Below are 56,315 nucleotides of genomic sequence, written 5' to 3'. Positions count from 1 at the left end.
GGCTTCGATCAGCTCGCGCGTGTCGATCTTTTCCGGCTGGAACTCGCGCCGGCCCTCGCGGGTGAGATTGAGGATCGCCGAGATCAGGCGGTCCATCTTGGCGATCGACGACTTGATGAAGCCCAGCGCTTCGGAAAAATCCTCTGACAGCTGCTTGTCCGGACCTTCGAGTGCGATCTCGCCGTCCGGCAACGGCGGCCCGTCGGCCGGGACATGGGTGAGGCTGCCGATACGGCGGAAAATGTCGCCGCCGAGCTCTTCGAGCTCACTGGTGAAGCCCATGATGTTGACGAGTGGCGAGCGCAGATCGTGGCTGACGATATAGGCAAAGCGCTGGATCTCGTTGTTGGCTTCGCGCAGATCGGCCGTGCGTTCGTCGACCACGCCCTCCAGATTGACATTGGCATCGCGCAGGCGCGCCTCGGCATCGTCGCGGGCAAGGGCCGAGCGCCGCACCAGCCAGATCGAGATCAGGGCCAGCAGCACGACGAGGCCGGAGCCGATGCCGGTCATCGACGCGGCCAGGGTCTGGCTGCGGTCCGAATTGATCGTTCGCAGCCGGAACAGCCGTTCCTCCTCCTGAATCATCCCGGTCGCGACATTGGCGATCGCGGCCGTGGTGTCCGTGGAGGCGATCTCGCGGACCAGCGCTGCGGCCTTCTCCGGCTCGCCGCGCCGGATGAAGTCCATCTCCTGCACGAACTGGCCGAGCCTAGTCTCGATCGCCGCGCTCAGCTTCTCGATGCTTTGGCGTTGCTCCGGATTGTCGCCGATCAGGCGCGTGAGCCTGTCGAGAGCCGGGACGATGGCCGCCACGGCCTTGTCATGGTCGACCTTGAAATCCTCGCCTTGTGTCAGAAGGTAACCCCGGGCGGTGCTCTCGGCGCGGCGGATTTCCAGCAGGAGGGCGTTGATCTGGTTCTCCGCCTCGATCGTGTGAATCACCCATTTGCTGTCGTCTCTCGCCTTGTTGACGAGGTAGACGGAGCCGGCGCTGATCACGGTCAGCACCAGGAGACCGGCCGCGAACAGCAGGATCTGCCAGAATCTACGCCGCCGCTGCGCGTCAGCGATCACGACGGTCTCGCTCGATCAGGCTTGCCGGACTTCAAAACGCCCCCTCGGAACTGTCCCCATCGTGCCAAACGCGATTAGGGCCAAAGGGTTCCACGGGAAAGGACGGCTACTTCGGGGCGGGTTCCGCCTTGTTGGCGAGATATTGTTCCAGCCAGTGGATGTGATAGTCGCCGTTGATGATGTCGTCTTCGCGCACCAGAGCGCGGAACAGCGGCAGGGTCGTCTCGATGCCCTCGACCACCATCTCGTCCAGCGCCCGGCGCAGCCGCATCAGGCACTCGCCGCGGGTCTTGCCGTGCACGATCAGCTTGCCGACCAGCGAGTCGTAATAAGGCGGGATCGTATAGCCCTGATAGACTGCGGAATCGATCCGCACGCCGAGCCCCCCGGGCGGGTGATATTGCGTGATGCGGCCGGGCGAAGGACGAAAGGTCTGCGGATTCTCGGCGTTGATGCGGCACTCGATCGCGTGGCCGATGACCTGGACCTCGTCCTGCCTCGCCGGCAGGTCGCCGCCGGCGGCGATGCGGATCTGCTCCAGCACGAGGTCGATGTCGGTGATGCTCTCGGTGACGGGATGCTCGACCTGGATGCGGGTGTTCATCTCGATGAAGTAGAACTCGCCGTCCTCGAACAGGAACTCGATCGTGCCGACGCCGAGATATTTCATCTCGCGCATCGCCTTGGCGCAGGTCTCGCCGATCTTGGCGCGCGCAGCCGCGGTCAGCACGGGCGAGGGGCCTTCCTCCCAGACCTTCTGGTGGCGTCGCTGCAGCGAGCAGTCGCGTTCGCCAAGATGAATCGCGCCGCCGCGGCCGTCGCCGAGGATCTGGATCTCGATGTGACGCGGCTTCTGCAGATATTTCTCGAGGTAGACGGAAGCATCGCCGAAGGCGGATTTGGCCTCGTTGGCGGCCGTCGACAGCGCGACCTGAAGATCGGCCTCGCTCTCGGCCACCTTCATGCCGCGGCCGCCGCCGCCCGCCGCGGCTTTGACCAGCACGGGGAAGCCGATCTTCCTGGCGATCGCCATCGCGTCGTCGTTGTGGCCGACCCCTCCGTCGGAGCCGGGCACCACGGGAATGCCGAGCTTCTTGGCGGTCCTCTTGGCCTCGATTTTGTCGCCCATCAGGCGGATGTGCTCGGCCTTCGGGCCGATGAAATGCAGATTATGCTCAGCGAGGATTTCGGCGAAGCGCGCGTTTTCCGACAGGAAGCCGTAGCCGGGATGCACGGCATCGGCCCCGGTGATCTCGCAGGCCGCGAGCAGCGCGGGCACGTTGAGATAGCTGTCCTTGGAGGCCGGCGGCCCGATGCACACGCTCTCGTCCGACAGGCGCACATGCATGGCGTCGGCGTCGGCGGTTGAATGCACGGCGACGGTCGCGATCCCGAGCTCCTTGCAGGCCCTGAGGATGCGAAGGGCGATCTCGCCGCGATTGGCTATGAGGATCTTGTCGAACATGGTGTCCTTATTGGACTGACGCGCGGAAAGCGGCGAGGGCGATGAGACCGCCCTCGAACGTCACTCAATGATCACGAGCGGCTCGCCGTACTCGACCGGCTGGCCGTCCTCGATCACGATCTGCGTCACCGTGCCGGCGCGCGGCGAGGGGATCTGGTTCATGGTCTTCATGGCTTCGATGATCAGCAGCGTCTGGCCGACCGAGACCTTGCTGCCGACCTCGATGAACGGCTTGGCGCCGGGCTCCGGCGCCCAATAGGCGGTGCCGACCATCGGCGAGGTCACGGCGCCGGGATGCTTCGACAGGTCGGCAGCGGCAGGCGCGGCGGCAGCTGCGGCCGCCGGGAGCGCGGCGGGGGCAGCTGCCATCTGCATCGGCATGGTCGCGGCGACGCTGATATTGCGGGCGACGCGCAGGCGCAGGCCGGCACGCTCGATCTCGATTTCGGTGAGGCTGGTCTCATCGAGCAGCAAGGCGAGCTCGCGGACGAGGGCAGAATCCTCGCTGGAAAACTTTGCGGCTGCTTTGTCGTCTGGCTGGCGCGCCATGTTGTTTGATCCGAATGTTCTGTGTGAAGGGGAGCGTCAGGCTTTGGGCTTGATGCCGAGCTTGGCGGCAAGGCCCTGGATGGCGAGGCGGTAGCCCTCGATGCCGAAACCGCAGAGGGAGGCGAAGGCCGCGCGCGCGGTGTAGGAGTGATGTCGGAAATTCTCGCGGGCGTGAATGTTGGTGACGTGCACTTCGACCGTCGGGATCTGCACCGCGAGCAGCGCGTCGTGCAGCGCGATCGACGTGTGCGAATAGCCGCCGGCATTGATGATGATGCCCTTCATCTTGCGGGCGTGTGCCTCGTGGATGAAGTCGATCAGCTCGCCTTCGCGGTTGGACTGCCGGCAGTCGGCCTTGAGGCCGAACGTCGCCGCCGTCTCCCGGCACAGCGCCTCGACGTCGGCCAGCGACGCATGCCCGTACTTCTCGGGCTCGCGCGTCCCCAACATGTTGAGGTTCGGCCCGTTCAGGACAAGGATCGTGTCGGTTGCTGGTTCGGCCATTCCACTCCCGCAAGAGCTGCTTCAGCGTGGCGGGGGTTATAGGTAACAAAGCGCGTGAGGGGAAGCCTTGAAGGACCTCCGAGGTGGCTTCAGATACCTCATCCGGGGTGCAAAAATCTGTGTGGAAGCTACGGAAATTGCTTGTTAACCAGTCCGAAGCATGGCTGCCGGCCGAACGGCAAAGGGGCGGGCATTGCTGCCCGCCCCCGATGGTTGCCGGGTATCGTCTTACGTGTTCAGGACAGCCACGATCTCATAGGTGTCCGGATTCACGATCACGATCTCATCCTTGACCAGGACGTAGCGATAGGTCCGCCATTCCGGATAGATCGTCACGACGCGGGACGGCAGGGTGTGCAGCTCAATACCCTCGCGCGGAATGCGGGTGCCGACCGAGATCGAGAAGTTCACGTTGGTCACCGGACGCACGTGCTCCTCGCGGATCACCGAGGTGATCTGCGTGCGTTGCTCGGTCGAGAGCTTGGCGCCCGCGCCGGCCTGACCGACCGTCGTGTTGGTGCTGCTCTGACCCTGCGCGTTCTGGTTGGAGCTGGTGCCGGTCTGACCCTGCGCGTTCTGGTTGGTGCTGGTGCCGGTCTGGCCCTGAGCGTTCTGGTTGGTGCGCGTCTCGGTACCCTTCTGGTTCTCGGCATTGTTGGTGCTGCTGGTGCCGCTCTTGGCGCCCTCAGCCTTCATGTCCTTCTGGTCCTTGGCGCCGGACTTGCTCGTGTCCTGACTCATGCTCTTGGACTTGTCCTGCTGACCCTGCGCGCGTTCGTCGGTGTGCTGGCCCTTGGTGGCGCCGGACTTGTCCTCAGCCGCGTTCTTGTTCATCTCGCGGCCGGAGTGCTCGTCCTTTGTTGCGCCGGAGGATTTGTCCTCGGCGGACGTGCCGGACTTCATGCTGCTGGAGCCGCCGGCCTGGCCGACGGTGCCCTTCTCATGGGCGGATTCCTTACCCATCGAGCCGCCGCGTTCGGCGGCGCCGCCGGAGGGCTGCGAATGCTGCGTCTGCGCACCACCGGCGCCGCCACCGCTGTCGCGGTTCATGGTGCCCTGTGCGTTCGCCAGACCGGTGCCCGCGACGAGCGCGAGTGTGGCAACCGAGATCATAAAGCGGTTAGACATGGAATTCTCCTCACGTGTTCATTTGCGTCATCGCCCGCGCCGACAACGAAAGGAGATTTGAGTTGTTCCGGAACTTCGGTGGTTCCGAGGCTTTTGTTTGTTGAATGCCAGATGAATGCGCGCGCCAGATTTCGGCGCAATGAAAAGGCCGGCTTTTCAGCCGGCCTTTTGCGTGCGTGAGTTGTAGAGCAGATCGCCGATCAGCAAGTCGCCTTGTTAGCAGGTCGCCTTTTTAACAGGTCGCCTTGCCGCAGCGGGCCACAGCGATCTTTTCCTTCAGGCTATCGACGCCGACGGCGCCGACAACGATCTGCTTGCCGATCACGTAGCTCGGCGTGCCGTTCATGCCCATTGCTTCGGCGAGCTTGAAGTTCTCCTCGATGGTGCTGCGCACCTCGGCGCTGCCGATGTCCTTCTCGATTCGAGCGGTGTCGAGGCCAGCTTCCTTGGCCGCCTGAAGTGCGCGCGCCTTGTCGGCCGCGCCACGACCGCCGAGCAGCTTCTGGTGGAAGTCGAGGTACTTCTTGCCGGAGGGATCCTGCATGCGCACCGCGACGGCGACCTGGGCCGCTTCGACCGAGCCCTGGCTCAGTACCGGAAACTCCTTCAGCACCACCTTCAGCTTCGGATCGGCCTTCATGAGGGTGAGCATGTCGTCCATCGCGCGCTTGCAGTAGCCGCAATTGTAGTCGAAGAACTCGACGAAGGTGACGTCGCCGTCCTTGTTGCCGAGCACGACCTGGCGCGGTGAGTTGAAGATCGCATCGGAATTCTGCGCGACGCTGGCCTCGTGTTTTTGCGTCTCCGCCGCGGCCTGGCGCTTGGTGAGCTCGGTCATCGCTTCCTCGAGCACCTCGGGATGGGTGACGAGATAGTTCTTGATGATCGCCTCGATGTCCGTGCGCTGGGCATCGGAGAAGCTGTCGGCCGACGCGGGCGCGGCTGCGCCGAACATGGCGAGCGCAAACAGCGCGGGAGCAAGCAGGCGCAGCGAAGGCATAGGCAAATCCTCTTATCCAAAGCAGGTTTCGGAAAAAGTCCCGGCGGACTTAAGCTCGGTGTCGTGACGTCGTTTCGTAAGGCGTCGTGGCGTAAGGCGTCGTCTTGTAAGATCGTCTTGGTCTTGTCAGTTGCGCGGCGGTTTCGACGCCACGATGTCGTCGGCCTTGACCCATCCGGGCGTGCCGACGGCGAAACGGGTTTTCGCGCGCGTCGCAAGCTCGCGGGCGGTCTTGTTGTCGCCGCGCAGATAGGCGGCCTGCGCCGACGCCAGATCCGCCTCGGCATAGTCGCCTTTCCGGCCATACGCCATCGCGAGCTGCATGTAGCCGAGCACGGCCTCCGGTTCCCGTGCGACCGCGGCCCGGAGAATCCGAACGGCGTCATCGGTGTAGGCCTTATTATCGGACCCAACCAGAGCCTGCCCAAGTAACATCTCGATGAGGGGCGCGTTGTTCGAAAGTGCGACAGCCTTGCGCAGGGCCGGGATCGCCTCCGCCGGCTTGCCGCCCTCCAGCAGCGCCTGGCCGCGCACCTCGTAAAAATACGCGTTGTTGGGCTGGACCTGGATCAGCGCGTCGATCTGGGTGAGCGCGCTGCGCAAATCCCCGTGCAGATAGGTGCTGATGGCGCGGGCATAGCGCGCCGGCATGCTGTCGTTGGTCAGGGGATAGCGGCGGTACACCGTTTCCGGCCGCTCCATGAAGGCGGAGATCTTGGCGCGCACCATGTCGTGGCGCAGCTGGAGCGCGGGATCGTCCTTTTTGTCCCAATAAGGGCTGGCGCTGGCGAACTCCTGCAGTGAAGCGACGCGCTCGGCGGGCATCGGGTGCGACTGGAGATAGGGATCGGCGCCGCGCGCCGCGAACAGGCTCTCGCTGGTGAAGCGCTTGAAGGTTTCGTACATGCCCTTGGGCGACTGCTGGGTCGCTGTCAGGAATTTCACGCCGGCGCGGTCGGCGTTCTCCTCCTGCTGGCGCTGATAGGACAGCAGCGTCCGGCGGATCATCTCCTGCGGGCCGGCAAGGGCGGCGGCTCCTGCATTGGCAAGGCCATTGTTACCGGCGCTGCCGCTGCCGCGGGTGCTGCCGACCGCCATCGCGCCGGCGCCGAGCAGCATGGCGATGATCATCTGGGTCTGGGCGTTGGCGAGCTGCTCGCGCAGCTTGGACAAATGGCCGCCGGCCAGATGCCCGGTCTCGTGCGCGAGCACGCCGATGATCTGGTTTGGCGTTTCCGACTGGAGGATCGCGCCGTAATTGACGAAGATGCGGCGGCCATCGGCGACGAACGCGTTGAACGAGCCCTCGTTGACGATCACCATCTGGATGTTCTGCTTCTCCAGGCCGGCGACCCGCAGGATCGGGCGGGTGTATTCGCGCAGCAGCTGCTCGGTTTCGGTGTCGCGCAGGACCGGCGGCCCCTTGGCCTGCGCATGCGCGGCCGAGAACGGCGTCAGCGCGATCGCAGCCGCCGCGAGGAGGGAGATGAGGGCGGTGGCCTTCTTGCGCAATGCGATCTGGAACAACATCAAGCGGTCTGGGTCAAACGGTCTTATCAGCAGGCTGGTCAAGCATTCTTGGTCGAGCAGTCTTGGTCGAGCAGTTTCGTGATTGGTTTTGGCGATTGGCGGCGGACCGGATACGCGATATGCCCTTTTGAGCCGTTCCCCTTATGAGCCGTACAATGCGGCCAGTCTGGGGCGCAAGCACCCCGTTTTTCCCGGGTCGGACGGATCGGCCCCGCCAGCGAATAGCAGAAATCGATGCACGATGCGACCTTGAGGAACCGGTTGGGGCAGTGGCTCGCGGCCTCCCGCCGCAGCGATGTTCCCCCGTTCATGGTGATGGACGTGATGGCCGCGGCGGCCCGAATCGAGGCGGCCGGGGGCCATGTCATCCACATGGAGGTTGGCCAGCCCGCCGCCGGCGCGCCTAAGACCGCGATTGCAGCCGCCCATGTGGCGCTCGAGGCCGGGCGGATCGACTATACCTCAGCGCTCGGCATCCCCTCCTTGCGCGAGCGCATCGCGCGGCATTATCGCGATGCCTATGGCTGTGACGTCAGCCCCGAGCGGGTCGTAGTGACCACCGGCTCCTCCGGCGGGTTCATTCTGGCTTTCCTGGCGATGTTTGAGCCGGGCGACCGCGTTGCCGTGACGGTGCCGGGTTATCCGCCGTACCGTCATATCCTTACCGCGCTCGGCTGCGAGCCGGTGCTGATCGAGACCACGAACGAGACCCGCCATGCGCTGACGGGCGAGGCGCTGCTGGCCGCCCATCGCAAGGCGCCGCTGAAGGGCGTGCTGGTCGGCAGTCCCGCCAATCCGACCGGGACGATGATGTCCCGCGAGGCGCTCGCCGGCCTGATCGCTGCGGCGGAAGACGCCGGCATCCGTTTCATCTCGGACGAGATCTATCACGGGCTCGACTACGCGTTTCCCGCCGTGACGGCTGCGGCGCTGTCGGACCACGCGCTCGTGATCAACTCGTTCTCGAAGTATTTCTGCATGACGGGCTGGCGCGTCGGCTGGATGGTCGTGCCCGAGATTCTGGTGCGGCCGATCGAGCGGCTGCAGCAGAACCTGTCGATCTCGGTGCCGTCGCTGTCGCAGATCGCGGCCGAAGCGGCCTTCGACGGCGCGGCCGAGATGGAGGAGATCAAGCACGGCTATCAGGAAAACCGGCGCATCCTGATCGAGGGATTGCCCAAGGCCGGCCTGACCAGATTTCTGCCGGCCGACGGCGCGTTCTATCTCTATGCGGACGTCTCGGATTTCACCTCCGACAGTTTCGAGTTCGCCAAGCAGATGCTCGAACAGGCCCATGTCGCGGTCACGCCGGGCCTCGACTTCGATCCCATCCATGGTCGTTCATTCATACGGCTCTCTTATGCGCGTTCGGCTGCGGAGATGCGGGAAGCAGTTGACCGGATCGCTCACTGGCTTAAATAGCCGCCAGTTTTCGCCCGCCTTCTGGAGTGCAACTTGTCTGACCGTTCCGTCCCCTCTACCGCCACGCATTCTCCTCTCGCCGCATTGATGTGGCCGATCCGGCCGGGTGAAACCGTCGGCGCCTTGCGCGCTGTCGTGCTGATTGCGCTCGGCACCGCCTTAATGGCGCTGTCAGCCAAGGTGAACCTGCCGCTGCCTTACGTGCCCATGACATTGCAGACGCTGGTCGTGTTGATGATCGGCGCCGCCTATGGCTGGCGGCTTGGCAGCGCAACCATGATCGCCTACCTCGCCGAGGGTGCAATGGGCCTGCCGGTGTTCGCCGGCCCTGTCGGTGGAATTGCACCGCTGGTGGGCCCGACCGCGGGCTATCTGTTCGGCTTCATTGGCGCCGCCTTCGTCACCGGCTGGCTCGCCGAGCGCGGCTGGGATCGCAGCGTAACGCTGCTGTTTGCGGCCATGGCGGCCGGCCACATCCTCATTCTGGCCGCGGGCTTTGGCTGGCTGGCCTTCGGTCTCGGCCTGGGCGCCGCAAAGGCGTGGCAGGTCGGCCTGATGCCGTTCGTTGCGGCGTCGCTGGTCAAGAACGCGCTGGGCGCGACGTTGATGCCGGCGATACGCCGGGTGGTCGATCGCGGGTAAAGCGCGCAATATCGAGCAGTTCCGATTGACAGGGCCGGCCAAGTTGATCTTGGCTGGCCTGGCGTTTTGAGGGGGAGTGAAACAATGACGACGACAACGATGGTGGGGGCGCCGGTCGCGCCGCCCGCCGCCAAGCCGTGGTACAAGGTACTTTATATCCAGGTGCTGATCGCGATCGTGCTCGGCGCCATCGTCGGCTGGCTCTGGCCGTCGGTCGCCACCAATGAGTGGATCAAGGCACTCGGCGACGGCTTCATCAAGCTGATCAAGATGGTGATCGCGCCGATCATCTTCTGCACCGTTGTCTCGGGCATCGCCCATATCCAGGACGCCAAGAAGGTCGGCCGCATCGGCGTCAAGGCGCTGGTCTATTTCGAGATCGTCTCGACCTTCGCACTGGTGATCGGCCTAGTCATCGGCAATCTGGTGAAGCCGGGTGCGGGCTTCGGCGGTGCCGCCGCCAATGCGCAGGCCGTCGCCAACTACGCCAAGCAGGCCGAAGGCCAGAAGTCGGTCGACTTCGTGCTGCACATAATTCCGGACACCGTCGTCGGCGCCTTCGCGCAAGGCGAGATCCTGCAGGTGCTGCTGTTTTCGGTGCTGTTCGGCTTCGCCATCATGGGGCTCGGTGAACGCGGCCACACCATCCGCTCGTTCATCGACGACGCCGCGCATGCGGTGTTCGGCGTCATCTCCATCGTGATGCGCGCAGCCCCGATCGGTGCCTTCGGCGCGATGGCCTACACCATCGGCAAGTTCGGCACCGGGGCGATCCTCAACCTGGTCGGCCTGATCGCGACGTTCTACCTGACCGCGGCGCTGTTCGTATTCGTCGTGCTCGGAATCATCGCGCGCTTCGCCGGCTTCTCCATCTTCAAGTTCCTCGCCTACATCAAGGACGAGCTGCTGATTGTGCTCGGCACCTCGTCCTCGGAAAGCGCGTTGCCGTCCTTGATGGAAAAGCTCGAGCGCCTCGGCTGCTCCAAGTCGGTGGTCGGCCTCGTGGTGCCCACGGGCTATTCGTTCAATCTTGACGGCACCAACATCTACATGACGCTGGCGACGCTGTTCATCGCGCAGGCGCTGGGCTTCGATCTCACCTTCGGCCAGCAGCTCACCATCCTGGTGGTGGCGATGCTGACCTCGAAGGGCGCCTCCGGCATCACGGGCGCGGGCTTCATCACGCTGGCGGCGACGCTCGCCGTGGTCGATCCGCGCCTCGTGCCGGGCATGGCGATCGTGCTCGGCATCGACAAGTTCATGAGCGAGTGCCGCGCGCTGACCAATCTGTGCGGCAATGGCGTTGCCTGCGTGATCGTCGCCTGGTGGGAGGGCGAGCTCGATCGCGACAAGCTCAACGCCAACCTCGCCCGGCAGATCGATCCGACCGACATGGAAACGGCGGTCACGACGGATTGATCTGCATGTGACGGTGCCGAGCGCCGTCAGATGTTGAAATAATAGGGCTGGTCGAGATCCTCGATCAGCCCTTTTTCTTTCGCTGCGAGGGCTTAGAACCGCTCCGGCCGGTACGGCGTGGGATCGATCGCGGGCGTTTTGCCGCTCATCATCTCCGCGAGCAGGCGGCCGGTCGCGGGTCCAAGCGTAAAGCCCTGGTGGCCGTGGCCGAAGTTCATCCAGAGGCCGGCATGGCGTGGGGCAGGGCCGAGCACCGGCAGCATGTCGGGCGTGCAGGGGCGGGTGCCGAACCATGGGTCGGGCTCGACCCGCTTGCCGAGGTCGATCAGCTCGCGCGCGGAAGCTTCCGCGCTGGCGAGCTGCAGGGGCGTTGCGAGCGCGTCCAGGCCGGTCAGCTCCGCGCCGGTGGTGATGCGGATACCCTTCGCCATCGGACCCATGGCGTAGCCACCGGCCTTGTCGACCAGCGGCAGATCGAGCGAGGCGCCGCCGCTGTAATGCATGTGGTAGCCGCGCTTGCGCACCAGCGGGATGCGATAGCCGAATTTGAGCAGGAGATCGGGCGACCACGGCCCGAGCGTCACGACGGCGTGGGCGGCGTCGACGCGCCCATGGTCTGTCTTGACCGACCAGCCGGTGGCGGTCTGATGAAGGCTTTGGGCATCACCGAGCACGATGGTGCCGCCGAGGCGCTCGAACAGATCGGCATAGGCCGTGACCAGCGCGCCGGGATCGGACACGGTCCAGGTGTCGAGCCAATGGATCGCGCCGGGCAGGTCGTCGCGCAGGACAGGTTCGGCCTTGGCGAGCTCGGCGCCCGAGAGCGCACGAAACCTCACGCCGAATTCGCGCTGGTCTTCTTCCGCCGCCTTGACGGCGAGATCGAACGAAGCTGCGTCGCGATGCAGGTGCCGGTATCCCGCGCGGCGGATCAGATTGTCGGCGTGGGCTTCGCGAATGAGGATGTCGTGCTCCGCCGTCGCGTAGGCGATCAGCCGCGCCCAGGCGTCGATCGCCTCACGATGCCGCTTCGGCGCCGAATGCCACCAATAGCGAAGCAGGGGCTCGATATGGAGATGAAGCGAAGACAGGCTGTAACGCACGTCGTTGGTGCGGCCGGTCGCGATCTTCAGGAGCGTGGCGAGGTCGCGCGGCATCGGGTAGGGGCGCACCGCTTCCGCCTGGATCATGCCGGCATTGCCGTAGCTGGTCTCTCGGCCCGGCTCTCTGCGGTCGATCAGCGTGACGGACCAGCCACGCTGCTGCAGGTGCAGCGCCGCGCTGACGCCGATCATGCCGCCGCCGAGGACGATCGCGCTTTGCATTGAACTGACCTCGCCAAATCAAAACCGCCCGGTTTGGCCGGGCGGTTTCAACTATCTTGTTGCTCTATTCGCCGCCGCCGAAGCGGCGGGACCACCAGCCGGCACGACGCGGTGCGGGCGAGGTTTCGCTTGCCGCTGCGGGCGCGGGCTCCGGAGCGGGGGCGGGCGGGGCAACCGGCTCGGCCGCCTGTGCAATCGGTGTCGGTTCACTCTGGCTGCTCGACAGGAAGCTCACCTTTTCCCGAACCGTCGAGCGGCGTCGTGCGGCCTTGTCGTCGGCGTGCTCTTCGTCCGCGGCAGCAGGAGGCGGCTCAGGCTGGGCCGCTGCCTCGATCTTTGCCTCGGCGCGCGGCTCAGGCTGGTTGACCTGGGGTTCAGAGGTGTGCTCGGCCTGCGCGATCGAGGGCGCAGCCTCGCTGCCAAAACCGTCGAAATCGGCGACTGCGTCGGTCGCTTCCGACGGTGCATTGGCAGCGAGCTCGTCGCTGATGGAGCCGGCGAGACCTTCCTCTCCAGGACCGCGACGGCGGCGTCCGCCACGGCGACCACGCCGGCGACGGCGGTCGGCGCTGCCCTGCTGCTCGCCACGGGCTGCCTGTTCCTCGCCTTCCTCGCCGTCCGGCTCGGCCTCGGCATCCTCTTCGCCTTCGCCGGCTGCCATGGCCGTCTCGGCAATAACGGGAGCGCCATCCTCGCGCGTCTCCTCGTCGCGCGGGCCACCGCGACCGCGGCGGCGACGGCGACGCTTGCGGCGCTGGCCGTCCTGCTCGGTAACGGCGTCGCCTGCGGTCTGCTCCTCGGCGAGACCTTCAGTCTCCTCGGTCTCGACCTCGGATTCGGTCTCCGGATCGAACTCCTCGTCGTCATAGGCCTCTTCGACCAGGGGCGGCGGGCTTGCGGCCGCCTGCGCCGCCAGCAGAGCCTTGGCGGCTTCCAGCGTATGCACCTGCTCGCCGCGGTCGATGACATAGGCCTGCGGTCCGCTGACGCTCGGGTCGGCGATGACCGACAGCGTGACCTTGAAGCCGTTCTCAAGGTCGCGCAGATGGCCGCGCTTGTGGTTCAGCACATAGAGCGCGACGTCGGTGCGGGTGCGGACCACGAGGTTGTGGGTTGCGCCCTTCATCAGGATCTCTTCGAGGCCGCGCAGCAATTGGAGCGCAACCGAGGACACCGAGCGGACATGGCCGGTGCCACCGCAATGCGTGCAGGGATCGGTCGAGGATTCCAGCACGCTAGCGCGGATGCGCTGGCGTGACATCTCGAGCAGGCCGAAATGCGAGATGCGTCCGACCTGGATCCGCGCGCGGTCCTGCCGGAGGCAATCGGACAGCTTGCGTTCGACCGCGCGGTTGTTGCGCTTCTCGTCCATGTCGATGAAGTCGATGACGATCAGGCCGGCGAGGTCGCGCAACCGAAGCTGACGCGCAACCTCCTCGGAGGCCTCGAGATTGGTCTTGAGCGCGGTATCTTCGATATGATGCTCGCGCGTCGAACGGCCGGAGTTGACGTCGATCGAGACCAGCGCTTCGGTCTGGTTGATCACGATGTAGCCGCCGGAGCGCAACTGTACGGTCGGCGAGAACATCGCATCCAGCTGGCTTTCGACGCCCATCCGCGAGAACAGCGGCTGGCCGTCGCGATACTGTCTCACCGCGCTCACATTGGCGGGCATCAGCATCTTCATGAAGTCGCGCGCTTCGCGGTAGCCGGCATCGCCCGCCACCTGGATCTCGTCGATCTCCTTGTTGTAGAGGTCGCGCAGCGAGCGCTTGATCAGCGAGCCTTCCTCGTAGACGAGGGTCGGGGCCTGCGACTTCAGCGTCATGTCGCGCACCGTCTCCCACATGCGGATCAGGTACTCGAAATCGCGCTTGATCTCGGGCTTGGTGCGGGCGGCACCCGCCGTGCGCAGAATGATCCCCATGCCCTCGGGCACGTCGAGATCCTGCACCACTTCCTTCAGGCGCGAACGGTCCTGCGCGCTCGTGATCTTGCGGCTGATGCCGCCGCCGCGCGCGGTGTTCGGCATCAAAACGGCATAACGGCCGGCGAGTGAGAGGTAGGTCGTCAGCGCCGCGCCCTTGTTGCCGCGCTCTTCCTTGACGACCTGCACCAGCATCACCTGGCGACGCTTGATGACTTCCTGGATCTTGTACTGGCGGCGGGGACGGAAGGTGCGCTCCGGCACTTCCTCCAGCACATCGTCGCCGCCGACGGATTCAACGACGTCCTCTTCGGCTTCCTCGTCGTCCTCGTCTTCGTCGTCATCCTCGGCCGTCGCTTCGGAGTCGTGATGCGGAGCCTGCGCACTCTCACCTGCGGCGTACACGGCGTCGGCAGGCTCAGTAGCCGATGTCACGGCCTCGGCAAGATCGTGAGCGTGCGCGTCGGAGGCAAACTCCTCCGGCTCGGCAACGGCCTCGGTGGCGACCGCGGGCTCGGCGCCGATCGCCGCGACAGGCGCCGGTGTCTCGTCGGCATGATCATGGTCGTGATGATCGTGCTCGCCATGATGATCGTGGTCGTGATGATCGTGCGCGTGATGATCGTCACCATGGGCATGATGATGGTCGTCGTGGTCATGCCCTTCGTGGTCATGTGCTTCGTGGCCGTGATGATCGTGGCCTTCGTGCTCGCCGTGATGCTCTGCGTCGGCGTGCAGGTGCTCGCCCTCGTGCGAAGCGCCCTCAGGCAGGGCCTCGCCCTGGACCTGCCGGGCCGCGGGATCGCCTTCGACGACCTCGCTGCGGACGCGCTCGCCATGGCTACGGCGGCGGGAATTGCGGTGGCGGGAGCGGCGGCGGCCCTGGGAGCGGTTCTCGCTCTCTTCCTCGGCCTCGCGATGGGCCTGCTCCTCGGCTTCGATCAGCGCCTGCCGGTCGGCAACCGGAATCTGGTAGTAGTCGGGATGGATTTCGCTGAAGGCGAGGAAGCCGTGGCGGTTGCCGCCATATTCGACGAAAGCGGCCTGGAGCGAGGGTTCGACCCTTGTGACCTTGGCGAGGTAGATATTCCCGCGCAGTTGCTTGCGTTGCGCGGTCTCGAAATCAAACTCTTCGACGCGATTGCCGCGGACCACGACGACCCGGGTCTCTTCCGGGTGGGTGGCATCGATCAACATCTTGTTGGGCATGTCTTAACTCTTGGCGGCGGCGGGCGCGATTCACCGTGGGCGCCATCAGCGCTGCCGGGTGACGCGACGGTCCACCTGATTCGGGGGTGAGGGGAAGGCCGAAACACCGTCTCTCGCGCCTTGCCGAACCGAAAGCCGGAGGACCGAAGCGGCGCGCGGAATTGTCACTCCGCAGCGTCGCGAATGGTCCTTCAGAATTGGTCGGCACAGTCTGGCGCATCAAGCGTCGGCCCGTATGAAACATTGGGCGGCGGGGCCGCCCCTCAATCAGTTGCTGTTGGCCAGGCATGGCGCGAGCGCGCTCGCCTTGGGGTATTACGAACCGCTCCCTTGGGATTAAGGGACCGGGTAACGGGTTGCGCCGCTGTCAGAACCGTCCCGGAAACGTGTTGGTAACCGAGGACCGTTCCGCCGCCGGGGCTTGCCCCGCTCCACCTTGCTGCCGCGCACCGCGCTGGACTTAGAGGGGAACGGAAAAACGCTGGAATTCCCAAACCTTGAGAGTTCCGGCGCTGCACCGGGAGGCTGAATGCGACACAACCGGAAATATCGGCCGTCAGCATTCCGTACATACGTGGATTGGGCCATCCGTGCAAGGAGCGTCGCACGGCGGTCACAGTCAGCGAGTTTCGCGTGTCTGTCATTAAGGATCGTTTAACCCTGTGGTTCTATTGCGTTAAAGAGGCTGCTCGGAGGCACGGAATCGGTGGCGAGCCGCGCAAATCAAAGGATCCTGCTGGGATGCGTGCTGCTCTGCGCGGCGGCATTGCCGTGTGCTGATTCCTCGCGCCTGAAGGCCGCGGAAAGTCAGCCTCAACTCCCTGTTGCATCAGCGAATTTCCCAACGGCCTCGGCCGCCCGACTGGCCGGGGACGGCAGGCAGACTCGCTTTGTCCTCGACATCGATCAGACCGTTAGCTTCCGCGCAGTCACTCTGGCCGACCCGTATCGGGTGGTGGTCGACGTTCCCCAGGTCAATTTTCAACTTCCCGCCGGCACCGGGTCCGGCGGACGCGGACTGGTCAAGGCCTTCCGCTATGGGCTGGTGATGCCCGGCGGCTCCCGAATCGTGTTCGACCTGACGGGCCCGGCCAAGATCGCCAATTCCTACGTGGTGGAGGCTGCCAACGGCCAGCCGGCGCGGCTGGTGCTCGAAATGGAGGAGGTCGAGCGCACCGCCTTCGTGCCGTCGCTGGCTCCGGAAAACCGTCCTGAGCTGCGGCCGGCTATTGCCGATCCGCCGCCCGCGACGGTTCCCGCATCTGCCCACCCTGAAGCCGGCCAGAAGGCCGATGGCCGCGCGGTGGTCGTCATCGATCCCGGCCATGGCGGCATCGACAACGGCACGCAGTCGAGCGGCGAGAGCGAGAAGAATCTGGTGCTGGCCTTTGGCCTGGCGCTGCGCGAACGGCTGGAAAAGACCGGCAAATATCGCGTGGTGATGACACGTGACGACGACACCTTCATCCCGCTCAACGACCGGGTCAAAGTCGCCCGCAACCTCAAGGCGGCGTTGTTCGTCTCGATCCATGCCGACGCGCTGCCGCGCGCCGAGGGCGATGCGCAGGGCGCGACCATCTACACGTTGTCCGACAAGGCCTCCGACGCCGAGGCGCAGCGGCTGGCGGATGCGGAAAACCGGGCGGACGCCATTGCCGGCTTCAACCTCGCGGAGGAGCCGACCGATGTCGCCGACATCCTGATCGATCTCACCCAGCGGGAAACCCGTACCTTTTCAAGCCGTTTTGCCCGCCTGTTGATGGGCGAAATGAAGTCGACGGTGCGGATGCACAAGCATCCCCTGAAGTCAGCCGGCTTCCGGGTGCTGAAGGCCCCCGACGTGCCGTCGGTCCTGGTGGAGATCGGCTATGTCTCCAACAAGGGCGACCTCGAGCATCTGGTCTCCGAGGGATGGCGGTCGCGTGCCGTGGGCTCGATGGCGCAGGCGATCGATGGATTTTTGGCCAAACGGATGGCCACGGCCGGATCGTCGAATTGACGACCGGGGGATCGTCATATTGACGACCCGGGGATCGTCGAATTGAGAGTGATTTTCCGTCCCGCCGCAAAAGCCCTAGTTTGGCCACAGCGGGCGCTTTATAAAAACGCCGCAGGGGGTTCCGGAATCGGCGAGAATCCCGCTCGGCAAGCGCCTTGAGTCCGGCACTAATAGTATTGAGTAAAGCCGGTGAATTCGCGATGGTTTGGTGCCTGTTTCTGGTGCCAGGGCTGATCTTTGGGCTGATCCAGAGTTTGAACGGATAAACAGATAATGCGCTTGCTGGTGCGGTTCATGGGCTTCCTGTTCGCCGCGGGAACGGTGTTGTTCCTTGTCGGGGTCGGTGCCGTCGCAGGCCTGATCTGGCATTTCTCCAAGGACTTGCCGGACTACTCTCAGCTTCAGGATTACGAGCCGCCGGTGATGACCCGCGTGCACGCGACCGACGGCTCGCTGCTCGGCGAATACGCCAAGGAGCGGCGGCTGTACCTGCCGATCCAGGCGGTGCCGAAACTCGTGATCAACGCCTTCCTTGCGGCCGAGGACAAGAATTTCTACGAGCATGGCGGCATCGACTACACCGGCATGGCGCGGGCCGGCGTGGTCTACATCCAGAACTACGGCTCCAACCGCCGTCCGCAGGGCGCTTCCACGATCACCCAGCAGGTCGCCAAGAACTTCCTTCTGACCAACGAGGTCTCCTTCGCGCGCAAGATCAAGGAAGCCTTGCTGGCGATGCGGATCGAGAAGACCTACTCGAAGGACAAGATCCTCGAGCTGTATTTGAATGAAATCTATCTGGGCTTAGGTGCCTACGGAATCGCGGCTGCGTCGCTGGTTTATTTCGACAAGTCGGTGAACGAGCTGACCGTGGCGGAAGCGTCCTATCTCGCGGCGCTGCCGAAGATGCCCGCGACGCTGCATCCTGTCCGCAACCGCGACCGCGCCATCGAGCGCCGCAATTACGTTATCGATCGTCTGGTTGAGAACGGCTGGGTCAAGCAGGCCGATGCCGACAAGGCGCGCAAGGAGCCGCTGGCCGTTACCAGCCGTTCCAACGGCGCCCACACCTTCGCCGGCGAATATTTCGCCGAGGAAGTGCGCCGTGACATCTTCGAGCGTTATGGCGAGAAGAAGTTATACGAGGGCGGTCTCTCGGTCCGCACCACACTCGATCCCAAGATTCAGGTCATGGCGCGCAAGACCATGGTCGCCGGTCTCGTCAACTATGACGAGCAGCAGGGCTATCGCGGCGCCATCAGCAAGCTCGACATTTCTGGCGACTGGGGCGTGAAGCTCGCCGAGATCAAGTCTCTGTCCGATATCTCGCCATGGCGCATGGCCGTGGTGCTGGAGACCAGCGACCAGTCGGCGCGCATCGGCTTCCAGCCGAGCCGCGAACTCGGCGGCGCCATCAGCAAGCAGCGCGAGACCGGCCTCATCACGCTCGACGGCATCAAATGGGCAAGAGCGGCCTCTGGGGCTGCGAAGGGCAGGGCGGCGAGCGCGGTGTCGCAGGTGCTCCAGCCCGGTGACGTGATCTACGCCGATCCGCTCTACAAGGACGCCCAACCTGTCGAAGGCCAATACCGCCTGCGCCAGATCCCCGAAGTCTCCGGCGCGATGGTGGTGATGGACCCCTGGACCGGCCGCGTGCTGGCGATGGTCGGCGGCTTCTCCTTCGACCAGAGCCAGTTCAACCGCGCCACGCAGGCCTATCGGCAGCCCGGTTCGTCGTTCAAGCCGATCGTCTATTCGGCTGCGCTCGACAACGGCTATACGCCTTCGACTGTCGTGCTCGACGCCCCGATCGAAATCGATCAAGGCCAGGGCGCGGGCGTGTGGCGGCCTGAAAACTTCTCCTCGGGCAAATTCCAGGGGCCGGTGACGCTGCGCAACGCATTGCGGCAGTCGCTCAACACGGTGACGGTGCGCCTCGCCCAGGACATCGGCATGCCCTTGATCGGCGAATATGCCCGCCGCTTCGGTGTCTATGACGAACTGCCGAACTATCTGTCCTACGCGCTCGGCGCCGGCGAGACCACGGCGATGCGCATGGTCACGGCCTATTCGATGCTCGCCAATGGCGGCCGCCGGGTGAAGCCGACCCTGATCGACCGCATCCAGGATCGCTACGGCCACACCATCTTCAAGCACGACCAGCGCGAATGCCGTGGCTGTGACGCGCCCGGCGGCTGGAAGAACCAGAACGAGCCGCAGCTGATCGACCGCCGCGAGCAGGTGCTGGATTCCATGACCGCCTATCAGATCACCGAGCTGATGGAAGGCGTGGTCCAGGCCGGTACCGCGACCGTGGTCAAGCAGGTCGGCAAGCCGATCGCCGGCAAGACCGGCACCACCAACGAGGCCAAGGACGCCTGGTTCGTCGGCTTCTCGCCCGACGTCGCCGTTGCCATCTATATGGGCTATGACAAACCGCGTCCGCTCGGCAAGGGCAACGCCGCGACCGGCGGCCATCTCGCAGCTCCCATCGCACGCGACTTCCTCCAGCTCGCGCTCGCCGACAAGCCCGCGGTCCCGTTCAAGGTGCCGGCCGGCATCAAGCTGGTGCGGGTCGTCGCCAAGTCCGGCATGCGCGCCGGTCCGGGCGAGACCGGCGGAACCATTCTCGAAGCCTTCAAGCCGGGCACGGCGCCGCCGGATAACTACTCCGTCATCGGCGTTGCCGATGCCGATGGGCGAGGCGGCGTGCCGGCGTCGCAGCAGCAGCAGCCGGATTCCGGTTTCTTCATGCGGCCGGGCACCGGCGGGCTGTACTAAGGCTTAGGACAAGACAGACGTTCGTCGCCGCGGCGGTTGCGCTTTGCAGCCGCCGCCGCTACATCCCGTTGTCATTAGACGCGGAAAAATTCCGCGAGACCAGAGAACCACATGCGCGCCGAAATCGAACGGTTGGTAGAAGAGATCAAGCAGTCTGTCGGGCTGCTGAGGAGGCATCTTTGACGTCGAGAAATCGACGGCGCGCCTCGCTGAGCTGAACAAGCTCGCAGAAGATCCCAATCTCTGGAACGATCCCCAGAAAGCCCAGAAATTGATGCAGGAGCGCACCTCGCTTGAGGATGCGCTCTCCGGCATCGGCAAGGTCGAGCAGGAGCTCGAAGACGACATCGGCATGATCGAGCTCGGCGAAGCCGAGGGCGATGAGGGCGTTGTCAAGGAAGCCGAAGCCGCGCTCAAGACCCTCAAGAAGGAAGTCGCCCGGCGCGAGCTCGAGGCGTTGCTGTCGGGCGAGGCGGATAGTTTCGATTCCTATCTCGAAGTGCATGCCGGCGCCGGTGGCACCGAAAGCCAGGACTGGGCCCAGATGCTGCTTCGCATGTACTCGCGCTGGGCCGAAACCCACGGCTTCAAGGTCGAGGTGCTGGAAGAGTCCGAGGGCGAAGAGGCCGGCATCAAGTCCGCGACCATCCAGGTCTCCGGCCACAATGCCTATGGCTGGCTGAAGACCGAGGCGGGCGTGCATCGCCTGGTGCGGATCTCGCCGTTCGATTCCAACGCGCGGCGGCACACCTCGTTCTCGTCCGTCGCTGTGTTTCCGGTGATCGACGACACCATCAAGATCGACATCAAGGAATCCGACGTCCGCGTCGACACCATGCGCTCCGGTGGTGCCGGCGGCCAGCACGTCAACAAGACCGAGTCCGCGGTGCGGCTGACGCATATCCCGACCGGTGTCGCCGTGGTCTGCCAGGCCGGCCGCTCGCAGCACAAGAACAAGGCGCAGGCCTGGGACATGCTCCGCGCGCGGCTTTACCAGATCGAGCTGAAGCGGCGCGAAGAGAAGGCCGCCGCCGACCAGGCCGCCAAAACCGACATCGGCTGGGGCCACCAGATCCGCTCCTACGTGCTCCAGCCCTACCAGATGGTGAAGGACCTGCGCACGGGTGTGCAGACCTCCGACACATCAGGCGTGCTCGGTGGCGATCTCGACGACTTCATGGCCGCGACCCTGGCGCAGCGCGCCTTCGGCACTCCCGGCGCCGACATCGAGGACGTCGACTGATGCCCCGGATCGCCTTCATCGGGCTTGGGCGGATGGGCCATGGCATGGCCGGCCGCTATCTCGATGCTGGCTTCACGGTGACGCTGTGGAATCGCAGTAAAACAAAAGCGGAAGACCTGATCGCGCGCGGCGCGCTCTGGGCGACCTCGCCTGAGGACGCGGCGATCGACGCCGACGCCGTCGTGACCATGGTCGCCGATGATGAGGCCTCGCGTGCGGTCTGGCTCGGGCCCGAGGGCGCAGCCAAGACCGCGAAGGCCGGCACCATTGCGATCGAATGCTCCACCGTCTCCTATGACCATGCGCGCGAGATGGGCCGCGAGATGAACGCTCGCGGGCTGATCTATATCGATTGCCCCGTGACGGGATTGCCGGATGCGGCCGCGAGCGGAAAGCTGACGTTGCTCGTTGGTGCCGATGCCGCCGATCTCGAACGCGCGCGGCCTTATCTGACGCCGATCGGCTCGACCATCCGCCATTTCGGCGCGGTCGGTTCCGGCACGGTCTACAAGCTGATCAACAATCTGATGGGCGCGATCCAGATCGCCGGCCTCGCCGAGGGGCTTGCCATTGCCGAGCAGGCCGGGCTCGACATGAACCTCGTGCTGGAGTCGATTCAGGCTGGCGTGGCCGCGAGCCCGCAGGTGCAGCGTCATTCCAAGCGCATGGTCTCCCGCGATTTCTCCGGCGCGACATTCACGGCAGCGCTGCGGCACAAGGATGCCGCCTACGCGGTGAAGCTCGCCGAGAGCCTGCTGGCCGACAAGCCGCTGGTCGCGCGCGCCGCGGTGGAAGCCTACGCGCAAGCGAAGGCCGCGATGCCTGACGACGACGAAGGCAAGATGATCGAACTGGTGTCGCGGCCGAAGAAACCGTCCTAGCGGCCGCATCGACATGGGGCAGCCTCGTTCGGAACGCGGTCTCGGCATTGCCCTCGTCATATCAGCTGCGATTGCCTGGAGCACGGCGCCGTTCTTCACACGTCTGTTGCCGTTCGATCCCTGGACCATTCTGTTCTGGCGCGGCGTGTTCGGCGGCAGTCTGATCTCGGTGTTTCTCGTCGTGATGCAGGGACGCGGCGCGCTGCGGCAATTGGTGGCGCCGGGACGCGGCGGCTTGCTCGTCGCCTCATTGTCCACGCTCGGCATGGTTTCCTTCATCCCCGCGCTCCAGATGACCAAGGTGATGAATGTGGCTGTGCTGATCTCCACGCAGCCGTTCGTGGCCGCGGCGCTGGCGTGGCTGTGGCTTGGCGAAGCCGTAACATGGCGTACCCTGATCGCGAGCCTCGTTGCCTTTGGCGGCGTCGCCATCACGGTCGGAGGCATCGAAGCCGGGGCTGATGTTGGAGGCGTGGCGCTGAGTTGCCTCATGGTACTCGCCATCTCGGCGATGACGGTTGTGATCCGACGCTACCAGGAGACATCGATGGTGGCAGCGGCGGCGTTGTCGAATTTCCTGGGAAGCCTCGTCAGCCTTCCGTTTGCGCACGACCTCGTCCATATCGACAGCGCCAACCTCGCGATCCTCGCGATGTTCGGCTGCTTTCAGGTGGCGCTGGGGCTGACATTCTACATGCTCGGCTCGCGCCTCCTGCCGTCGAGCCAGGCTTCCCTGATTGCGACGCTGGAAACGCCGCTGATGCCGTTCTGGATCTGGATTGCCTTTCGCGAGATACCTGCTGTCCACGCCCTTGTTGGCGGTGCCCTGGTCATTGGGGCGGTGGTTGCGGATATCGCGGTTGACGCGCGAAGTCGCGATCGATCCTGAATCTCGCCCTTTACCCGGAAATCGGGTGGCAATTCTGGTCGCGCAGTCCTAGCAGATCGGACCATCGCTGTGAGACGCCCATCCCCGAACGACAACCGTATCGACGCGCGCGACTGGTCGCTGCTCACGGTGCTCTCGGTGCTCTGGGGCGGCTCGTTCTTTTTCAACGGCGCGGCGCTGCGGGAATTGCCGCCGCTCACGCTGGTGCTTTTGCGCGTTGCACTTGGCGCCGCCATTCTGCTACCGCTGCTCCGTATCCAGGGTATTGGCTTTCCCAAGGGCATCGCCGGCTGGAAGCCGTTCGTCGCGATTGGGCTCCTCAACAACGTCATTCCGTTCTCGCTGATAGTGGTCGGCCAGACCTTCATTCCGAGCGGGCTGGCGTCGATCCTGAATGCCACCACGCCACTCTTCACGGTCATCGTGATGGCGGCGGCAGGCGAAGAGGCTTTGCGGCTGCGGCGCGTCGTCGGCGTGGCACTGGGTCTCGCCGGCGTGATCATCCTGCGCGGATGGGGCGTCGAGACACGGGCGGGGCAGGGGCTCGGCATCCTGCTCTGTCTCGGTGGCGCCTTGAGCTATGGCTTTGCCGCGCTGGCGGCGCGGCGGTTGTTGAAGGACGCAGCCCCGCTGGGGACGGCCGCGTTTCAACTGATGGCTTCCACGGTGATGATGGCGATCGTCGCTGGCGCAATGGAGCAGCCGTGGCGTTTCCCAATGCCGGGCGTGACGATTTGGCTGGCGGTGCTTGGCCTTGCCGGGTTGTCGACGGCGCTCGCCTATATCGTCTTCTTCCAGATCCTGCGGCGGTCGGGCGCGACCAATGTGATGCTGGTGACACTGCTCATTCCCGTCACCGCCATTCTTCTGGGATGGCTTGTGCTGGGCGAGCCGATCTGGATGCGAGAGATCGCGGGCGCGATCGTGATCGGCAGCGCATTGCTGGTGATCGACGGGCGCGTTCTGGACCTGCTGCGGCGCGGCACATAGTTCTGGAGCGCTCGTTTCATCTCACGGAAAATCGCGGCGCTTGCCAGCCGTAAGCGAGCTTGCGACACTCTCGGCAAAACAAGACTACAAAACAGGGGAGAGAACGATGCTGGGTCGTCGCAATAACCTTGCTGCCCTCGCCATTCTTGCTGCCGGCGTGCTCGTCACGACGCCGGCCCTGGCGCAGAAGAAATACGATCCCGGCGCCACCGACACCGAAATCAAGCTCGGCAACATCATGCCCTATAGCGGGCCGGCGTCGTCCTATGGCGTGATCGGCAAGACCGAGGCCGCGTTCTTCAAGATGATCAACGACCAGGGCGGCATCAACGGTCGCAAGATCAATTTCATCAGCTATGACGACGCATATTCGCCGCCAAAGGCGATCGAGCAGGCGCGCAAGCTGGTCGAGAGCGACGAGGTGTTGCTGATCTTCCAGCCGCTCGGCACGCCTTCGAACTCCGCCATCATGAAATACATGAACGCCAAGAAGGTGCCGCAGCTCTTCGTCGCCTCCGGCGGCACCAAATTCGGCGACCCCAAGAATTTCCCTTGGACCATGGGCTTCCAGCCGAACTACCAGAGCGAGGGGCGGATCTACGCGAAGTATATCCGCGACAACTTCCCCAACAGCAAGATCGCAGTTCTTTGGCAAAACGACGATGCTGGCAAGGACCAGTTCAAGGGCCTGAAGGACGGACTCGGTGACAAGGCCGATATGATCATCGCCGACAAATCCTATGAGGTCAGCGATCCCTCGATCGACTCGCAGATCGTTGCGCTTCACGATTCCGGCGCCGACATCTTCTTCTCATGGGCCGCGCCGAAAGGCTCGGCACAGGCGATCCGGAAGGTCGGCGAGCTCGGCTGGAAGCCAAAATTCTTCCTCGCCAATACGGCTACCTCGATCGCCTCGGTGCTCAAGCCCGCCGGGCTCGACTATGCCAAGGATATCATCTCGACAGCATATTTGAAGGATCCGACCGACCCGACCTGGGACAAGGATCCGGCGGTCGTCGCGTGGCGCACCTTCATGGATAAGTACTATCCCGAAGGGGACAAGACCAACGCCAACAACCTTTATGGCTACGTCCAGGCGGAGGCGATGGCGCAGGTGCTGAGGCAGTGCGGCGACAATCTCACCCGTGACAACGTGATGAAGCAGGCCACCAGCCTGAAGGATTTTCACACCGACCTGATGCTGCCCGGGATCATGGTCAACACTTCGGCCGACGATTATTTTCCGATCGAGCAGATGCAGCTGATGCGCTTCAACGGCCAGGCTTGGGAGTTGTTCGGCGACGTCATCACCGGTGAGGTCGGCCACGAGCGCGGCCAATAGTCAGGGCTGGCTCCGCGGCGGGCCAGTTGCCTGGTGTGATGAAGACGGGGCGAGCCTGCCGAAGCGTTGCGATTGCGAACGAAGCTGCGCACCTCGTCGTTCCCGGCATCCGTCCGCTTATTCGGTGACGAGATCGGCGGCGCGTTTCGCCTTCTTGCCGGTATTCTTGACTGTCTCGTCTCCGACCTTTTCGGCCTTGGCGCGAAGCTCACATTTGGTGCGGATCTCGTCGAGCTCGTCGTCGGTCAAATGCTCAATTCCCACGAAGGAATTTTGCACCGCGCTCACCCGGATCAGTTCGTCGAGCTTCACCTGAATGGCCGCGCTATCGCGATTCTGGGAATTCTGAATCAGGAAGACCATCAGGAATGTCACGATGGTGGTGCCGGTGTTGATCACCAACTGCCATGTGTCGGAGTAATGGAAGATGGGACCGGTGACCGCCCAAACCAGGATGATGCCGGCTGCAATCATGAATGTCAGCGCTCGCCCGGCCGCTTGAGATGTTCGGTTAGCAATATCGCTGAAGAGTTGAGCCGCGTTGTTACGTGGCTGGTCCGCTTTGCCCTTGGCCGGACGAGCTTTCGTATGGGTCTGTTGCATCAGAAGATCGCGCCATTGAGGACCTGCGACCTAACGCGAAGGGAACTCCGAAGTTCCGCCATGTAAACCTGGGACGAGACGAGCGCGCTCTCAACGAGCCTAGCCCGCGCTGAGTCGCACGCCGGCGCGCAAGAACTTCTGCGGATCGACCGCTTCGCCGTCGATCCGGGTTTCATAGTGCAGATGCGGCCCGGTGGAACGGCCGGTCGACCCGACGAGACCAACGACCTGGCCGATTCTCACGATCTCGCCGACCCGGACATTGATCTCGGAGAGATGGCCATAGCGCGTCGCAAGGCCATTGCCGTGATCGACCTCGATCATGCGGCCGTAGCCGCCGGACCAGCCGGCCGAGACGACCTTGCCGTTGGCGGTGACGCGAACGGGATCGCCGCTCGCGGCGCGGAAGTCGAGCCCGGTATGCATCGCGGGCCGGCCGAGGAACGGATCGCTGCGCACGCCGAAGCCGGAGGTGAACTCGACCTCGCCGATGACGGGCTTGCGATAGGGCACGAGCGCGAGCGTGCGATTGAGCCGGTCCATCTCGGCTCGGGTGTTGTTGATGCGATAGAGCTGCTTCTCGAACGGCCCCGAACTGGCGGTGATTTTAACAGGCACGAACGGCCCGCCCATCGCGGTGCGCGGCACGGCGGCTTCGAGATTTGCGAGGTTCAGGCCGAGATCGCTGACGACGCCGCGCATCCGGCGCATGCGCGAATCCATGCCTTCCTCGACGGCGTTGAGCGCCGCCATCTGGCGACGCTCGACCTGGTCCAGCGAGGTCGTGAGCCGAACGACGACGTTGTCGAACCCCTGGTTCTTGGCGAATTGATTGACGGGCGGAGCTGCGAGGGTCGGCGCGCGCGATTCGAGCCGCGCTTCGCGATCCGGCGGCGCCACGAAGATCACGGTGTCGCTGATCGGCGAGGGCTTTGGCGTGCCCTGCGTCGTCTGGCTGGCATCGCCACGCTGCGGGGTGGAACGTGGAATCGATCCGGTCACGTCCGGCATGGACCCGAGCGCCGTGGCACGGGACTCCAGCGCCGTCTGGCGCTTCATGATCTGGTCGAGCTTCTGGTCGAACTGCTCCTGGTCGAGCAGCTGCCGGCTGGTGGTGCGGTCGACCTTGGCGCGCAGCTCGGCGATGCGGTCCTCATAGGCGTATTGCATCTCGGCCTGCCGGGCGATCAGCCGGGTGAGGACGTCGTCGCGGAAGGCGAAATAGGTCGCGGTTGCGGCCGACCAGAGCCCGAGCAACACGACAGTGCCGACCACGATCCAGAACACCACAGGTCCCAGGCGAACCTGCTTGCCGTGATGCACGATGGTGTAGGCGTCGTCGGTGTCCGGAAGGGGAAGCGCGGTTGCCACTGCGGCGGCACGGCGATGAAAGGCCCGTCCATGGTCGTGCGGGTGATGTTGGGGGTACTGCGAGAGTTGGGCAGAACTTTTTCGACATCGGCACTCCCGCGCCGATCGGATGAGTCCGTGCGGCCTAATTGCCGCGGCAATCTGGGCCGGTCATGGTTAATTTTCCGGAAACGGAACCCCTTGAATTTAAATGATTGGTTAAAGGCTCCTTGCGGCTTCCAGCACCTCGTCGGCGTGGCCTTCGACCCGGACATTGCGCCAGATCCGCGCGATCTTGCCGTCGGCGCCAAGCAGCATCGTGGTGCGAAGAATTCCCAGGAAGTTCTTGCCATACATGGACTTTTCGCCCCAGGCGCCGTAGGCCCTCCAGCATCTCGTGCGTCTCGTCCGAGATGAGGGGCACGCCGAGACCGTGCTTGTCCCGGAACTTGTCCTGAGCCTTGACCGGATCGGCGGAGATACCGAGCACGGCGGTGCCAGCCTTGGCGAAGGCGCCGGTGAGCCGGGTGAAATCGATGGCCTCCCTGGTGCAGCCCGGCGTGTCGGCGCGGGGGTAGAAGAACAGGACCAGCTTCTGGCCGGTATAATCCGACAGCGCGACGACGCCGCCGCCGTCGCGGGGCAGGCGGAAGGCGGGAGCCTTCTGCCCCTCAGCCAAGCCGGCCTTCGCCGCCGTTTCAGGCGCGGATGCCGATTTGGAAGAATTTAACCGTTTCGATGCGGCCTTATGCGATGCTGTCCTTGCTATGGTCCCAGTTGATTTGCTCGCCGGTGTCCGCTGTGTTTTCGCGAGCTTGGTTTGAGTCGCAGCCCGCGCTTTCACGGGCGTCTTTTTAGCCGTCGGAGTGACGGAGGGCGTTTTGGACGATTTCTTTCGGGATTTCTTGGACATACGCCTTCCTTTCGTCGCTTTCGGCGGGTCAACCAAAGCGGTATTGCAGCCCTTTTCCGCTATGCCGGAATCGTGCCCTCGGCGGGGCGAGTCTGACGACGCCGGAGTCTGGTTACAAGGAATTCCACGCACCACCCCACTGCTCGTTGAACGCGCTCCCGGGGCGACATGACGAACAGAAGGAATATTCGAGGTATGGCGGCAATGCCGGCGCGGGAAGCTTCGCTTCCCGTCGACGGCTGCGGCCCCGGCGGCGCTCAATCCCACGACGGGCGCCTGTATCGAGAGGCAATGGCAAGGAATACGTCGCCCCAGGATTACAATCGGGATTTGGATCGGCGCGGCAGCCAACCAGAGCAGCAGCAATGGGACGACGCCGACTGGGATCCGGATCAGGAAGCGGCGGCGGGCCATCGGGCGCGCCGGCTGTTGTCGCGTTCCAATTCGGGCTTCCATCGCTTCGCTGACGGGTTTGGGCCGTTGCGCCGCTGGTTGGGCGGCGGTCGCTGGCTGAAGCGCGTGGCCGTGGTCGTCGGTGTCCTGGTCGTCATCTTCGTCGGCTGTTTCGGCGCGCTGTGGTGGCGGCTCGGCGCCGGTCCCATCAATCTCGACATTGCGACGCCGTGGCTCGCGGCCGCGATCGAGGACAATATCGGTCACGGCAACACCGTGGAGGTCGGCGGCACGCAGATCGAGCGGGCCGGGCGGATCCGCATCGCCGTGCGCATCCGTGATATCGTCGTGCGCGACCACGATCACGTCATTGTCGCCACCGCGCCGAAGGCCGAGGTGAAGCTGTCGGGTGCGGGCCTGCTGATGGGGCATCTGCGCGCCGAAAGCCTCAACCTCGTCGATGCCGAGCTCGCAATCCGGATCGCGCCTGACGGCACCGTCACGGTATCGGCCGGCGACACCGCAAAGCCGCTCGCAACCGGCGTCGCCTCCAAAAGGGACGCGGGACTGCCGCCGACTTTCCCGCGCAACGGTGTGCCACCGCCGCCATTCGCCACCGAGCCTGCGACCTCCGACGCACCGCAAGCCGCGCCCCAGGCCACGTCCCCGACTGGCATTCTTCAGGGCCTCGACTGGCTCGACAGTCTGAGCATGACCGGCCTCGACGGCCAGAATCTCAACGAGATCGGCCTGAAGAACGGCAATCTGATCGTCGACGACCAGCAGCGCGGCAGCAAATGGACGTTTGAGAACATCACGCTCAGCCTGCGCCGACCGAGCCGTGGCGGCGTCGCGCTCAGCCTCGGTGAAGAGGGCGCGCGTCCGTGGTCGTTGCGTGCCACGATCGGCCCCACCGAGAACGGCGTGCGCTCGGTCGATATCCGCGCCGACAAGGTCTCGACCGCCAACATCCTGCTGGCGCTGCGGGTGAAGGACCTCACCTACACCGCCGACCTGCCGCTGACCGGCGAGCTCAAGGGCGAGCTCGGCCGCGACGGCGTGCCGACCTTCTTTCGCGGCAAGATCACGGTCGGTGCGGGCAACATCATCGACACCGATACGCCCGATTATCCGATGGCGATCGACTCGGCCGAGATCAATGTCGAGTGGGACACCAATCGGCGGGTGCTGGTCGCTCCGTTCAAGGTCCTCTCGGGCGCGAACCGCCTGACGCTTCTGGCTCATGTCGAGCCGCCCAACGGCACCGTCAATGACTGGCAGCTCGGTTTCAGTGGCGGTTCGATCCTGCTCGGCGGCATCGACAACGAGCCGCCGCTGGTCTTCAACCGTATTGCGATCGGCTTCCGCTTCGACACCGACCACAAGAGGCTGCTGTTGACGCAGGCCGATATCTCCAACGGAGAGATCGGCGTCGCCGGCACCGGTGCCATCGACTATTCGGGCGAGCCGCGGCTGACATTGGGTTTTGCGGGAACGCCGATGTCGGCCTCGGCGCTCAAGCGGATGTGGCCGACCCTTGTCGTTCCCGAGTTGCGCGAGTGGGTGATCGAGCGGATCGAGCGTGGAACGCTCCAGCGCATCGAGATCGGCGTTAATTCGCCGACGAAGAATCTTCCGCGCAAGGGCCCACCCATTCCCGACGACGGCTTGTCGGTCAATATCGTGGCGAGCGGTGTCACGGTTCGCCCCGTCGATGGCCTGCCCGTGGTGCACGATGCCGATTTGAAGGCGCGCGTGACCGGCCGCACCGCGACGGTGAATATCGGGCAGGGCATTGCCGATACGCCGGCGGGGCGCAAGGTCACGATTTCCGACTTTGTTTTCGAGGTGCCCGATATGGCGCCCAAGCCGTCGCCGTCGCGGACGAGGTTTCGTGTCGAAGGTCCGGTGCCTGCGGCCGCCGAAATGCTTTCCAACGATCGCTTGAGCGATCTGTCGTCGACCGTCATCGATCCCAATACTAGCAAGGGGACGTTCTCGGCGAACGTCCAGCTTGGGCTGCCGGTCAAGGGCGAGCTGACCAAAGCCGACACCACCTACAGCGTTACGGCCGATCTCAACGGCTTTGGTGCCGACAAGCTGGTGATGAACCAAAAGCTGGAGGCCAACAACCTCAAGATCGTCGCGAGCAACCAGGGCTATCAGGTCAAGGGCGACGTCAAGATCAACGGGCAGGCGGCCTCGCTCGACTACCGCAAGCCGGCCGAGGGCGATGCGGACGTCAAATTGCAGACCACGCTGGACGATGCGAGCCGCGCGCGCCTCGGGTTCGATCTGGGCCCGGCTGTCAGCGGATCGGTGCCGATCAGGCTGTCGGGCAAGATCGCCGGGGGACCCGACCAGACGACGAAGCTCGGCATCGAGGCCGACCTGACCTCGGTCAAGCTCGACAACATCCTGCCCGGCTGGGTCAAGCTGCCGGGCAGAGCGGGCAAGGCCAGCTTCAAGGTGGTGCCGACGGCGCAATCGACGCGTCTGGAGGACATCGTCATCGAAGGCGGCGGCGCCTCGATCAAGGGGGCGCTCGAGGTCGATGCCAACGGCGAGCTCATGAACGCGAACTTCCCGACCTACGCGCCATCCGACGGCGACAAGGCCTCACTGAAAGTGGAGCGCAGCCAGGACGGCGTGCTCAAGGGTACGATGCGCGGCGACGTATTCGACGGCCGCGGCTTCCTGAAGTCGGCGATCTCAGGCAATTCCAAGGACGATGCCAAGAGCAAGACGAAGAACCTCGATTTCGACATCGACGTGAAGCTCGGCGCCGTCATGGGTTTCAACGGCGAGGCGATGCGCAGCGTCGACGCCAAGATGTCGCGGCGCAATGGTGCGGTCAAAGCCTTCACGCTGAGCGGCAGGATCGGAAAAGACACGCCCGTGGCAGCCGACCTGCGCGGCGGCCGCGCCCAGGGCAACCGCGAGGTGATCTATCTCCAGACCAGCGATGCCGGCAACTTCCTGCGCTTCACAGACACCACCAACAAGGTCTTCGGCGGCCAGATGGTGGTGGCCATGGAGCCGCCAACGTCGGAGCCTACGACACGGGAAGGCCTGATCAACGTGCGCGACTTCTCGGTCAAAGGAATGGAGCAACTCGATCGCGTCGCGGCGGGGGCTCCCAACGGCGCCCAGAACGGCGTCGCCTTCACGGCGATGCGCGCGGAGTTCACGCGGCAGAACGGCGCGCTCACGATCCGGGACGGCGTGGTCAAGGGGCCGATGATCGGCGCCACCATCGAGGGCTCAATCGACTTTCCCGGCAACCAGGTTTGTATGAGCGGCACCTTCGTCCCGATGTACGGCGTCAACAACATCTTCGGCCAGATCCCGTTGTTCGGCATCTTCCTCGGCGGCGGCAACAATGAAGGATTGATCGGCGTGACCTACGAGGTCGTCGGCACGCCGGCAGCGCCCGTAATGCGCGTCAACCCGATTTCGGCGATGGCACCCGGTCTGTTCCGCAAGATCTTCGAATTCAACACCGGCAAACAGAACTCGCCGTTCGAGGAATTCCCGTCGCAGTCGAACGATGGCTCGACCGGATCGACGCGCCAGCTATCGAGCGGGTGCACCCTCGCGCGGCGATAGCGAAGGGGCTGCCGACTTCGTCATGCCCGGGCCTGTCCCGGGCATCCACGAACTTTATGTCCATAAGCAAGTAGAACGTGGATGGCCGGGACAAGCCCGGCCATGACGACGTGCTGGCTTTGGTGCCTGCCGTTTACGCCGCGCGCACGCCCGCCAGGAAAGTCCCGACTTCGCCAGAGAGCTGCTCGGCCTGCTTGGAGAGGTTTGAGGCTGCTGCGAGCACCATGCCTGCGGCATTGCCGGTCTCGTTCGCTGCCGTACTGACGCCCCCGATATTGGTGGTGACTTCCTGGGTTGCCTCGGCCGTCTGGGAGACGCTGCGGGCGATCTCGGCGGTGGCGGCGCCTTGCTCCTCGATGGCGGCGCCGATCGAGGTGGCGATCCGGCTGACCTCCTCGATGGTGGCGGTGATGCCGCCGATGGCGTCTACCGCTTCCTTGGTCGCGCCCTGGATCTGGGCGATCTTGTCGCCGATCTCGCGGGTGGCTTCGGCAGTCTGGCTCGCCAGCGACTTCACCTCCGAAGCGACGACAGCAAAGCCGCGGCCGGCTTCGCCGGCGCGTGCTGCCTCGATGGTGGCATTGAGCGCGAGCAGATTGGTTTGCGCCGCGATGCTGGAAATCAGCTCGGCGACGTGCTCGATCTGCTGGGCGCCGTCCGAGAGGGCGCGCACGATGGTGTCGGTGCGGCGTGCGCTGTCCACGGCACGGCCGGTGACCACGGCGGACTGCGCGACCTGACGGCTGATCTCGGTGATGGAGGAGGAGAGCTCCTCGGCCGCGGCCGCGACCGTCTGGACGCGCTGGCTGGCTTCGGTGGCGGCCGAGCCGACGACGGCGGCGCGGCGGTTGGTGCCTTCCGCGGTCGACGACATCGACTTGGCGGTGACCTCCAGCTCGCCGGAGCCCGAGGCCATCAGGCCGACGAGCTGGCCGACGGAGGCATCGAACCGGTCGGCAAGCGAGATCAGCGCGTCGCGCTTCTCCTGTTCGCTGCGGCTCTTGGTGGCGACCTGCTCGGCCTCCAGCTTGCGCGCGGTCAGCGCGGTCTGCCTGAGCACTTCGAGGGTCTCGGCCATGCGGCCGATCTCGTCGCCGCGACCGGTCTCCTCGACCGCCGTGTCGATGGCGCCTTCGGAAATGGCCTGCATGCGGTTCTTCTGGCGATCGAGCGCGCCGAGCACGTCGCGGGCGATCAGCCAGGACAGTGTCGCCATCAGCAGCATCAAGCCGATGCCAATCGCCCCCAGCTCCAGCGTCAAGGCTCGCACGTCGGCGTCGATGTCGTCGACATAGAGGCCGTAGCTGATCGTCGCGTTCCAGGGCGCGAATTTGCGCGCGAAAACGGTCTTGCGGACGGGCTCCGTCTGGCCGGGGCGGGGGTAGAGATATGAGGTTACGCCGCCCTGAGCAGCCTGGTTGCCGGCCGTTACGATCGCATCTGCGATGAGGACACCGTTGGAGTCCTTGGCGCCCGTGATCTTGCCTTCGAGCTGCTGGTTCGCGCCGTTGATCAGGATCGAGGTATCGGCGTTATAGACCACCGGATAGCCTTGGCCGCCATTGAAGCTCATGCGGCGGCCGCGCAGATGGAACTGGATTTTCGCTTCCGCCTGCGTCAGCTTGCCGGCGCCGACCTCCTATTCGAGTGATTGGGCGAGGTTGTGGAGCATGTCGACCGCGGTCCGCATCTGCTGAACGCGATCCTCCAGCATGCGGCTCTTGCTGAGCACGGACGACACCCCGATGATGGCCGTGACCGTGAGTGCCGAAAGACAGACCATGCTGGCGAGCTTGGTGCGGATCTTGAGGTGACTCAGCAGCTTCATCACGGCCCCGACGGAATGGTTATTGTTGCTCGCGTCGGTAGCATGAAATTCTTACCAATCATGAATGGACGCGTGCGACGGCTGCCGCGCAAGCGGCGTGCGCAGCCGCGTGCGCAAACATGCAGGTCGCCATGCGCTTCTCGGGCGCATGGCGCGTCAACTCGGAGAAAAATCGTGTGGGTCTTTAGTCGCGACCTAATCCGTTGGGAGCGGCAATGAACCGATTCGTTCACCGCCTCATCATGTCGATGCTGCTGGTCGCGGTCCTCGTCCTGGTCTGGAACGTGCTGGGCTCGCGCTGAGATGGCACCCGTGAACATACGGATGCCATCTCTTCATTCGCGAATCAATCGCTGACGCCTCAGCGCCGCGCGAACGCGCCGCTAGTCCTTGCCCATCGCCGCATCGGCGCTGACCGAGCCGCCGCCGGCTGCCGAGAGGTAGAGGCAGGCGAAGCAGAACAGGATCGCCGCGGTGCCACCATTGAGCAGCGGCAGGAACACCGGCGTTTCGCCCTTGAACATGTGCCCCATGAAATAGGCGAAGGCCATCTCACCCGAGAGGATGAATGCCGCGAGGCGGGTAAACAGGCCGATCATCAGCAACGCGCCAAGCACGAGCTCAAGCGTACCGGCTGCGTAGATGATCGGCGGGATGTTTGCGAAGTAGGGAAGCACCGGAAACTTGAACAGCTTGGCGACACCGTACTGGAACAGCAGCAGGCCGGTGATGAAGCGAAACAGGCTCAAGAGAACCGGTTGAAAGCGAACGAGATAGGGAAAGTTCATTGGTTTGTGCCCTCCATCCAATGCTGCGACTAGGACCGCATTCAGTTCCGCCCTGCAAGCCGCCCAAGGGCAATTTGCGCTGACATTTTTGTCATGTCGGACAAAACACCGCAGGAAGGACTTTCAGCCGCGTGCGATCCACATCTTCGTAGCTGTTCGCGTCGTGCCCATCCGTAATTTCCCGGTGACGCGAATGCGCTCAAGTTACCTTCAGGAGACCTACCGCCGCAAGGCGGGCACGACCAGGAACGGGATCATCCCGAGCACCACGCTCGCGAGTGCGAAGGCGAGCAGCGCGTTGTAGCCATGGGTCGCGTCATGGATCAGGCCGCCGCTCCAGGAGCCGAAAGCCGAGCCGAGCCCGCTGCCGATCGAGATGGTGCCGTAGATGGTGCCGACGCGCTTGCCCCCAAAGATCTTCATCGCGGTCGCCGTGATCAGCGGTCCACGTGAGCCCATCATGCTGCCGAAGCAGACCACGAATCCGGTGAGCAGGAGGAAATTGGCGGAGTATTGCAACAGCCACAGCAGGAAGATGCCGAGGATCGAGATCGCGTAGCTGAGCAGCACCGACGGCCGGCGACCGATCAGGCCGTCGAGCGCGGACACGCCTAGCATGCCAAACACCAGCACGATGCCGGAGAAGCCCCAGGCCGTGGCGGCCTGCAGCGGTGGAAAGCCGGCATCGATCAAATAGGCCACGATCTGGGCGGCGATCGCATACATGCCGACCGCGGTGAAGAAGAATGTCGAGAACAGCGCCCAGAAGGCGTGGTGGCGCATCGCGCTCGGAAGGGTCCAGCCGTGATCGACGAAATCCGGATCGGTCTTCTTCGCGATCTGCGGCGAGCCCGAGGCGAACAGCCGCCATGGCAGCAGCATGAGCGGCACCAGCAGGCCGAGCGCGGCGAAGCCGAACAGCTGGTAGGTTTCGCGCCACCCCAGATGATCGATCAAAAGCTGCGAGGCCGGCAGCAGCGCCAGCACGCCGCCACCCATGGCCGAGTAGACCACCGCCATCGCGGTCGGGAGTTTTGGGCCGAACCAGCGGCCCAGCAGGATCGAGTTCGGCACATTGCCGATGAAGGCGACGCCAATGCCGACGCAGAGTCCGATCGAGAGCTGGAACTGCCAGAGTGACTGCGCTTGGCTTGCGATCAGGAAGGCCGAGCCGAGCAGCAAAAGGCCCAGTGCATAGACGATGCGCGGTCCGGAATGATCGAACAGGCGCCCGACCAACGGCGCCGTCAGTCCGCTGACGAGCCACGTCAGCGAATAGATCGAGACCACTTGGGCGCGATCCCAGCCAAAGTTTTCCGAGATCGGCTTCAGGAAGACGGTGAAGCTTTCGCTGAGGCCGCGGCCGAGCACGGCGAGTGTGAAGCAGAGCGCGAGCACCACCAGCGCGGTGCGCACGACGCCCTGCGGCGTCGCCGTGACGCGTTCCCTGGTCGCTTGCTTGGACTGTTCCTCTAGCGTGTTCTGGTCCATTGCCGATCAGGGAGCGCGCTTCAGCGCGCCCTGACAAGCAGCGAAAAGCTCATACGCCTATGCAGGCCTCAGGAGGATGTGCTTCTTCTTGCCGAACGACAGCTTGACCACGCCTTCCGGCGTCAGGTCGGCCGCCGACAACGCCATCTTCTCGTCGGTGACGGGCTCGTCATTGACGCGCAGGCCGCCGCCCTTGATCTGGCGCCGTGCTTCGCCGTTGGAGGCAACGAGGCCCGCCTTGACGAAGGCGTTGAGCACGCCGAGGCCGGCGTCGAACTCGCCGCGCGGAATTTCCACGGTCGGCAGGCTCTCGGCCAGCGCGCCTTCCTCGAAGGTGCGGCGCGCGGTCTCGGCCGCCTCGTTCGCTGCGTCGCGGCCATGCAGGAGCGCGGTCGCCTCGGTGGCGAGCACCTTCTTGGCCTCGTTGATCTCGGAGCCTCCGAGCGCCTCGAGCTTCCTGATCTCGGTCATTGGCAGCGTCGTGAACAGCTTGAGGAACTTGCCGACGTCGGCGTCTTCGGTGTTGCGCCAGTACTGCCAGAAATCATACGGCGAGAACTGGTCGGCGTTGAGCCAGACCGCGCCCTGAGCGGTCTTGCCCATCTTGGCCCCCGACGCCGTCGTCAGCAGCGGCGTCGTCAGGGCGAACAGCTGATGCGTGCCCATGCGACGGCCGAGATCGACGCCCATGATGATGTTGCCCCACTGGTCGGAGCCGCCCATCTGCAAGTTGCAGCCGGTCCGCCTGGCGAGCTCGACGAAGTCGTAGGCCTGGCAGATCATGTAGTTGAACTCGATGAAGCTCATCTCCTGCTCGCGCTCGAGGCGCAGGCGCACGGAGTCCATCGTCAGCATGCGGTTGACCGAGAAATGCCGCCCGACGTCGCGCAGCATCTCGATGTAGTTGAGCTTTGTCAGCCACTCGGCATTGTCGAGCATGATGGCGTCGCTCTTGCCCCCGCCATAGCGCAGCACCTTTGCGAACACGCCGCGGATCGATTCCTTGTTGGCCTCGATCTCGGCGACGGTGCGGATCGCGCGCGTCTCGTCCTTTCCGGAGGGATCGCCGACCATGGTTGTGCCGCCGCCCATCAGCGTGATCGGCTTGTTGCCGGACTGCTGCAGCCAGTGCAGCATCATCATGGTCAGGTAGTTGCCGATGTGCAGCGAGCGGGCGGTGCAATCGTAACCGACATAAGCCGTCGCCTCGCCCTTGGCGGCGAGGGCGTCCAGCCCCTCGAAATCGGAGCATTGGTGGATGTATCCACGTTCCTGCAACGTGTTGAGGAAATCCGATTTGAATGCAGTCATTTGTCGGCGCGCCTGACAATTCTTGGTTTACTGTTTTGGGAGCAATTTAAGGGTCTTCCGTGGGAACTCGGTTGCTGCCCGCCACTTTGGCCTGTGGCATTATAAGATGTGTCCCTCTGGCACAAGATCGGCATGCCGGAAGGGTCGCTTGAGGACGCTGATCCATGATGTTGACGGCACTCGGTTTGATGAGCGGCACCTCGCTGGACGGGGTGGATGTCGCGCTGATCGAAACCGACGGAAAGCAGGTGAAGGCATTCGGGCCGTCCGGCTACCGGCCGTATAGCCCGGCGGAGCGCAACCTGCTGCGGCAGGCGCTGAGCGAGGCGGTGCACCTGGCCCAACGCGATGCTAGGCCGGGAGTTCTGGCCGAGGCCGAACGCGCAGTGACGCTCGCGCATGCCGAGGCGGTGGCCGCCTTCGTCGCCCAGAACCGGATGAAGCCGGAAGACATCGACATCGTCGGCTTCCACGGCCAGACCGTGCTGCACCGCCCCGAGAAGCGGCTGACGGTGCAGATCGGCGACGCGCCGGCGCTGGCCAGGGCGATCCATATCCCCGTGATGCATGATTTTCGCGCCGCCGACGTCGAGGCCGGCGGGCAGGGCGCGCCATTAGTGCCGGTTTATCACCGCGCGCTCGCCCATTCGCTGGAGCGCGAAGGGCCGATCATCGTGGTCAATATCGGCGGCGTCTCCAACATCACCTATATCGACGGCAACGACACGCTGATCGCCTGCGACACCGGACCCGGCAACGCGTTGCTCGACGATTTCATGTACCGCACCATGAATCAGGCGTTCGACGCGGACGGAAAGCTCGCAGCCCTCGGCAAGGCGGACGAGGCCTGGATCGCGCGGGCGCTGCAGCTGCCGTTCTTCGCAAGCCCGCCGCCGAAATCGCTCGACCGCAACGATTTTGCCGCGCTGAAGCTCGGCGATGTCCTGCCGGCCGACGGCGCCGCAACGCTGACCGCCTTCACCGCGGCGGCCATTGCCCGCGTCATCCCGCTGCTGCCACGCAGGCCGCGGAGCTGGATCGTCTGCGGCGGCGGCGCCCGCAACCGGACCATGCTCCAGATGCTGCGGGAGCGCGTTGGGTCCGCCACTGTCGAGGCCGCGGAGGCAGTCGGCTGGGCCTCCGACGCCATCGAGGCGCAGGCCTTCGGCTTCCTCGCCGCGCGCGGCCTGAAGGGCCTGCCGCTGTCGTATCCCGGGACCACGGGCGTGCCGATGCCGATGACGGGCGGGGTGATCGCGCGGCCTTGAGATCATAGGCGGGATGATGCAGATGCATTGATCTTGACATGTAGATGCATATGCATCTATCTTTGATGCAGTTGCATCTAACCGTCGGGATTCTCGCCATGACCGCTTCACTGAAACTGATCAGCCACAAGCTTTGCCCCTATGTGCAGCGCGCGGTGATCGCGCTCAACGAGAAGGGCGTGCCGTTCGAGCGGGTCGACATCGATCTCGCCAATAAGCCCGACTGGTTTCTCAAACTGTCGCCGCTCGGCAAGGTGCCGGTGCTGGTCGTGACGAGCGAGAAGGGCGAGGTCGCGCTGTTCGAGAGTAACGTGATCTGCGAGTACATCGAGGAGACGCAAGGCGGCGTGAGACTGCATCCGGCGGATGCCTTGGAGCGTGCCGAGCACCGGGCGTGGATGGAGTTCGGTTCAGCAGTGCTCGCCGATCTCTGGGGCCTAGAGACCACGACCGATGCGGCGACGTTCGAGAGCAAGCGCCAGGCGCTGATGGTGAAGTTCGCCCGGGTCGAAGCGGCGCTCGGTGCCGGTCCTTATTTTGCTGGCGAAGCGTTCAGTCTCGTCGACGCCGTATTCGCCCCCGTCTTCCGCTACTTCGATCTGTTCGATGAGCTGACCGACCACGGCATTTTCCGCGATGTGCCGAAGGTCCGCGCATGGCGCGCCGAACTGGCGAAGCGTCCGAGCGTCCGTACTGCGGTGGGCGCGGACTATCCGCAATTGCTGCGCGCCTTCCTCGTGCGCCACGACGCGCATCTGCTCAAGCTTGCGGCCTGAGCCCACGCCGATGTCGCAATCCATGGCCTGGCTGATGCTGGTGATCGCAGGCGCACTCGATGTTGGCTGGGCGATCTCGATGAAATATGCGGAAGGCTACACGCGCGCTGGCTGGAGCGTCGTTTCGCTCGTGCTGCTCGTAGCCTTCGTTGTCCTGCTCGGGCGTGCTTTGAAGGTGCTCGAGGTCGGCGTCGCCTATTCGGTCTGGACCGGCATCGGCGCCGCCGGCACCGTCGTCATGGGTGTGGTGCTGTTCGGCGAGGCGCTGAGCGCGATGAAGATCGCGGGGATCCTGCTGGTGCTGACGGGGATCGCGGCGCTCAAGCTGGCCTAGAGCTCTGCGGCCATTTTCGCGAGCGTCGCGATCGTTTTCATGTTGCGCGCGGTGCCGGTTGGCGGCGGGGATGACCAGCTTCGACGTGCCCATGCCGTCGCCGTAATGCACGTAGATCTCGCGGCGGCCGAGGCGGATCTCCTCCTTGTTCTGGCCGCGAATGCCGGCGAGCGCATCCGCCGGCGGCGCCTTGTCGAGGAAGATCGCGACGGTACGGTTGGGGGCGGCCTTTGGAAACGGATTATCGGCCAAGACCTGCGCCATCTCGGTGGCGCTGCGCACGAGCACGCCGACCGGCGCGCCGGCATAGGCGTGCAATCGCTTTTCGAGTGCGGTCTTGATCGCAGATTGCGACTTGCGGCTTGTGAAGACGACGTTGCCGCTTGCAATATAGGTGCGCACGGCGGCGTAGCCGAGCTCCTCGCACATGGCCTTGAGTTCGCTCATCGGCAATTTGCCGGTGCCGCCGACATTCACGGCACGCAGCAATGCGATGAACGCACCCACGGAAAGCTCAGCGCACGTTGGCGAGGCGCATGTCGAGATAGGCGGTGATGGTTTCCATCAGCGGCTCGAGCTTGGCGTCGAAGAAGTGGTTGGCGCCCGGGATGACCTGCTGGTCGATCACGATGCCCTTCTGGGTCTTCAGCTTCTCGACCAGCGTGTTGACGTCCTTGGGCGGCACCACCGCGTCCTTCTCGCCATGCACGATCAGCCCCGAGGACGGGCAGGGTGCGAGGAACGAGAAGTCGTAGAGGTTGGCGGGCGGCGCGATCGAGATGAAGCCCTCGACCTCGGGGCGGCGCATCAGCAGCTGCATGCCGATCCAGGCGCCGAAGGAGAAGCCGGCAACCCAGCAGGCGCGCGCTTCGGGATTGATGGTCTGCGCCCAGTCGAGCGCCGCGGCCGCGTCCGACAATTCGCCGGTGCCGTGGTCGAACGAGCCCTGGCTGCGGCCGACGCCACGGAAATTGAAACGCAGCACCGAGAAGCCGCGATGCGCGAACGCATAGTAGCACTGGTAGATGATCTGATGATTCATCGTGCCGTGGAACTGCGGATGCGGATGCAGGACCATCGCGATTGGCGCGTTCTTCTGCTTGGCCGGATGGTAGCGGCCTTCGAGGCGGCCGGCGGGGCCGGTGAAAATAACTTCAGGCATGATGATCTCTTGATTGATCCCTTGAAGACGCTCTTCAACAATCAACCGATTGTGCGGATTTCATCGGCTGCTGGGCCGATCAAGCCGCGAATGGAAGGGTGGAGCGGCGCCCTCGGATGATGCGCGAGCGGCGCGCGGCGAACTGACGCGCGCGTTCTAACATGAGGCGAGGGTCAAAAAGCAAGCATCTTGAACATCCCGCAATCGGCTCAAGACGTTAGCGTGTCATGGCCGTCATCGCGCGAAGGCGATTGGGAATCGAGATTGCCAAGCGCTGCCCGGGGGCCCATGTCGGGTACCAGTGCGGGCGAAGCAGCCTGGTCCGAATGGTAACATAATACGTCATGCCGAGCCGTGTTTATCTCGACTGGAACGCGACCACGCCGCTTCGCTCCGAGGCGCGAGGCGCAATGCTCGCAGCCTACGAGCTGATCGGCAATCCGTCCTCTGTTCACGCCGAGGGGCGCGAGGCGCGACGGCTTGTCGAGGGGGCGCGGGCCATCCTTGCGACCGCAGTAGGCGCGCTGCCGCGGAACGTCGTCTTCACCTCCACGGGAACCGAAGCCAACGCGCTGGCGCTTTCACCGGGGCTTCGGGGGCCGTCTGGGGGGCCTGTCGAGCGGCTTCTGGTCTCGGCCGTCGAGCATGCTTCGGTACTGGCAGGCGGCCGGTTCCCGGCAGATGAGATCGGTCAGATCAGGGTCACACGCTCCGGCGTGATCGACCTCGATCATTTGAAGGCGCTGCTCAGAGAGGGCCCGCCGGCGCTGGTCTCTATCATGGCGGCCAACAACGAGACGGGCGCGCTGCAGCCTATCGCCGAGGCCGCGGGAATCGTTCACGGGGCCGGCGGCCTCCTGCACGTCGACGCAATCCAGGCGCTTGGGAAAATCCCCTTCGATATCAAGGTGATCGGTGCGGACCTTGCGACCTTTTCTGCGCACAAGATCGGCGGCCCCAAGGGGGTCGGCGCGCTGGTCGTGGCCGAGGGCGTGGCCGGACTTGAGCCGGTGCTGCGGGGCGGCGGGCAGGAGCTGAACCGGCGTGCCGGAACCGAGAATGTCGCCGGCATTGCCGGCTTCGGGGCATCCGTGCGGGCTGCCCTTCAGGCTTTGCCGGAGGATGCGGAACGGATGGCAACCCTCAGAGATCGCTTGGAAAATGGCATTCGCTCCATGGCCGGCGCAACGGTCTTCTCAGATGACGCCAGGCGGTTGCCAAATACCGTTCTTTTCACGGCTCCCGGCTTGAAAGCCGAGACCGCGGTGATCGGTTTCGACCTCGAAGGTGTCGCGGTGTCCTCGGGCTCTGCCTGTTCCTCGGGCAAGGTACAGCCGTCCCACGTGCTGTCGGCGATGGGGTATGATCCCACCGTCGCCCAAGGAGCGGTGCGTCTCAGTCTGGGCTGGTCCACGGAGCCGGATGACATCAACAGGGCGTTAGAGGCTTGGCGAAAGCTCGGTAATACCCTACTTAAGGGATAAGCGATGAAACACGGCTTGAACGGTTCTAAGCGCGTGCGTCCCGCCAAGAAACATCGTAATAGTCGTCCGAATTTGATGATCCACCGCGGTCCTTGAAACCGTTCGCAAGTGAATTGACACTTGTAAAAGTATCTCCCCGCACTATACACCACTGAGAAGGTCGCTTTGGCGGCCTTTTCTCTCGCCCAGTTCCAGCACAACAGGAATATGGTTGGTTTCGGGGATAGAGTTCAACAAAAACAAACAGATACCAATCCGACATCCGGCCTTTTGCCCAAAGGCGCAACTCCACGAAAGGACGTCCCCAGATGGACACCAGTGTTCTTCCTGATGATACCCAAGGCTTCCATGCGGAACTCTCTCTCGCCATGGACAAGCTCCAGAAGCGCGAGGACCGAGCCGAGGCCAATGCTGGCTACGGTTCCACGGTTGGTGGCATGGCCATCACCACAAACTACCTCGCCAAGGTCACTGAGGGTGTCACCAAGGAACTGAACGGTCCCCGTCCGCGATCCAACACGTATGACTTCCGGCTCCAGCGGTTCCTTCGCAATCTGGAACCCGAGGTCATTGCTCTGGCGATCCTTCAGGCCGGGCTCCGGTCGGTCGGCATGGCCATTACGTCGTCGCAGCGCGAGGCTGTGATGCGGATCGGTGTCGCGCTCAACAATGAGCTGTGGGCCGCCAAGCTGCTCCAGACCAACAAGAAGCTCGCCGCCAAGGTCGAGAAGACCGTCCGCGAGAAGTACGGCAAGGTGGACCTCCGCGTGAACGCTGCGAAGCGTCTGGCCGCCAAGGGCGATGCTGACGGTAACGCCTTCGTGATGCAGGAATGGACGAACTCGGAGCTGGCGCACGCTGGCAACTGGGGAATGAACATCCTGCTCGACGTCATGCCGGATGTGTTCGAGCTGACGGACCCTGAGACCTTCAAGGGCGAGCGGCTGTGGCGCATGACCGAGACCGCCAAGGACTTGGCCGCTGCTGCCGTCCGCGAGACCGTGCTGCGCTCGCCGGTCTACCAGCCCCGCACTGAGAAGCCCAAGGCTTGGGACAGCTTCATCATGCGGTTCGCTGAGGACGCTCGCACGCTCGACCGCTCGCAGCTGATCAGGACCTACCACAAGGACGTCATGGCCGCTGCCCGTCACGGCATCAGCTCTGGTGCCATGGCGCCTGCGCTGCACGGTCTCAACATCCTGCAGTCCGTGCCGTTCAGGATCAATACCTGGATCATGGACACGATCATCGACTGCTACAACCACGGCATCGAGGTCGATGGTGTGCCCTTCCGCAACTCGCTGGAAGTGCCGAAGCGCAAGACCGACGAAGAGTTCAAGGCCATGTCTGTTGAGGAGCGCAAGCTGCTCAGCAAGAAAATCCGTGGGCTCCACAAGGCCAACAGGGCCAACGACGCGGACACCGTACAGTTCGAAGAGGACATCGAGACGGCGAAGCGTACGGCCTCCGCAGAGCGGTTCTACACGCCCATGAATTGGGACTGGAGGACCCGCACGTACAGCCTCGCGCGTTTCAATTTCCAACGCGAAGACCGTGTGCGTTCGATGTTTCTCTTTGCGAATGGCAAGCCCATTGGCACCGAGGGCATCTGGTGGCTCAAGGTCCACGTGGCCAACTGCGGCGCCTTCAAGGACGCGAACAAGATTGGCATCGACAAGAAGCCTTTCGAGGAGCGCGTGAAGTGGGTCGAAGACAACATCGCTGACATTGCGGACTACGTGAAGCGCCCGCTGTACCGGACGGAGTGGACACAGGCTGACAGCCCGTTCCTCTTCCTCGCCGCGTGCCGCGAGCTGATCGAGTGCGACAATGACCCGAGCTATGTGACCCATCTGCCGACCGCGTGGGATGGCAGCTGCAACGGACTCCAGCACCTCTTCCTGATGTGCCGCGATCCCGAGGGCCGTCTCGTCAACCTGATCGACACGCAGGCTCCCGAGGACATCTACCAAGTCGTCGCGGACGAAGCGAAGAAGCTGATCGAGGCTGACGCGGGCAACATGGAGTTGTTCGGCAAGCCGGATGACAAGAAGCCCGAGCGCAAGACGGTCGCCACGTTCGACAAGCTGGCCAAGATGGCGCTGGCGTTCGGCGTGGACCGCAAGCTGGTCAAGCGCAACGTGATGACCTTCAGCTATGCCAGCAAAGAGTTTGGCATGAGCGAGCAGCACTTCGAAGACACGATGGCTCCTCAGGAGCTGAAGCTGCTCAAGAAGGAAATCGCGCACCATCCGTTTGGTGACGACGAGGACGAGTGGCGTCTGGCATCCAGGTATCTCGCCAAGCGCGTGCTCGCTGCCATCAAGCAGGTTGTCCGCATGCCCTCCATTGCGATGGCCTTCATGCAGGTCCTCGCGAAGGCTCTGGCTCACGAAGGGAAGCCGCTCAAGTGGGTAACGCCTGCAGGCGTCACGTGCATCAACCGCTACCACGAGAGCACCACCGAGCGCATCGAGCTTTTCGTCCACGACAAGGGCGTGAAGAAGCGCACACAAATTACCGTCGCGAACGGCTACGAGAAGCCCATCGCGAAGGACAAGGCAGCGGCCGGTATCGCCGCTAACCTGACGCACAGCATGGACGCAAGTCACCTCCTTCTCTCTGTAGGTGCTGCGGCCGATGCGGGGATCACTGACATCGCCACGGTGCACGACAGCTTCGGTTGTCTGGCCTGCGACGCTCCTCAGTTTCTCCAGATCATCCGCGAGACGCTTATGCGGATGTACACCGACCACGACATTCTCTCGGAGCTTTACGAGAGCTGCGTTGCCGACCTCACCGAGGCCGGGCGCGATCACCTACACAAAGAGCTTGCCAAACAAGGCCTCAGCGGCCCGCCCGAAAAGGGTGCACTGGATTTGAAGGAGTTGCTCAATGCTCGATACGCATTCGCATAACAAGTCGAACTACTCGCCGCTGCGCGTGTTCACCGCAGCCGTCCTCAACGGTGTGCCTGTGCCCGAAAGGGCGCGGGCTTTGCTGGAGGCCAACGGCGTCAACACTGCCGAGCTGGAGCACCGCATGCTCCACCAGATCGGGATGCGGGGCTGAACATGTGGAAGGATCGCTTCTCGCGGATCACCCACTGCAGCGCATTCCAAACGTCCCATGGCATCGCACACATCGCCTACTTCGTGGTGGTCTGTGCTGAGGGTCATGGTCTCTACTCTGCCATTGGCGGCGTCATGGTGATCTTCTCCATGATCCACGTCGCTGCAGGCGAGTGGTGAACTGACCGACTGAACCAATCCCATCATCTGGACTGCGACACGGGCCCCCATGCGGGGCCTGTCGTCGTTTTGGAGACAGCTCATGAAGACCCTCTACCACGGCACCTGTTCTGTTGACCTCGCCAGCATCAAGAAGATCGGGCTCGTCCCCGGGCACGCCAAGGGCGGCGATGCGTGGGCCAAGGACCACATGCACCAGCTCGCTCGCAACGCTGCCAAGCGTGAGCCCAGCGTGTTCGTTGCGGACAACGAGCCTGACGCTGCGAACTTCGCACGTCTCGCTGCGGAGGAGATGGGCGGCGATCCCGTGATCATCATCCTGCACGTGCCCGACCATGTGTTCGCGACCTTCCACGTCGATGAACTGTTCGACAGCGACATGACCCCGCATGCGTGGCGTGCCCCGCGCGTCCCTGCGGCCTGCATCGCTGCCGTCAAGCCGATCCCGAAGGGGCACTCGGACTTCGAAGTGATGTCCGTGCTGTCGTCCCTGATGGAGGCCCTGCGTCCGTGAGGCTCTACAGCATCAAGCACACGCCGCGTGGTGCAGTCGTCGTCCAAGGCGACCGCATCATCTCCGATCATGAAATGCCAATCGCCATCGCTCAGCAGACCGCTGACTGGCTCAACCACAGAAAGCTGCTCGCATGGACATGAACCTAACGACGCTGCGCAACGCCGCCGACTGGCACGCACATCAGGCGATCAAGGCGTACCGCAAGCGCGACTACGACACCTTCCGGCGCCACCTGTGCATCGCGGATGACCTTCGGGCCACCGTGGTGATGGCTTGGGAGGCCGCGTGATGGAAGGCATCTACACCATCGTCGCGAACAAGGACGGCACCTACAACGTCGTCCGCATGGCGCCCACTGTCATCTCGCAAGGGCTGAAGCTGGGTGAGGCCGAGGCGCTGGCGTTCGCGCTCAGCACGCAGGTTCGCCTGCTTGAGGGCACGCTTGCGCGGTAGCAATAGCGGCACCAAGGGGCAAGTCACAGGGTCACTCAAGACCTTCGACAAGCTCCCGAAGCACATCCGACAGAAGCTCGCTCGGGCCAACCACAACTGGTCTCCCGAGGAGTGCGAAAGTTTCCTGCTGTGGGAAGGCGCTGCGGCTTTGTCCGAGCACATCACAGAGGCTGAGCAAGCGATGGCAGCTGCTCACTACGCGATCCTAGCGTCAGGCAAGCCATACCCGAAGTAACCCCACAATCCGCTGACCATCCATCTGAGACGAGGAGAGACCTATGTCCACCAAGACCGACTTCACGCCGTCCGGCATCAAGTACGAAGGCCCGTACGAGAACGACCGCAACGCTGAGAACGCCGAACTGTACAAGGCCATCATCCGCGAGGCCTATGGCGTCACCGACGTCATCTGCGGCCACCACCTCGTCTACCAGGTGGAGGACAAGCGGGCTGACGGCTTCACCTACACCTTCGTCGAGGAAGTGCCCAGCGCTGACACGCTGATCTTCGACACCGACGTCGCGCAGAAGCTCTGGGGCGACAAGTGGAAGAGCATCCTCAGCATCCTCGCTGTCACGCCCATTGCCGAGCGTGATGCGCTGCTGAAGGACTTCTACTACGGGAGGGGCAAGTGAACCGCATCTGGATCGCTGAGAACGACCGCAACCAGAACCACAGCGGGCTGCTCACGGACATCATCAAGGAAGTGTACGGCGCTGACACTGTTGGCGTTGGGCACCACCTGATGTTCTCGACGCCTGATGGCCGCGTGGACGAGCAGCCGAGCATCGACACCCTGATCTTCGACCATGACGTGGCGAAGAAGCTGTGGGGTGACGACTACATCACCGTGCTCGCCAAGCTCGCCAGCGTGCCTCAGTCCGAGCGCGACACGTTGCTCTCCGACTTCTTCTACGGGAGGGCACATGAAGTTCAAGACTGACCAGTTCGGGGAGCGCACGCTCACTCTCCGCGACGATGATGGTGACCGCCTACGGGTGGTCATCTCCGAGGGCATCGGCTTCACGGCCGCTGTCGATGTCAACATGAGCGCCGTGCTGATGGGCCGTAAGAAGCTCCGCAAGTTCGCCAAAAGCAATCCTGAAGGAGACCCGCAAGTGAAGAACCGCAAGTTCAACGCCCTGATCCACATGGGCGCATCGAAGTTCGACGTCATCGTGAAGGGCAAGGACGGCAAGCCCGTGACCTTCGACCTGTACCACATGGACAAGGAGCAGCGTCGTCACTTCCATCGCGAGTTCATGAAGGCGTACCGCGCATCATGAGAACCTACAACGCGATCTGCGCCGCCTTCTACGCCGCGATCTTCGTCCTGATCGGCTACGGCATCTTCAAAACCCCGACCTATGACGACGCGGCGGCGCGCAATGCCTGCCTCGTTCGTCCGTGGCTCGACACCTCGAACGGCTGCTGACCACATGAAGCGACTGAACGCGGGGGCCCTAGTGGCCCTCGTTTCCATTTGGGCGACTGCTGCCCTCGCAGGCCCCGCCTGCACACCTGCGTATCCCCGAGGCTTCCACGTGGAGCGCGGGACCAAGAAGCACCCGGTTGTCGTCTGCACAGGCGGTGACCTCCAATCCACATGGCGTACCTGCACGCCGCAATTCAACGCCTAGGAGCGAAACGACTGATGTTCTCCAAGATCAAGGCCTTCTTCGTTGGTGTCGAGCAGACTGTCTCGCACGACGTCGAGGCTATCATCACCAACTTCACCAGCACCGTGGACAAGCTGGAAGCTGCTGCCATCGCGAAGACGGCCGAGGCTGCTGACTACGCGGCCACCGCTGAGTTCACCACGAAGCTGTCCAATGAGGCCACCGCCGCTGCCGCGAAGGCAACCGCTGTCGCCGCCAAGATCAAGGCGCTCGTCGCCTGATGTCAACGCAGCACATTCTGGGCTTCGCAATTTTCGCGATGCTCCCGCTGCTGCTCTACGTACTGAAACATTTGAAAGACTGACTACCCATTTCAATGGCGAAAAAAGTTAAGAAGGTCCTCCCGGCCAGCACCCTCGTGTGGCCGAAGCTGAACGAAGTCGATGTCTACCAGCCGGTGGACAAGAAGGGCCGCCCGAGCGGGGCCGAGAAGCGCCGGTACATCGTGAACATGAAGTTCAACGATGCTGACCATCGCGCTGTCGATGCGTGGCTGGACGAACAGCTCAAGGCGTTCGACCTGGAGGACGGCAAGAAGCCGTGGAAGAAGGACAAGAAGACCGGCGAGATCACTCTGGTTGCGACCAGCGGTGAGGAGTATCGCCCGACCGTGTACGACGCCAAGAAGAATGAGGTCCCTGTGGCCGTGAAGATTGGCGGCGGGTCGAAGGCGAAGGTCTACGTCACTGTCAACCCGTACACCGGCTTTGGTGGCGGCATCAACCTGTACATCAACTCCCTGCAGCTGCTGGAGCTGGTGACGCGTGATGACAATCCGTTCGATGAAGAGGACGGCTTCGCCAGCGGCGACACGAAGGACGAGGACGAGTCTGAGGGCGGGCCCGAGGGCACCGAAGACGACGAAGACGACATCCCGTTCTAATGACTAAGCCCGCACTTACTCTTGAGCCTACGTTTCGATCAGGGCTTGAGAAGAAGGTAGCGGAGCAGCTCGAAAAGGCCGGTGTAGCGTATGCCCATGAAGCGAAATGGGTCCGCTACATCGTGCCCGAGCGCGAAGCGAAGTACCTTCCTGACTTCTGCTTCGACACTGAGAAAGAGGTTTGTCCGATCATCATTGAGGCCAAGGGCCGCTTTGGTGGAGGCAATCCTCGCTTCAAGCAGTCGAACAGCGGCGACAGCGCGAAGGAACGACAGAAGCTGATCCTACTGAAGGAGCAGCATCCAGAGCTGGACATCCGGCTCGTGTTCGAACGCGCATCTTCTCCGATCTACCCAAAGTCCCCCACGTCACAAGGCAAGTGGGCAACCGATCACGGCTTCAAGTGGTCGGACAAAGGCATCGTGCCGCAAGAGTGGCTCGACGAAATCACCGCTTGGCATCTGAGCCGATCCAAGACGGTGGCAACACCCATCAGAAAGAAGAGGAAGTAACTCATGTCGAACGAAACGTTCACCATCGGCGTCCCCAATCTCGCTGGCGACCTCGAACTGCCCGAACAGGCTCGCAAGGTGCTCGCGCATCTGGAGCGTCGTGGCGACATCACGCGTCTGAAGGCCGACAAGGTCTACGGCATCGTGAACCTGCCCGACTGCATCTATCGCCTCCGCCGTGAAGGCTACTGCATCCGCACCGAGCGGCCGGTTGACGATGGTGGCGTTCGCTACGTGCGTTACGTGCTCGAAGACTAAATGGGCCAACTGCTGCGGAAGGAGGGATGCCCTTGGTGTCCCTCCTCAGACGCCTTCGCCATCTACGACGAAGGTCCCCCGAAATGCTTCAGCTGCGAGAAGGTCGGCTATCCCCCGGGACACGCTGAGCACACCCCGCGCACGAAGAGGACTGTGACAGAAGACGAGACTGAGACCAAGCCGTGGTCGCCCATCAAGGGCCACTACGAAGACCTGATGGCACGCGGGATCACCGAAGCGACATGCCGCAAGTGCGACTACCAGGTAGGCGAGAACGCTTCTGGCAAGCGCGTCCACATTCAGCTGATCAAGGATGACACAGGTCGCGTGATCGACCAGAAGACCCGAGACAGCAAGAAGAACTTCAGCTGGATTGGTGACAGCCCGTTCAAGAAGAACGGCGGCATCATCGGTTCATGGGGCTGGCCCGAGAAGGGCAAGGCCGTGATCATCACGGAAGGCGAGATCGACCGCATGAGCGTGTCGCAGGCCTTCGACAACAAGTATCCGACAGGCTCGCTCCCGAACGGCTCGGGCTCCGTGAAGAAGGCGTTCATCGCTGACTTCGAAAAGCTCTGCCGGTTCGACCACGTGGTGCTCTGCTTCGACAACGACGAGCCCGGACAGAAGGCCCTCAAGGAAGCCTGCGCGATCCTGCCGGTCGGCAAGGTCAAGATCATGACCGTGCCCCACAAGGACGCTAATGAGACCCTGCAGGCCGTAGGGCCGGGTCCGATTGTCAGCTGCTACTACAACGCCAAGCCGTGGCGCCCTGATGGCATCCGCGAGGGCCGCGAGTTCACCAAGGAACGCCTGAAGAAGAAGCGCAGGAAGGGCTGGGAGCTGCCTTGGCCTGCACTGAACGAGATGTGGCTCGGCCTGCGTGAGGCTGAGGTCACTACCATCTGCGCAGGCTCTGGCATCGGCAAGTCCACGTTGGCGCGCGACATCGCGTACTACATGCGGACGAAGCACGGTCTCAAGGTCGGCAACATCTTCCTTGAGGAGGACAACGACACCACGGTTGACGCCTACGTGGCGCTGCATGCGGGTGTGCCTCTCAAGCGCATCATCTCCGATCCCGAGTGCATCACTGACGAACAGTGGGACGCCGCACTGGCTGCGGTCGTGTGGGACGAGATGATGTTCTACGACCACTTTGGTTCGCTGGAGAGCGACCGGCTGCTGACCATGATGCGTTACATGGCGGCGAGCGGCTGCAAGTTCATTGTGCTCGATCACATCAGCATTGTGACATCGGGACTTGAGAGCGGCAGCGAAGGGGAGCGGAAGGACATCGATATCCTGATGACGAAGCTCGCGTCCTTCGTGAAGGAGACGGGCTGCGGCGTGATCGCCATCGTCCACCTCAAGCGCTCGCAGGGCAAGAACTTCAACGAAGGCGGCCAGATCAGCCTCAACGACATGCGCGGCTCAGCATCAATCGAGCAGCTGTCGTTCAACGTGCTGGCGGCCGAGCGCAATCAACAGGACGAGGAGAAGAAGCGCTTCGCGCTCCTGCGCTCACTCAAGTGCCGCATCACCGGCGAGACTGGTGAGGCCGACACGTTGGAGTGGGATAGCGAACGCGGCGCCTACAAGGTCGCGTGTCCCTTCAGCGAGTACACATCGTTCAACCCGACAGATGATAAGGAGGATGCACCATTCTGAGACTGCTTGCCGACACGGAGAGCAATGGCTTTCTGGCGACGGCAACCAAAATCCACTGCGTTGGCATCACTGATGTCGATACAGGAGAGTACAAGGGCTACCGCCCTGACGAAGTAGACGAGGCTGCAGAGCGTCTCAGCGAAGCCGACGTCCTCATTGGACACAACTGGCAACGCCATGACCACAAGCTGCTCCTCAAACTGAAACCAAAGGTCTTCCGGCCGAAGCCCGGTCAGGTCGTCAAAGACACCATGGTCATCGCTCGCGTGATGTATCCCGGCGTCAAGACGACAGACGAGGACCTGATCCGCTCGGGCAAGATGCCGCCCGGCAAGAAGTACAAGGGCAAGCACACCATCGGTGCGTGGGGCTATCGCTTGGGCAATCCCAAGGGTGACTACGCGGACATGATGGAGGCGAAGGCCCGCGCCATGGGCCTCGAACATCCCAAGGACATCGCCAACTTTGTGTGGGGCGAGTTCAACGAGGACATGTTCGAGTACATGGGGCAGGACTGCTCCACGAACTTCGACTTGTGGAAGCACCTCAATCCAGACGCCTACAGCCAAGAAGCCCTCGACCTGGAGCACCGCGTTGCCCGCGTCGTGGACTCGATGGAGGAGCACGGCGTCCCTTTCGACCTGAGGGCAGCGGGAGAGCTTCAAGCTAACCTCACGCAGCGTCAGCACGAGCTGGAGAAGGTCCTCAAAGAGACCTACGGCTTCTGGTACGCGCCCATCAGCCCCGACCCAACGAAGTCCATCTTCTACCCGAAGAAGCCCAACGAGAAGATGGGCTACTGGGGTGAGTACGGCGAGCCCGAGCTGGTCATCAATCCGAAGACCGGCAAGGCCAAGATGGTGCCGCCGTTCAACGGCTACCCGTGCACCAAGCTCAAGCTGGTCGAGTTCAACCCGGGCTCTCGCGATCACATCGCGAAGGTTCTGCTTGAGCGCGGCTGGGAGCCGACGAAGTTCACGGAAGGTGGCAAGCCACAGATCGACGAAGAAGTCATCGAGTCCATCGTTGCTCGGTATCCCGAGATGGACGGCCTCGGTGAGCTGATGATGATCGAGAAGCGACTGTCGCAACTCTGTGGCACCGACAACTCCCTCATGGCCTCCGTGCGCGAGGACAACTGCATCCACGGCGTGATCAACCCTATGGGGACCATCACGTCACGCGGCGCGCACATGTATCCCAATCTCGGGCAGGTGCCGTCCGCGAAGAAGCCGTTCGGTCCTGAGTTTCGCGATCTCTTCATGCGTGGTCCTGCCATGCCGAAGGGTTGGGTTGCTCTCGGCGCCGACCAAGAAGGCTTGGAGCTGCGCGGCCTCGCACACTACCTCGCGAAGTTCGATGGTGGTGAGTATGCGAAGACCGTGTTGGAGGGCGATCCTCACTGGCTGCACGCGTGCGTCATGGGGCTGGCCGAAGGTGAGCGTGACAAGCACAAAAAGCTGCACGTCATTGTTCGTGAAGATGGCAGCAAGCGCTTCATCTACGCGTACGTCTACGGCTGCGGCAATGCCAAGGCAGGCGCTATCATTTACGAAGCGCTGCTCAATGCTCTCCGCAACGGAGGCGACGAAGGGGTCGCGCTCTACACCAAGTTCTTTGGTGATCCTGCGACGCCTCCTAGCAACGCCGCTATCGAGAAGGTCGGCAAGAAGGTCCGCAACTCGTTCCTCACGCGCATCAAGGGCTTCGACAAGCTCCGCTCGCAAATCGAGGAGCAGGTTGAGAAGCGCAAGCGTGTGCCGGGTCTGGACGGGCGCAAGATACCCGTTCGCTCGGAGCACTCTGCACTCAACTTCCTGATCCAGAGCGCTGGCGCGATCATCTGCAAGCGCTGGCTCGCGGATGCCTTCGAAGAATGCTGCTCCAAATTCAAGCTGGGATGGGACGGGGACTTCGTCTTCGTCCTCTGGGTACATGATGAAATCCAAGTCTGCTGCCGCAAGGAAGTCGCCGAAGAGATCGGTGAAATCCTCGTGCGCAACGCGAGGAAAGCGGGCGAGCCGTACGGCTTCCGCGTCCCCCTCGATAGCAAGGCCGTCGAAGGCGCAAGCTGGAAAGACACACACTGATCCTCTCGTTCGCCTCAGGCACACCCTGCGGGAATGCTGGCGCGAGCACGTCAGGGTCAAATCCGACTACGCACGCAAGGAGGCCGACATCATCGCGATGGCGGCTTCGATGCACCTGATCACAACCAAGGTGGGCGCTCAGCGCTTCGCCAAGACGTGGCACATCACCACCAAGGGCCTCTCATGGCTCAACGAAAAGGAAGACTAATGCAGTTCGCAAACATCAACATCGATGCCCTGAAGCGCGCCACTGACTTCGTGGTCGGCGCTGATGGCACTGCGGTCGTCGCCAACACCTACCACATGATCGCCGCAGCGATGCAGGCTGCTTACAACGAAGGCTTCGTTGAGGGCCGTGCAGAGGCCGAGCAGGACGTCGAGGAGCGTCTCGACAACGCGTTCGACGAAGGGTTCGAGCAGGGCGCTGCCTTCCAAGAGCTGGAAGACGAGTTCGACACCGAGATCACGGCCAAGGAATGCTGGGAAGATGGCTTTCTGGAAGCAGTCGAAGAGTCTCAGCGCAATCCCATCGAGGCTGACCGCAGGGCGCAGGTGATCATTGCCGAGCGTGCAGCGGACTACTTCGAAGCGCTTGAGGAAGCTCTGGCTGAGCCTGAGGACGCCATCGACGACGAGCGTCTGTACGACGAGGCCTGATGCCAAAGAAGGTAGTGCTGATCGACGGCGACGAGTTCGTTTTCAAGGGCTGTGCCGCCGTCGAGGAAGAGGTGAAGTGGGACGATCAGAACCACGTGCTCTACGCCAACAGCAACAAGGCGTGGAAGAACGTGACCGAGATGATCGAGCGCATCTTCGATAGGTTCGAGACGCAGGATCACGTCATCTGCTTCTCGACCGATCCTCGGACCAACTTCCGTTACTCAGTTGACCCGACGTACAAGAACCATCGCACCGAGAGCCGCAAGCCTCTCTGCTACAAAACCATCCGCGACCGCGTCCTTGAGACCTACACGTGCCAGTCCTTCCACGATCTGGAAGCCGACGACGTGATGGGTGTACTCGCCACGCGGAAGAGCAAAGCGCAGCACATCATCGTCTCGCAGGACAAGGACATGAAGACCATCCCGGGCACCGTGTGGACCGGGAAGGACCTCCTGCAGATCAGCGAGCAAGAGGCCGACTACTGGCACATGTTCCAGACGCTCGTTGGCGATACCTCGGACGGCTACAAAGGCTGTCCCGGGATCGGCAAGGTGAAGGCCGAGAAGCTCCTCACGGAGAAGCCCGGCTGGGCGACCGTGGTCGAGCAATACAAGGCCAAAGACCTCACCGAGGAAGACGCTCTCACACAGGCACGTCTCGCTCGCATCCTGCGTTGGAGCGACTGGGACCCTGAAACCAAAACACCAATCCTTTGGACACCAAGCACGTAATGAAAATCTATTTGGCCGGTCCCATGACTGGCTACGAAGACTTCAATTTCCCTGCCTTCTTCCGCGTAGCTGCGGAGCTGCGGGCAAAGGGACACGAGGTGTTCAACCCTGCCCAAAACGATCTGGACAAGTGGGGCGATATGGAAGGCGTGAAGAAGAACGCCAACTATCGCGAGTGCATGAACGACGACCTTGGCTGGATCACCAAGAACGCGGACGCGATCTACTTCATGAAGGGCTGGGAGAACAGCTCGGGCGCACTGGCCGAGTTCTTCGCTGCTCGATCCGTCAAGCTGAAGTTCTTCTACGAGAGCGACCTCTGATGACTATCGTTACCAACACGCCGCGCCCCGGCGACAGCCTGCAGCAACTCGCAGATCGCGCAGCCCGCGTGATGCCTGCGACCCCGCCGAACCCCAAGAAGCTCTACGGGGACAAGAAGCCGCCGCTGCATCTCCTGCCGCTCGCAGGGATGATCCATCAGTCGCTCGCCCACATGGACGGCAACAACAAGTACGGCTTTGAGAACTGGAACGACACTCCGGTCGAGAAGCTGACCTACATCGGCGCGATCCTGCGTCACCTGGAGCTGTGGAAGTACGGCGAGAGCTACGCCCGCGATACCGGGGTTCACAACCTCGGCGCCGTGATGGCCTGCTGCGCGATCCTGCTGGACGCGGAGCTGAATGGCAAGCTGATCGACAATACGAAGCACAGCAAAGCCACGTGCGACCTTCTGCACACCGCAGAGAGCATCGTGGAGCGTCTCAACGCAGCTCAGCGTGAGCGTGAGGCCGCCAAGCGTGCCAGCGTCGAGCAGCACTGACCAATACGGGACCACCTACACCATCGAAGGTGAACCTGCAGTGACGACACGCGGCGGACAACTCCGTCGCGGCTGTCCTCTCATTGAGGTCTGGTGGTCTCGTGATGGCGCCAAAGCAGACGAGACCTTGGTGATCCGCCAGCAATACG

54 protein-coding genes and 3 pseudogenes (2 of these 57 cut by a window edge) are annotated in these 56,315 nt (G+C 63.4%); 39 read left to right on the top strand and 18 right to left on the bottom strand.

The window, feature by feature from the left end; translation table 11 throughout:
* The 7 genes from AB3L03_RS01490 to AB3L03_RS01460 form a co-directional block, all read right to left on the bottom strand.
* Positions 1 to 1,077, bottom strand: the 5' portion of a protein-coding gene (locus AB3L03_RS01490) for a CHASE3 domain-containing protein (protein WP_204511079.1). Its footprint begins 441 nt before the window's first position; 1,077 of the gene's 1,518 nt are visible here — the first part of the coding sequence; its start codon is at positions 1,075 to 1,077; the stop codon falls past the left edge of the window.
* Positions 1,078 to 1,183: 106 nt separating this feature from the next.
* Positions 1,184 to 2,542: an acetyl-CoA carboxylase biotin carboxylase subunit gene (gene accC / locus AB3L03_RS01485; protein ID WP_085353525.1), complete on the bottom strand. Its 1,359-nt coding sequence runs from the start codon at positions 2,540 to 2,542 to the stop codon at positions 1,184 to 1,186.
* A gap of 60 nt (positions 2,543 to 2,602) precedes the next feature.
* The gene (accB, locus tag AB3L03_RS01480; RefSeq protein WP_007591611.1) at positions 2,603 to 3,091 is read right to left on the bottom strand and encodes an acetyl-CoA carboxylase biotin carboxyl carrier protein; all 489 of its coding nucleotides are present in this window, start codon (positions 3,089 to 3,091) and stop codon (positions 2,603 to 2,605) included.
* 36 nt (positions 3,092 to 3,127) lie between these two features.
* Positions 3,128 to 3,595, bottom strand: a complete 468-nt coding sequence (aroQ, locus tag AB3L03_RS01475) for a type II 3-dehydroquinate dehydratase (RefSeq protein WP_007591609.1) — start codon at positions 3,593 to 3,595, stop codon at positions 3,128 to 3,130.
* Between the two features lie 228 nt (positions 3,596 to 3,823).
* Positions 3,824 to 4,723 (bottom strand): DUF1236 domain-containing protein, encoded by a 900-nt coding sequence (locus AB3L03_RS01470; protein ID WP_085353522.1) that lies wholly within the window; start codon positions 4,721 to 4,723, stop codon positions 3,824 to 3,826.
* A gap of 232 nt (positions 4,724 to 4,955) precedes the next feature.
* Positions 4,956 to 5,723, bottom strand: coding sequence for a DsbA family protein (locus AB3L03_RS01465; protein WP_018454480.1), 768 nt, complete (start codon positions 5,721 to 5,723; stop codon positions 4,956 to 4,958).
* A 126-nt stretch (positions 5,724 to 5,849) separates the two neighbouring features.
* Positions 5,850 to 7,253, bottom strand: coding sequence for a M48 family metalloprotease (locus AB3L03_RS01460; RefSeq protein WP_018454479.1), 1,404 nt, complete (start codon positions 7,251 to 7,253; stop codon positions 5,850 to 5,852).
* Positions 7,254 to 7,487: 234 nt separating this feature from the next.
* Here AB3L03_RS01460 and AB3L03_RS01455 point away from each other — a divergent pair, with 234 nt between their 5' ends.
* From AB3L03_RS01455 to AB3L03_RS01445, 3 genes are all read left to right on the top strand, one after another.
* Complete coding sequence (locus AB3L03_RS01455) at positions 7,488 to 8,675, top strand: pyridoxal phosphate-dependent aminotransferase (RefSeq protein WP_018454478.1); 1,188 nt, start codon at positions 7,488 to 7,490, stop codon at positions 8,673 to 8,675.
* 87 nt (positions 8,676 to 8,762) lie between these two features.
* A complete protein-coding gene (locus AB3L03_RS01450) occupies positions 8,763 to 9,317 on the top strand; it encodes a biotin transporter BioY (RefSeq protein WP_018454477.1) in 555 nt (184 codons plus the stop codon).
* A gap of 84 nt (positions 9,318 to 9,401) precedes the next feature.
* Positions 9,402 to 10,736 (top strand): dicarboxylate/amino acid:cation symporter, encoded by a 1,335-nt coding sequence (locus AB3L03_RS01445; RefSeq protein ID WP_018454476.1) that lies wholly within the window; start codon positions 9,402 to 9,404, stop codon positions 10,734 to 10,736.
* Positions 10,737 to 10,828: 92 nt separating this feature from the next.
* Here the strand turns inward: AB3L03_RS01445 and AB3L03_RS01440 are convergent, their stop codons facing one another.
* Together AB3L03_RS01440 and AB3L03_RS01435 are read right to left on the bottom strand one after the other, a co-directional pair.
* Entirely contained in the window at positions 10,829 to 12,061 is a 1,233-nt protein-coding gene (locus tag AB3L03_RS01440) for an FAD-binding oxidoreductase (protein WP_018454475.1), read from the bottom strand.
* A 64-nt stretch (positions 12,062 to 12,125) separates the two neighbouring features.
* Positions 12,126 to 14,423 (bottom strand): ribonuclease E/G, encoded by a 2,298-nt coding sequence (locus AB3L03_RS01435; RefSeq protein ID WP_345947064.1) that lies wholly within the window; start codon positions 14,421 to 14,423, stop codon positions 12,126 to 12,128.
* 15 nt (positions 14,424 to 14,438) lie between these two features.
* Between AB3L03_RS01435 and AB3L03_RS01430 the strand changes: the two genes are divergently transcribed.
* The 8 genes from AB3L03_RS01430 to AB3L03_RS01395 all read left to right on the top strand — a co-directional run bounded on the left by AB3L03_RS01430 (position 14,439) and on the right by AB3L03_RS01395 (position 25,322).
* On the top strand, positions 14,439 to 15,287 hold the full coding sequence (locus tag AB3L03_RS01430) for a hypothetical protein (RefSeq protein WP_345946677.1): 849 nt from the start codon (positions 14,439 to 14,441) through the stop codon (positions 15,285 to 15,287).
* A gap of 616 nt (positions 15,288 to 15,903) precedes the next feature.
* On the top strand, positions 15,904 to 17,196 hold the full coding sequence (locus AB3L03_RS01425; RefSeq protein WP_204511084.1) for an N-acetylmuramoyl-L-alanine amidase: 1,293 nt from the start codon (positions 15,904 to 15,906) through the stop codon (positions 17,194 to 17,196).
* Positions 17,197 to 17,469: 273 nt separating this feature from the next.
* On the top strand, positions 17,470 to 19,977 hold the full coding sequence (locus tag AB3L03_RS01420) for a penicillin-binding protein 1A (protein WP_018454472.1): 2,508 nt from the start codon (positions 17,470 to 17,472) through the stop codon (positions 19,975 to 19,977).
* Between the two features lie 111 nt (positions 19,978 to 20,088).
* Positions 20,089 to 21,220 (top strand): peptide chain release factor 2 gene (gene prfB / locus AB3L03_RS01415; protein ID WP_143273426.1). Its coding sequence is split into 2 segments (ribosomal slippage): positions 20,089 to 20,157 and positions 20,159 to 21,220, totalling 1,131 coding nucleotides; the frame shifts between segments, so codons are not numbered across the junction.
* Positions 21,220 to 22,101 (top strand): NAD(P)-dependent oxidoreductase, encoded by an 882-nt coding sequence (locus AB3L03_RS01410; RefSeq protein WP_085353511.1) that lies wholly within the window; start codon positions 21,220 to 21,222, stop codon positions 22,099 to 22,101. Before prfB ends, AB3L03_RS01410 begins: the two co-directional genes overlap by 1 nt.
* 13 nt (positions 22,102 to 22,114) lie before the next feature.
* The gene (locus tag AB3L03_RS01405; protein WP_204511085.1) at positions 22,115 to 22,990 is read left to right on the top strand and encodes a DMT family transporter; all 876 of its coding nucleotides are present in this window, start codon (positions 22,115 to 22,117) and stop codon (positions 22,988 to 22,990) included.
* Positions 22,991 to 23,059: 69 nt separating this feature from the next.
* Positions 23,060 to 23,980: a DMT family transporter gene (locus AB3L03_RS01400; protein WP_368508144.1), complete on the top strand. Its 921-nt coding sequence runs from the start codon at positions 23,060 to 23,062 to the stop codon at positions 23,978 to 23,980.
* Between the two features lie 106 nt (positions 23,981 to 24,086).
* Positions 24,087 to 25,322 carry an ABC transporter substrate-binding protein gene (locus tag AB3L03_RS01395; protein WP_018454467.1) on the top strand — a complete coding sequence of 412 codons (1,236 nt, stop codon included), beginning with the start codon at positions 24,087 to 24,089 and terminating at the stop codon, positions 25,320 to 25,322.
* Positions 25,323 to 25,439: 117 nt separating this feature from the next.
* Here the strand turns inward: AB3L03_RS01395 and AB3L03_RS01390 are convergent, their stop codons facing one another.
* From AB3L03_RS01390 to AB3L03_RS01380, 3 genes and pseudogenes are all read right to left on the bottom strand, one after another.
* Positions 25,440 to 25,925 (bottom strand): low affinity iron permease family protein, encoded by a 486-nt coding sequence (locus tag AB3L03_RS01390; RefSeq protein ID WP_204511087.1) that lies wholly within the window; start codon positions 25,923 to 25,925, stop codon positions 25,440 to 25,442.
* A gap of 99 nt (positions 25,926 to 26,024) precedes the next feature.
* Positions 26,025 to 27,407 (bottom strand): peptidoglycan DD-metalloendopeptidase family protein, encoded by a 1,383-nt coding sequence (locus AB3L03_RS01385; protein WP_368509117.1) that lies wholly within the window; start codon positions 27,405 to 27,407, stop codon positions 26,025 to 26,027.
* Between the two features lie 87 nt (positions 27,408 to 27,494).
* Positions 27,495 to 28,188, bottom strand: a pseudogene (locus AB3L03_RS01380) (peroxiredoxin).
* A gap of 204 nt (positions 28,189 to 28,392) precedes the next feature.
* Here AB3L03_RS01380 and AB3L03_RS01375 point away from each other — a divergent pair.
* On the top strand, positions 28,393 to 32,190 hold the full coding sequence (locus AB3L03_RS01375; RefSeq protein ID WP_368509116.1) for a DUF3971 domain-containing protein: 3,798 nt from the start codon (positions 28,393 to 28,395) through the stop codon (positions 32,188 to 32,190).
* Between the two features lie 133 nt (positions 32,191 to 32,323).
* Here the strand turns inward: AB3L03_RS01375 and AB3L03_RS01370 are convergent.
* The 4 genes and pseudogenes from AB3L03_RS01370 to tyrS all read right to left on the bottom strand — a co-directional run bounded on the left by AB3L03_RS01370 (position 32,324) and on the right by tyrS (position 37,608).
* A pseudogene (locus tag AB3L03_RS01370) lies at positions 32,324 to 34,018 on the bottom strand (methyl-accepting chemotaxis protein).
* A gap of 383 nt (positions 34,019 to 34,401) precedes the next feature.
* Positions 34,402 to 34,806: a DoxX family protein gene (locus tag AB3L03_RS01365; protein WP_018454461.1), complete on the bottom strand. Its 405-nt coding sequence runs from the start codon at positions 34,804 to 34,806 to the stop codon at positions 34,402 to 34,404.
* A gap of 219 nt (positions 34,807 to 35,025) precedes the next feature.
* Positions 35,026 to 36,297 (bottom strand): MFS transporter, encoded by a 1,272-nt coding sequence (locus tag AB3L03_RS01360; protein ID WP_368508143.1) that lies wholly within the window; start codon positions 36,295 to 36,297, stop codon positions 35,026 to 35,028.
* 57 nt (positions 36,298 to 36,354) lie between these two features.
* Positions 36,355 to 37,608 (bottom strand): tyrosine--tRNA ligase, encoded by a 1,254-nt coding sequence (gene tyrS / locus AB3L03_RS01355; RefSeq protein ID WP_368508142.1) that lies wholly within the window; start codon positions 37,606 to 37,608, stop codon positions 36,355 to 36,357.
* A 164-nt stretch (positions 37,609 to 37,772) separates the two neighbouring features.
* Here tyrS and AB3L03_RS01350 point away from each other — a divergent pair, with 164 nt between their 5' ends.
* From AB3L03_RS01350 to AB3L03_RS01340, 3 genes are all read left to right on the top strand, one after another.
* Positions 37,773 to 38,876, top strand: a complete 1,104-nt coding sequence (locus AB3L03_RS01350; protein WP_368508141.1) for an anhydro-N-acetylmuramic acid kinase — start codon at positions 37,773 to 37,775, stop codon at positions 38,874 to 38,876.
* 98 nt (positions 38,877 to 38,974) lie between these two features.
* A complete protein-coding gene (locus AB3L03_RS01345) occupies positions 38,975 to 39,652 on the top strand; it encodes a glutathione S-transferase family protein (RefSeq protein WP_018454457.1) in 678 nt (225 codons plus the stop codon).
* Positions 39,653 to 39,662: 10 nt separating this feature from the next.
* The gene (locus tag AB3L03_RS01340; RefSeq protein ID WP_039799056.1) at positions 39,663 to 39,986 is read left to right on the top strand and encodes a multidrug efflux SMR transporter; all 324 of its coding nucleotides are present in this window, start codon (positions 39,663 to 39,665) and stop codon (positions 39,984 to 39,986) included.
* On the opposite strand, the pseudogene AB3L03_RS01335 reads toward AB3L03_RS01340, so the two are convergent.
* Together AB3L03_RS01335 and AB3L03_RS01330 are read right to left on the bottom strand one after the other, a co-directional pair.
* A pseudogene (locus AB3L03_RS01335) lies at positions 39,983 to 40,493 on the bottom strand (DUF1697 domain-containing protein). The gene AB3L03_RS01340 and the pseudogene AB3L03_RS01335 overlap by 4 nt on opposite strands.
* Positions 40,494 to 40,500: 7 nt before the next feature.
* Positions 40,501 to 41,148 carry an alpha/beta hydrolase gene (locus AB3L03_RS01330; RefSeq protein WP_007591562.1) on the bottom strand — a complete coding sequence of 216 codons (648 nt, stop codon included), beginning with the start codon at positions 41,146 to 41,148 and terminating at the stop codon, positions 40,501 to 40,503.
* A gap of 344 nt (positions 41,149 to 41,492) precedes the next feature.
* Here AB3L03_RS01330 and AB3L03_RS01325 point away from each other — a divergent pair, with 344 nt between their 5' ends.
* The 24 genes from AB3L03_RS01325 to AB3L03_RS01210 all read left to right on the top strand — a co-directional run.
* Positions 41,493 to 42,632 carry a cysteine desulfurase family protein gene (locus AB3L03_RS01325; RefSeq protein WP_204511092.1) on the top strand — a complete coding sequence of 380 codons (1,140 nt, stop codon included), beginning with the start codon at positions 41,493 to 41,495 and terminating at the stop codon, positions 42,630 to 42,632.
* 308 nt (positions 42,633 to 42,940) lie between these two features.
* Positions 42,941 to 45,550, top strand: coding sequence for a DNA-directed RNA polymerase (locus tag AB3L03_RS01320; protein ID WP_368508140.1), 2,610 nt, complete (start codon positions 42,941 to 42,943; stop codon positions 45,548 to 45,550).
* Positions 45,528 to 45,704 carry a hypothetical protein gene (locus AB3L03_RS01315; RefSeq protein WP_368508139.1) on the top strand — a complete coding sequence of 59 codons (177 nt, stop codon included), beginning with the start codon at positions 45,528 to 45,530 and terminating at the stop codon, positions 45,702 to 45,704. Before AB3L03_RS01320 ends, AB3L03_RS01315 begins: the two co-directional genes overlap by 23 nt.
* Positions 45,705 to 45,706: 2 nt before the next feature.
* The gene (locus AB3L03_RS01310; RefSeq protein ID WP_368508138.1) at positions 45,707 to 45,883 is read left to right on the top strand and encodes a hypothetical protein; all 177 of its coding nucleotides are present in this window, start codon (positions 45,707 to 45,709) and stop codon (positions 45,881 to 45,883) included.
* An 82-nt stretch (positions 45,884 to 45,965) separates the two neighbouring features.
* Complete coding sequence (locus AB3L03_RS01305; RefSeq protein ID WP_368508137.1) at positions 45,966 to 46,397, top strand: hypothetical protein; 432 nt, start codon at positions 45,966 to 45,968, stop codon at positions 46,395 to 46,397.
* Entirely contained in the window at positions 46,394 to 46,540 is a 147-nt protein-coding gene (locus AB3L03_RS01300) for a hypothetical protein (RefSeq protein ID WP_368508136.1), read from the top strand. The genes AB3L03_RS01305 and AB3L03_RS01300 overlap by 4 nt, the downstream gene beginning before the upstream one ends.
* Positions 46,531 to 46,689, top strand: coding sequence for a hypothetical protein (locus AB3L03_RS01295; protein ID WP_368508135.1), 159 nt, complete (start codon positions 46,531 to 46,533; stop codon positions 46,687 to 46,689). Before AB3L03_RS01300 ends, AB3L03_RS01295 begins: the two co-directional genes overlap by 10 nt.
* Positions 46,689 to 46,853: a hypothetical protein gene (locus AB3L03_RS01290; RefSeq protein WP_368508134.1), complete on the top strand. Its 165-nt coding sequence runs from the start codon at positions 46,689 to 46,691 to the stop codon at positions 46,851 to 46,853. Before AB3L03_RS01295 ends, AB3L03_RS01290 begins: the two co-directional genes overlap by 1 nt.
* Entirely contained in the window at positions 46,783 to 47,088 is a 306-nt protein-coding gene (locus tag AB3L03_RS01285; protein WP_368508133.1) for a DUF6525 family protein, read from the top strand. Before AB3L03_RS01290 ends, AB3L03_RS01285 begins: the two co-directional genes overlap by 71 nt.
* Positions 47,089 to 47,131: 43 nt before the next feature.
* On the top strand, positions 47,132 to 47,488 hold the full coding sequence (locus tag AB3L03_RS01280) for a hypothetical protein (protein WP_368508132.1): 357 nt from the start codon (positions 47,132 to 47,134) through the stop codon (positions 47,486 to 47,488).
* Positions 47,485 to 47,796: a hypothetical protein gene (locus AB3L03_RS01275; RefSeq protein WP_368508131.1), complete on the top strand. Its 312-nt coding sequence runs from the start codon at positions 47,485 to 47,487 to the stop codon at positions 47,794 to 47,796. The genes AB3L03_RS01280 and AB3L03_RS01275 overlap by 4 nt, the downstream gene beginning before the upstream one ends.
* Entirely contained in the window at positions 47,780 to 48,139 is a 360-nt protein-coding gene (locus AB3L03_RS01270) for a hypothetical protein (protein ID WP_368508130.1), read from the top strand. The genes AB3L03_RS01275 and AB3L03_RS01270 overlap by 17 nt, the downstream gene beginning before the upstream one ends.
* Complete coding sequence (locus tag AB3L03_RS01265; protein WP_368508129.1) at positions 48,136 to 48,288, top strand: hypothetical protein; 153 nt, start codon at positions 48,136 to 48,138, stop codon at positions 48,286 to 48,288. The genes AB3L03_RS01270 and AB3L03_RS01265 overlap by 4 nt, the downstream gene beginning before the upstream one ends.
* A 219-nt stretch (positions 48,289 to 48,507) precedes the next feature.
* The gene (locus tag AB3L03_RS01260; protein WP_368508128.1) at positions 48,508 to 48,753 is read left to right on the top strand and encodes a hypothetical protein; all 246 of its coding nucleotides are present in this window, start codon (positions 48,508 to 48,510) and stop codon (positions 48,751 to 48,753) included.
* 95 nt (positions 48,754 to 48,848) lie between these two features.
* The gene (locus AB3L03_RS01255; RefSeq protein WP_368508127.1) at positions 48,849 to 49,415 is read left to right on the top strand and encodes a hypothetical protein; all 567 of its coding nucleotides are present in this window, start codon (positions 48,849 to 48,851) and stop codon (positions 49,413 to 49,415) included.
* The gene (locus tag AB3L03_RS01250; protein ID WP_368508126.1) at positions 49,415 to 49,927 is read left to right on the top strand and encodes a hypothetical protein; all 513 of its coding nucleotides are present in this window, start codon (positions 49,415 to 49,417) and stop codon (positions 49,925 to 49,927) included. The genes AB3L03_RS01255 and AB3L03_RS01250 overlap by 1 nt, the downstream gene beginning before the upstream one ends.
* Positions 49,928 to 49,930: 3 nt before the next feature.
* Positions 49,931 to 50,185, top strand: a complete 255-nt coding sequence (locus AB3L03_RS01245) for a helix-turn-helix domain-containing protein (RefSeq protein WP_368508125.1) — start codon at positions 49,931 to 49,933, stop codon at positions 50,183 to 50,185.
* A 153-nt stretch (positions 50,186 to 50,338) separates the two neighbouring features.
* Entirely contained in the window at positions 50,339 to 51,856 is a 1,518-nt protein-coding gene (locus AB3L03_RS01240; protein ID WP_368508124.1) for a DnaB-like helicase C-terminal domain-containing protein, read from the top strand.
* Positions 51,857 to 52,107: 251 nt separating this feature from the next.
* The gene (locus AB3L03_RS01235; protein WP_368508123.1) at positions 52,108 to 53,946 is read left to right on the top strand and encodes a DNA polymerase; all 1,839 of its coding nucleotides are present in this window, start codon (positions 52,108 to 52,110) and stop codon (positions 53,944 to 53,946) included.
* 207 nt (positions 53,947 to 54,153) lie between these two features.
* Positions 54,154 to 54,603, top strand: a complete 450-nt coding sequence (locus AB3L03_RS01230) for a hypothetical protein (protein ID WP_368508122.1) — start codon at positions 54,154 to 54,156, stop codon at positions 54,601 to 54,603.
* The gene (locus tag AB3L03_RS01225) at positions 54,603 to 55,340 is read left to right on the top strand and encodes a hypothetical protein (RefSeq protein WP_368508121.1); all 738 of its coding nucleotides are present in this window, start codon (positions 54,603 to 54,605) and stop codon (positions 55,338 to 55,340) included. Before AB3L03_RS01230 ends, AB3L03_RS01225 begins: the two co-directional genes overlap by 1 nt.
* Positions 55,340 to 55,663, top strand: a complete 324-nt coding sequence (locus AB3L03_RS01220; protein WP_368508120.1) for a DUF4406 domain-containing protein — start codon at positions 55,340 to 55,342, stop codon at positions 55,661 to 55,663. The genes AB3L03_RS01225 and AB3L03_RS01220 overlap by 1 nt, the downstream gene beginning before the upstream one ends.
* A complete protein-coding gene (locus AB3L03_RS01215; RefSeq protein ID WP_368508119.1) occupies positions 55,663 to 56,166 on the top strand; it encodes a dATP/dGTP diphosphohydrolase domain-containing protein in 504 nt (167 codons plus the stop codon). Before AB3L03_RS01220 ends, AB3L03_RS01215 begins: the two co-directional genes overlap by 1 nt.
* A gap of 40 nt (positions 56,167 to 56,206) precedes the next feature.
* Positions 56,207 to 56,315 carry the 5' portion of a hypothetical protein gene (locus tag AB3L03_RS01210; RefSeq protein ID WP_368508118.1) on the top strand. Its footprint extends 92 nt past the window's final position, so the window shows 109 of its 201 coding nt (coding positions 1–109); the start codon lies at positions 56,207 to 56,209; the stop codon falls past the right edge of the window.

Source organism: Bradyrhizobium lupini, assembly GCF_040939785.1.
In the GTDB taxonomy this organism is placed as follows: Bacteria; Pseudomonadota; Alphaproteobacteria; order Rhizobiales; family Xanthobacteraceae; genus Bradyrhizobium; species Bradyrhizobium canariense_D.
The sequence above is the reverse complement of the archived record's forward strand: the minus strand, read 5'-3'. Positions and strand labels throughout refer to the sequence as shown.

Bases quoted from the DNA above. Each gene is read 5' to 3' on its own strand.
- accC (WP_085353525.1), bottom strand. From the start codon at position 2,542: ATGTTCGACAAGATCCTCATAGCCAATCGCGGCGAGATCGCCCTTCGC.
- accB (WP_007591611.1), bottom strand. From the start codon at position 3,091: ATGGCGCGCCAGCCAGACGACAAAGCAGCCGCAAAGTTTTCCAGCGAG.
- aroQ (WP_007591609.1), bottom strand. From the start codon at position 3,595: ATGGCCGAACCAGCAACCGACACGATCCTTGTCCTGAACGGGCCGAAC.
- AB3L03_RS01470 (WP_085353522.1), bottom strand. From the start codon at position 4,723: ATGTCTAACCGCTTTATGATCTCGGTTGCCACACTCGCGCTCGTCGCG.
- AB3L03_RS01465 (WP_018454480.1), bottom strand. From the start codon at position 5,723: ATGCCTTCGCTGCGCCTGCTTGCTCCCGCGCTGTTTGCGCTCGCCATG.
- AB3L03_RS01460 (WP_018454479.1), bottom strand. From the start codon at position 7,253: ATGTTGTTCCAGATCGCATTGCGCAAGAAGGCCACCGCCCTCATCTCC.
- AB3L03_RS01455 (WP_018454478.1), top strand. From the start codon at position 7,488: ATGCACGATGCGACCTTGAGGAACCGGTTGGGGCAGTGGCTCGCGGCC.
- AB3L03_RS01450 (WP_018454477.1), top strand. From the start codon at position 8,763: ATGTGGCCGATCCGGCCGGGTGAAACCGTCGGCGCCTTGCGCGCTGTC.
- AB3L03_RS01445 (WP_018454476.1), top strand. From the start codon at position 9,402: ATGACGACGACAACGATGGTGGGGGCGCCGGTCGCGCCGCCCGCCGCC.
- AB3L03_RS01440 (WP_018454475.1), bottom strand. From the start codon at position 12,061: ATGCAAAGCGCGATCGTCCTCGGCGGCGGCATGATCGGCGTCAGCGCG.
- AB3L03_RS01420 (WP_018454472.1), top strand. From the start codon at position 17,470: ATGCGCTTGCTGGTGCGGTTCATGGGCTTCCTGTTCGCCGCGGGAACG.
- AB3L03_RS01410 (WP_085353511.1), top strand. From the start codon at position 21,220: ATGCCCCGGATCGCCTTCATCGGGCTTGGGCGGATGGGCCATGGCATG.
- AB3L03_RS01405 (WP_204511085.1), top strand. From the start codon at position 22,115: ATGGGGCAGCCTCGTTCGGAACGCGGTCTCGGCATTGCCCTCGTCATA.
- AB3L03_RS01395 (WP_018454467.1), top strand. From the start codon at position 24,087: ATGCTGGGTCGTCGCAATAACCTTGCTGCCCTCGCCATTCTTGCTGCC.
- AB3L03_RS01390 (WP_204511087.1), bottom strand. From the start codon at position 25,925: ATGCAACAGACCCATACGAAAGCTCGTCCGGCCAAGGGCAAAGCGGAC.
- AB3L03_RS01375 (WP_368509116.1), top strand. From the start codon at position 28,393: ATGCCGGCGCGGGAAGCTTCGCTTCCCGTCGACGGCTGCGGCCCCGGC.
- AB3L03_RS01365 (WP_018454461.1), bottom strand. From the start codon at position 34,806: ATGAACTTTCCCTATCTCGTTCGCTTTCAACCGGTTCTCTTGAGCCTG.
- AB3L03_RS01360 (WP_368508143.1), bottom strand. From the start codon at position 36,297: ATGGACCAGAACACGCTAGAGGAACAGTCCAAGCAAGCGACCAGGGAA.
- tyrS (WP_368508142.1), bottom strand. From the start codon at position 37,608: ATGACTGCATTCAAATCGGATTTCCTCAACACGTTGCAGGAACGTGGA.
- AB3L03_RS01350 (WP_368508141.1), top strand. From the start codon at position 37,773: ATGATGTTGACGGCACTCGGTTTGATGAGCGGCACCTCGCTGGACGGG.
- AB3L03_RS01345 (WP_018454457.1), top strand. From the start codon at position 38,975: ATGACCGCTTCACTGAAACTGATCAGCCACAAGCTTTGCCCCTATGTG.
- AB3L03_RS01340 (WP_039799056.1), top strand. From the start codon at position 39,663: ATGTCGCAATCCATGGCCTGGCTGATGCTGGTGATCGCAGGCGCACTC.
- AB3L03_RS01330 (WP_007591562.1), bottom strand. From the start codon at position 41,148: ATGCCTGAAGTTATTTTCACCGGCCCCGCCGGCCGCCTCGAAGGCCGC.
- AB3L03_RS01325 (WP_204511092.1), top strand. From the start codon at position 41,493: ATGCCGAGCCGTGTTTATCTCGACTGGAACGCGACCACGCCGCTTCGC.
- AB3L03_RS01320 (WP_368508140.1), top strand. From the start codon at position 42,941: ATGGACACCAGTGTTCTTCCTGATGATACCCAAGGCTTCCATGCGGAA.
- AB3L03_RS01315 (WP_368508139.1), top strand. From the start codon at position 45,528: ATGCTCGATACGCATTCGCATAACAAGTCGAACTACTCGCCGCTGCGC.
- AB3L03_RS01310 (WP_368508138.1), top strand. From the start codon at position 45,707: ATGTGGAAGGATCGCTTCTCGCGGATCACCCACTGCAGCGCATTCCAA.
- AB3L03_RS01305 (WP_368508137.1), top strand. From the start codon at position 45,966: ATGAAGACCCTCTACCACGGCACCTGTTCTGTTGACCTCGCCAGCATC.
- AB3L03_RS01295 (WP_368508135.1), top strand. From the start codon at position 46,531: ATGGACATGAACCTAACGACGCTGCGCAACGCCGCCGACTGGCACGCA.
- AB3L03_RS01290 (WP_368508134.1), top strand. From the start codon at position 46,689: ATGGAAGGCATCTACACCATCGTCGCGAACAAGGACGGCACCTACAAC.
- AB3L03_RS01280 (WP_368508132.1), top strand. From the start codon at position 47,132: ATGTCCACCAAGACCGACTTCACGCCGTCCGGCATCAAGTACGAAGGC.
- AB3L03_RS01270 (WP_368508130.1), top strand. From the start codon at position 47,780: ATGAAGTTCAAGACTGACCAGTTCGGGGAGCGCACGCTCACTCTCCGC.
- AB3L03_RS01265 (WP_368508129.1), top strand. From the start codon at position 48,136: ATGAGAACCTACAACGCGATCTGCGCCGCCTTCTACGCCGCGATCTTC.
- AB3L03_RS01260 (WP_368508128.1), top strand. From the start codon at position 48,508: ATGTTCTCCAAGATCAAGGCCTTCTTCGTTGGTGTCGAGCAGACTGTC.
- AB3L03_RS01255 (WP_368508127.1), top strand. From the start codon at position 48,849: ATGGCGAAAAAAGTTAAGAAGGTCCTCCCGGCCAGCACCCTCGTGTGG.
- AB3L03_RS01250 (WP_368508126.1), top strand. From the start codon at position 49,415: ATGACTAAGCCCGCACTTACTCTTGAGCCTACGTTTCGATCAGGGCTT.
- AB3L03_RS01245 (WP_368508125.1), top strand. From the start codon at position 49,931: ATGTCGAACGAAACGTTCACCATCGGCGTCCCCAATCTCGCTGGCGAC.
- AB3L03_RS01235 (WP_368508123.1), top strand. From the start codon at position 52,108: ATGGTCATCGCTCGCGTGATGTATCCCGGCGTCAAGACGACAGACGAG.
- AB3L03_RS01230 (WP_368508122.1), top strand. From the start codon at position 54,154: ATGCAGTTCGCAAACATCAACATCGATGCCCTGAAGCGCGCCACTGAC.
- AB3L03_RS01225 (WP_368508121.1), top strand. From the start codon at position 54,603: ATGCCAAAGAAGGTAGTGCTGATCGACGGCGACGAGTTCGTTTTCAAG.
- AB3L03_RS01220 (WP_368508120.1), top strand. From the start codon at position 55,340: ATGAAAATCTATTTGGCCGGTCCCATGACTGGCTACGAAGACTTCAAT.
- AB3L03_RS01215 (WP_368508119.1), top strand. From the start codon at position 55,663: ATGACTATCGTTACCAACACGCCGCGCCCCGGCGACAGCCTGCAGCAA.